Raw genomic sequence first — 54,738 nt, 5'->3', positions numbered from 1 at the left:
CATCACCGTCGAGGCCGCGAGGGCGAGGAGGACGACACCCACGGCGGCGAGCCACGAGGCCGCCTTCTCCCGTCGGCTCCAGGCCCTCGCCTGGCTGACGAAGAGGAGACCGGCGAGCGCACCGACGACCGGCACCAGGAACGAGCCGACGATCAGGACGACGACCGCGACGATCGAGAACGTCCGACCGGGAGGAGGCGCGTCCGGGCTGGTGGGAGGAGCCTCGCCGACGGTCTCGGCGCGCGCCCCGGCGGCGATGAAGGCCGGGTCGCCGAGTTGCCGGATGCGCGCGCCCGCGGCCTCGGCGTCGAGACCCTGGAGCTCCTCCCGGATGCCGGTGACGATGTCCCGGTGCAGGTCTGCCGGGAGTTGGTCGAGCTCGGTGTCGAGCTGCGCGAGGTAGGCGGTGGTGATCTCGGGTGTGGTGTCAGTCACGGGTGTCTTCTCCGATGAGTCGGTGTACCGAGGCGGTGAACGGAGCCCACTGGAGGCGGAAGGCGCCGAGCTGGTCGCGCCCGAGGGGTGTGAGCCGGTAGTACTTGCGGACGGGCCCCGTCGCGGACGGCTGGTCGAAGGCGGTGGCCAGGCCTTGGGCCCGGAGGCGACCGAGGATGGGGTAGAGCGTCCCGATGCTCGCGACGAGACCCGCCTCGACGAGCTGCTCGGAGAGCTGCCAGCCGTACATGGGCTCACGGTCGAGCAGTCCGAGGATGCAGTACTCGACGACCCCCTTGCGCAGTTGCGCCCCCACGTCCGCTGTCATGCGTCACAAGCTACCTTGCGGTGCAAGACAGGTCAAGGGCTCGCGGGACCGCTCAGGGCGTGGGCGTCTCGGCCACCGCCAGGTGGAGGGCCAGTTCCATGCAGCGCAGGCGGGCGGGGGAGAAGTCGTAGGGCATGCTCCGGATGACGTCCGCCGCGCTCCTGGCGCGGGAGCTCGCCGCCGTCTCGGGCGCCGGGGCCGCCTCGGCACCCTCGGTGGGGTGTCGATCGTCCCAGGCGTCGAAGATCGCGTCGTCCTCGTCCCGCTGGCCCGACTCCTCGATCAGGCCCAGCAGCCTGATGTCGAAGGCGTGCCGTTCGGCCGCCACCCGTGCCACCCGGGGGTCGTCGACGGCGACCGAGTCGTCGAGCGCCTCCTCGGCGGCGTCGACGCGGTCGGACTCGGCACGCAGCTCGGGGTGCAGGGCCAGCACGAGGAATCGGCTCGCCTGGAGGACGGCACCCAACGGGCCGAAGATGCGCTCGGTGACCAGCAGCGAGTCGAGGTCGTCCTGCCGCAGCGAGCCCTCGGGCGCGGCCTCGAGCCGGGTGGAGACGATCTCGTCGAGAAGCCCCAGGCGGCTGCCGAGCATCCGCATGCGCCGGACCGACTCCCTCTTCCGGCGTAGCTCGTCCTCCTGCGCGGCGAGGGTGTCCTCCAGTCGGGCGAGGACGCCGGCGACCTCGTCCGTGGTCTCGGTCACGCCGGTGTCCGCGCCCGGCGCGGCCCCGGTGAAGGCGTCACGGATGTCGTCGAGGGCGATCCCGGCGTCGGCCATCCGGCGGATCCACAGCAGCCGGATGATCTCCGCGTAGCCGTACCGCCGTCGGCCGTCGGTGCCCCGCTCGCGCTCGGGGAGCAGGCCCATCTGGTGGTAGTGGCGGATCGCCCGGGGAGTCACGCCGACGAACGCCGCGGCGTCGCCGATCAGGACCTGACGGGGCGGAACCGGGATGGCATGCATGGCGGGCCTTTCGACGCGGGACGACACGGGACGTGCTTCGAGCAGACCACATGACGCTGCGGCACCTGCAACCCGGGCGGTCCCGGAACGCCCGCCGACGGAGGCGCGGGGTCAGTCCCCGGCGCGATGGTCGTCGCGACGGAGGCCGACGATGCCGACGACGATCGCCGCGATGCCCACGGGGATGCCCAGGTAGGCCAACGTCCCCGCGCGACCGCCGTCCGGCACCGAGCCGAACGCGCCGGACAGGGCGAGCGCCGAGAACAGGCAGGCGACGACTCCGAACCCGATGAGCGCCCATCCCTCGGTCGATCCGCCGCGCCTCATGAACACGCCCGTCTCCGTTCCGTCGCGGTGGACTCCTCGGCACGAGTCTGCCCGTCGACGTCCCCCCGGGGCCGACGCGTCACCCGGGGAACTCGTCGGCGAGCATCGCGAAGACGAGGGTGTCGGTCCATTCGCCCTTGCTCCAGAAGTCCTGCCGGTGGTGCGCCTCCTGCCGCATGCCGACCCGGGCCGCGAGTCGGGCGGAGGCCGTGTTGCGGCCGTCCATCTGCGCGGTCACGCGATGGACGTCGTCCCGTGCGAAGGCGAGCCGCAGCGCGCCCGCGACCGCCTCGCCCGCGAAGCCCTGGCCCCCGTGGTCGGGATCGAGCGTCCATCCGACCTCGAGCGTGCGGGGTTCGGACTCGGTGCGCCACAGCGCCACCGTGCCGATGAGCCGTCCCTCCCGTTGGACGACGAGGGCGAGTGCTCCGACGGGCTCGGCGAGGTCCGTCCGACCCAGGCGCCGATCTAGCTGTGCCCGTCCGGACTCGATCGTCCAGGGCTCCTCCAGGAGGTACCGCGAGACGTCCGGTCGTGAGTGGATCGCGAGGAGTCGCTCCAGATCGTCGTCGCGATGCAGGCGGAGTGTCAGCCGGGGGGTCGACGCCAGGGTGTCCGTGTCCATGGCGTCGATCCTCGTGCATCGCCCGGCCTCGGGGAGGATTCCTGCCGACCGTCCCCGGGCAACGTCGGACCGTCCCGGGCACGGCTGCTGCGAGCCCGGGGCGATCCGCCGTCTACATTGGGCCAGGCCCCCACGGAAGGAACCACCATGAGCATGGAAGGCGCGGCCTGGAGCTCGCTCTACAAGATCTCGTCCGCACGGGACGGCGGGCACGGCATCTCGCGCGCGTCCGTCCGGCGGATCATGACGTTCGCGGTGCCCTACCGGTCGAAGCTCGTCGTCTTCATCGCCCTGTCCGTGGTGGGGGCCGTCCTCGCGGTCGCGACGCCCGTGCTGGCCGGCCGGGTGGTCGACGTCATCGTCGCGCGGGGCGAACTCGCGACCATCGTGCGGCTCGCCGTCCTGATCGCCGTCGTGGCACTGGCCGACGCCGGCGTCTCGCTCGTGACGCGCTGGTTCTCGGCCCGGATCGGCGAGGGCGTGATCCTCGACCTCCGCACCGCCGTCTTCGACCACGTGCAGAAGATGCCGATCGCGTTCTTCACCCGCACCCGCACGGGCGCCCTCGTGAGCCGCCTCAACAACGACGTGATCGGCGCCCAACAGGCCTTCAGCGGCACCCTGTCGGGCGTCGTCACGAACGTCGTGGCCCTGGTCCTCACGCTGATCGTGATGCTCAGCACGTCCTGGCTCGTGACGGTCCTCGCCGTGGTCATGCTTCCGATCTTCCTGGTCCCCGCGCGGCGCATGGGCAGCCGTCTGGCCGCGCTGCGCCGCGAGGCCGCCGACCACAACTCCGCGATGAGCACGCAGATGACCGAGCGCTTCTCCGCGCCCGGGGCCACCCTCGTCAAGCTGTTCGGCCGTCCCGACGAGGAGGCGGAGGAGTTCCGCGTCCGTGCCGCCCGGGTCCGCGACATCGGGGTCCGCACCGCGCTGCTGCAGTTCGTCTTCGTCACCGCGCTGACGCTCGTCTCCGCCCTCGCCCTCGCGCTCGTGTACGGACTGGGCGGCGCTCTCGCGCTCGCCGGCCAGCTCGACACCGGGGAGGTCGTCACCCTGGCCCTCCTCCTCACGCGCCTGTACGTGCCGCTGACCGGCCTCGCGAACGCGCGGGTCGAGATCATGAGCGCGGTGGTGAGCTTCGAGCGCGTCTTCGAGGTGTTGGACCTCGAACCGCTGATCCAGGAGAAGCCCACCGCCGCCTCCGTCCCCGAGGGCCCGGTGAGCGTGGAGTTCGACGACGTCCGCTTCGCGTACCCGTCCGCCGACAAGGTGTCCCTCGCCTCCCTCGAGGAGGTCTCCACCCTCGACACCCGCGGTGGCGAGGAGGTGCTGCACGGCGTGTCCTTCCGGATCGAGCCCGGGCAGACCGTCGCGCTCGTGGGCACGTCGGGTGCCGGGAAGTCCACGATCGCGCAGCTGATGTCGCGTCTGTACGACGTCGACGGCGGCGCCGTGCGCCTCGCGGGGACGGACGTCCGCGACGTGACCTTCGCCTCGATGCGCCACACGCTGGGCATGGTGACCCAGGACGGCCACCTGTTCCACGAGACGATCCTCAGCAACCTGCGTCTCGCGAGGCCGGACGCGACCGACGACGAGGTGTGGGACGCCGTCCGCCGCGCGCGGCTCGAGCCCCTCATCCGGTCGCTGCCGGACCAGCTCGACACGATGGTGGGGGAGCGCGGCTACCGGCTCTCGGGAGGCGAGCGTCAGCGCATGACCATCGCGCGCCTCCTGCTGGCGCAGCCCCGCGTCGTCATCCTCGACGAGGCGACCGCGGCTCTCGACTCGACGTCCGAGGCCGCCGTGCAGGCGGCCCTCAGCGAGGCGCTCGAGGGGCGGACCGCCCTCGTCATCGCGCACCGCCTGTCCACCATCCGCAGCGCGGACCAGATCCTCGTGGTCGAGGACGGCTCGATCGTGGAGCGCGGCACCCACGAGGAACTGCTGGCCGCGGCCGGCCGCTACGAAGAACTGCACCGCACGCAGTTCGCCGTGCAGAAGGACGTCGCCGCGGACGAGCAGGCGCCGAGCGCGTCGTAGCCCTACTCCGCGGGCGGCCCGTCGACGGGCGCGGTCCGGCGTCGCCGCAGCACCAGGGCGGTGCCCGCCGCGAGCAGCCCCGCGGCGAGCGCGCCGACCCCGGCGACCTGACCGCCCGTGAAGGCGAGGGCTCCGTCGGCGGAGGGCCGGGCCGTGGCCGAGGGTCGCGGCGTCGAGCCCGTCCCGGCCCCGGCCCCGGCCCCGTCGGTGGGTGCGGGGGAGGGTGCCGTGCCGGGGGCGGTCGGCAGCGCGGTCGGGTCGTCCGTCGGCGGAGCCGGGTCGACCTCGGCGCCGGGCACCGACCAGGTCCCCGCGGCGAAGGTCACGGGCAGCGTCGCCGCGGCGACGACCGTCGACGGGATGCCGGACTCGACGACGAGGCACTCCAGCGAGAGCGTGGCTCCGCCCTCCTCGACGCCGGCGGCGACCACCTCCTCGAACGAGATGGCCATCGGCACCTCGACCGGCTGCCCCGCGGTCACCGCGACGCTCGGGGACGTGACGACGGTCGCGCCTCCCGACGTCACCGAGAGCCGGGCGGCGTCGTCCGCGTCGGCCGGGCAGCCCGCGGCGAGCAGCGCCGAGGCGAACGAGGGATCGGCGCGTGCGTCGCCGGACACGATCGCGGTGCCGGCGGCGTCGCGCAGCACGAGCGGCGCGGGGTCGGCGGGTGCGGGTGCCGGGGCGGCGGGTGCGGGTGCCGCGGCGGCGACGGCGGCACCGGGGCCGGCCAGGCCGGCGACCGCGCCGGCGGCGAGGGCCGCCGCGACGAGCAGGCCCCGTCCGGAGGCGCGCGAGGGGAGACGACGGACGGCGGGAACGGAGGGGAGCATCGGGACCTTCGGTGGGTGCGTGGACTGCGCGGCGGGGAGCGCGCGGCGACGCCAGGACTGTCGCGCACCCGGGGGAACGGTTCGTGAACGCCCGGTGTCGTCCGCGTCCCCGACCGTTGGCCTGCGGTTCAGGCCCCCTCCCTACGGTCGGGACGCCCGCCCGACGAAAGTGAAGCCATGTCCCTCGACCCCCGCCCCGAGCAGTCCGCGCCGACCGGATCGGGCCTCTCGCGCCGGACCTTCCTCGGGGCCTCCGTCGCCGCGACGGTCGCCGTGGGGACGACGGCCCAGGGGCTGCGGGGAGCGGACCCCGCGCAGGCGGCGCCGCTGCCGTCGGTGCCCGCCGTCGTCGATCCGGCCGCCCTCTCGTGGCTGGTCTTCGACCACCACGTGCACTCGGTCTACTCGCACGACGCGAAGTACCCCATGACGACGATCCTCGATCAGGCGCAGAGGTTCGGGGTCGACGCCATCGCCTTCACCGAGCACAGCAACAAGGGCCACGCCAACGTCGGCGGGGTGTTCAACGCCGCCCGCGAGATCGAGACCGCGCGGGCTGCCCGGCCCGACCTGCTCGTGCTGCAGGGGCTCGAGTGGTACATCCCCGGCGCCGAGCACGCCACCGTGCTCGTCGCACCCGGTCCCGCCACGACCCGTGTGCTGCGCCGCTTCGAGCTCGACCACGACGGCAAGCTGAACGGCTGGGAGAAGCCGCGCCCCGGCACCGACGACGCCGCCGAGTGGCTCGTGCACGCCACCGACGCGATCGCCTGGCTCGGCGCCCAGAAGAGCGCGGGCGTCGTCGACGACGTGATCGTCCTGGCGAACCACCCGAGCCGCCTCGGCATCGACTCGCCCGGCGAGCTGCGGGCCTGGCAGGACGCCGACCCCGAGGTGTTCGTCGGCATGGAGGGCGCCCCCGGTGCCCAGGCGGGTGCCGTCGCCGCGAACGCGTCGGCGCGCTCGCGGCGGGGCGAGTACGAGAACGCCCCCAGCGAGTTCTCGTTCGCCGGCTACCCCGCCGAGGCCTACCTGACCCACGGCGGCTTCGACTGGACGACGGCCGTCGTCGGCGGCGTGTGGGACTCGCTGCTCAGCGAGGGCCGGCGCTGGTGGATCACCTCGAACAGCGACCTCCACCTCAAGGAGTCCGACGCCACGCGCGTCGGCGACTTCCCGACCGGGCCCGGCTGGGAGTCCGGCGCGACGCTCGGCAACTTCGACCGTGCCGGCCGCCGCCCCGACCCGGTCGCGACGGCCACGCCCCAGAACGGCGCCGACTTCTGGCCGGGCGAGTTCAGCCGGAACCACGTCGGCGCCGTCGACCGGTCGTCCGCCGCGCTGCTCGACGCGATACGCGCCGGTCGGCTCTGGGTCGACCACGGGCACCTGGTCGCCGGGCTGTCCGTCGTGCTCCGGGCCACCGGCGGGCAGGAGGCGCAGGCCACCCTGGGCGGGACCCTCACCGTCCCGCGCGGCACCGCCCTCGAGCTCGTGGTCGACGTCGTGCCCACGGCGACGCCCACCTCACGGGGCACGATCCCGCGGCTCGCCCACCTGGACGTGATCCGCGGCCGCGTCACCGGACCCGCGGCCGACCGCGACGAGCAGCGCGCGCCCGGCACCCGGGTCGTCGAGCTGCTCGACGTCGCCGACCGGTCCGCCGCTCCGTTCCGCGTCGTCGTGCCGCTCGAGCCCGCCACCGAGGACGGCTACGTGCGCCTGCGCGGCAGCGACGGCCGGGTGCACGGCGTCGGCCCGCTCGGAGCCGACGTCGACCCGCGGGCACCCCAGCCGTTCCCGATGAGCCCGGCCGACCCGTGGGCCGACACCTGGCTGTACGCGAACCCGATCTTCGTCAGCGTGCGCTGAGCCGGCCGCGGCCCACTCCTGGGGGAACGTCGTCGCGACCCGTCCCGCGTCACGCCGCGGGCTGGCACCGCGGGCACCACCAGGCCCGTCGCGTGCGCCCGTCCGGCGTCGGAGGGTCGTCGCGCGCCTCGACGCGGGTGCCGCAGCGCAGGCACGGGCGTCCGGCCCGGCCGACGACCCAGTGCGTCTCGCCGCGGCGCGTCCGGCCGGTCGTGACCTGGTAGGCGCCGGGCGTCGAGACCGAGAAGCGCAGGGCGCGCGCGGCCACGTCGACGAGCTTCGCCAGGTCGACCTCGCCGATCGGGGAGGCCGGGTGCACGCCACGCAGGTAGCCCACCTCGTTGACCCAGAGGTTGCCGAGGCCGGCCATCGGACGTTGGTCGAGCAGGGCGGCACGGACCGTGACGTCGGGGAGTGCGGCCAGGCGACGTCGCGCCTCCTCGGGGTCCCAGTCGGGGCGCAGCGGGTCGGGGCCCAGGTGGCCGACCAGCGCGTGCTCGTCCCGGGTCGGCACCAGGTCGACGACCGGCAGGTCGACGCCCCAGAGGGTGTGGCCGTCGTCGAGCCGGGCACGCACCCGCACCTGCCGCTGCAGCCGGGACGGCAGGACGCGGCCGGGGCGCGTGAGCGTCCACGACCCCTGCATGCGCAGGTGCGTGTGCAGGGTGGTGGCGTCGTCGAAGCGGGTCAGCAGGTGCTTGCCGTGGGTGTCGACCTCGACGACGCGCCGACCGGCGAGCGACTCGCCCGCCCGGCCGCCCGACCGCAGCTCGCCGTCGACGACGACCTGCCCGACGAGCGAGGGACGGAGGCGCGCGGCCAGCAGGTGGACGCTGTCACCCTCCGGCATGCCGCGATGCTACCCGGCGTGCCCCGCGCCGGTCACGCGGGAGTCGCACCGCCGACGCGTCGTCGAACCACCGTGTCCCGTGGTTCGACGACCCGACGGTGGTGCGACCCCGACACGGGGACACGCTGGCATCACCACGATCGGTCGTCTGCCTTAGCCTCGGCCCATGAGCTCACCCACCTCGTCCGGGCCGTCGACAGGAACGTCGTGTCCCGTCGCGGTGCTCCTCCCGGGTACCGGGTACGGGGTCAAGGCGCCGCTGCTCTACTGGCCTGCGTTGATGCTGCGGCAGCTCGGTTGGCGAGTCGAGGCCGTCGAGTGGGATGCCCGAGATCTGACGGCCGACGACTCGCGGCCCGTCGTCGAGGACCGGCTGCAGGATGCCGCGGAGGCCGTCGACGGTCGCGTCGACCTCGTCCTCGCGAAGTCGTTCGGCACCCTCGCGTTGCCGTGGGCCGTCGAGCACGGCGTCGCAGGGGTGTGGTTGACGCCGGTCCTCACCGAGCCCGTGGTCCTCGATGCGTTGACCCGCGCCTCCTCGTCACACCTCGCCGTGGGCGGAGGGGCCGACTCGATGTGGCAGCCGGCGCGGGGGCTCGAGACGCATGCGGGCCTCGTCACGGTCGACGGCGCCGACCACGGCCTGCTCGTCGACGATTGGGCGACTTCGTTCGACGCGCATCGCGCCGTCCTCACGGCCATCGAGACCCACATCAAGGGGCTGGGCTGACGGTCTCACCCTGAGCGACACGGGCGATGATCGCGCCATGGGGCCTCGGCCCGGACGGTGGTCCCGTGCGGGTGTGGGTCTCGAGCACGTCGAACCCGGAGGCGCGCAGCTCGTCCGCGAGGAGGTCGGGCGCCCAGCGCCACGCGGTCGTGATCGCGTGGTCGAACGGTTCGACGGTCGACCCGGTCGACCCGGTGAAGAACCCGACGAGCAGCCCGCCGCCCGGCCGGAGCACGCGGGCGAACTCGCGGAGGGGGCGCCGGATGCTGCCCGGGTCGTGGTGGATCAGCGAGTACCAGGCGAGGACTCCGGCGAACTCGTCGGCGTCGGAGGGCAGGGCATCGATGCTGCCGAGGTCGAACGAGACGTCCGGGTGGGTGTGGCGCGCGTGCTCGACGAAGGCCGGGACCCGGTCGAGACCACGCACGTGGACGCCCCGCGCGGCGAGGTGCCCCGACCAGTGGCCCGGCCCGCAGCCCGCGTCGAGCACGGGACCCTCTACCGTCGTCGCCCAGGACGTGACCAGGTGTTCGTCAGCGGGGTGCACCGCCGACATCGAGCCGAGGTGGTCGACGTACTCGCGGGCCCGCGCGGCGTAGCGAGCCCCGACGTCGGATGTCATGCCCCGCAGCCTAGGAGTCGTGGCTCGGGGCTCGTGGCTCGTGGCTTGTGGCTCGTGGCTCGCGGCCGGGGTCGGGGTCTGAATCGGAGTCGGAGCCGGAGTCGCACCACCGTCGTGTCGTCGCACCACGCAACACGGTGGTGCGATGACGCGACGGTGGTGCGACCTCGACCTCGACCTCGACCTCGACTGCGGGGCGTTGCATCGACAGGGGCGGTGCGGCACCGCCGACTGGACGTCGCACCGCCGAAATGGGCGGTGCGACGCTCAGTACGCGGTGCGACCCGGGCGAGGAGGCGCGGCGCGAGGAGGCGCGGCGAGAGCGGGCGAGGAGGTGCGGCGAGAGCGGGCGAGGAGGCGCGGCGAGAGCGGGCGAGGAGGTGCGGCGAGAGCGGGCGAGGAGGTGCGGCACCGCCGACTGGACGTCGCACCGCGCAAATCGGCGGTGCGACGCTCAGTTCGCGGTGCGACACGGGCGAGGAGGCGCGGCGAGAGCGGGCGAGGAGGCGCGGCAAGAGCGGGCGAGGAGGCGCGGCAAGAGCGGGCGAGGAGGCGCGGCGCGGCGGGCGAGGAGGCGCGGCGCGAGGAGGCGCGGTGCGACCGGGCGCACGAGTCCGGCACCGGCCGGCCCGGGTCAGGACGCGGATTCGCGGGCGGCGGCGTCGAGCGCGGCGGCGATGCTGTCGAGCTGGGGGAGGGCCTCGGCGATCGTCTCGTCCGTGCCCGTGGTCGAGAGGACGTACTGGTACGCCTCGCGCAGGGTGGTCGTGGTGTCCTCGCCCTGCGTGGTCAGGTGGAGGAAGAGGCTGCGGCGGTCGCCCGGGTGACGGCTGCGCGTGACCTGCCCCGACTTCTCGAGCCGGTCGACCACGGCCGTCGTCGCCCCCGTGCTCAGCAGCAGCTGTTGGGCGAGTGCTCCCGGGGTGAGCCCCGGGGCGTCGGCGACGGCGAGCAGGGCGGCCAGCTCGGTGTGGCCCATCCCGAAGACCTTCGCGGCGTGGAGTCGGTAGCGGCGGTGGGCCTCGTCCAGGGTCTGCAGCGTCGCGGCGAGGCGCCGGACGGACTCCGGGTGGTTCTCCGGAGTGGCGGGAAGGTCGGGGCTCACGACAGCAGGGTACCGAGCATCGCCCCCGGTGTCGGCACCGTTGCGCAGAACGGATGACCCAGTTCGGGGCGCGACGACCCGCTCAGGCGTCCCGCTCAGGCACCCGCTCAGGCGACCTGGTGCACGACGTAGCTCGCGACGAAGCCGAGCACCGTCACGAGTCCCGTGAGCGTCTGCGTCTTGCGGAAGGCCTCGGGGATCATCGTGTCGCAGATCATCGCGAGGATCGCCCCGGCGGCGAACGCCATGACGAACGACTGTCCGCCCTCGGGCACCCCGCCGAGCAGGGCGTACCCGCCGAGCGCGGACAGGGCGCACACCACGGCGATGCCCGACCAGAGGCCGAAGACGTACCCGGCCGACCGGCCCGACGACTTGAGGTCGGCCGTGCTCGACATGCCCTCGGGGAAGTTCGAGATCACCACGGCCACCAGCACGGCGATGCTGAGGGACCCGCCGCCCGTCAGGCTGACGCCCTGGACGGCGGTTTCGGGGACACCGTCGAGCAGGGCGCCGAGGGCGATGCCCAGGCCGGTGCCCGAGCCGGCCGACCCGCGACGGTGGTGCTTGCGCCGGAACCCGCCGTGCTCGAGCAGCTGGTCCAGGACGACGTAGACGACGGCGCCCGCCAGGAACCCGCCGAGGGTCGGGAGCAGCCCGCCGCTGCTCGTGGCCTCGTCGACGAGGTCGAACGAGAGCGCGGAGATCAGGACGCCGGCACCGAACGCCATGACCAGGGCGACCACCTCGCGGGGCACGGTGACGAACCACGACACCGCCGCCCCGACGACCAGGGAGAGGCCCGAGAGCAGGCCGGCGAGAGAGGCGAGGAGGAGCGGTGAGGGCACGAGGACGTGTCTAGTCCTTCCGTGCGCAGGAGGCGCGGTGCCGGTCCCGAGGACCGGACCCGCGGGGGATGGACGTGTGCCCCGGGCGCCCTGACCGGTCAGCGGTTGCTGTATGGTCAGCACATGCTGACCCTTTCGTCCCGCGTCGACGTGATGAACCGCCTGGGGCGGGCGATGGCCGACCCGACCCGCTCACGCATCCTGCTGACCCTGCTCGAGGGCCCCGGCTACCCCGGCGTCCTCGCGACGGAACTCGGCCTGACCAGGTCGAACGTGTCGAACCACCTCGCATGCCTCCGCGGGTGCGGTCTCGTCGTGGCCGCCCCCGAGGGGCGATCCACCCGGTACGAGATCGCCGACGTCCACCTGACCCGAGCACTGACCGCCCTCGTCGAGGTGGCCCTCGCGGTCGACGACGGTCTGCCGTGTCCGGACGACTCGTGCGACGTGCCGTTCTGCTGCGGGGGCGGTGCATGACCTCCGCCGCACTGTCGCCCGCGCCGATCGCCCCGGCCCGTCGCCTCCTGCTGCAGCGGCGCATCCGTCTCGTCGTGGCGATCACGATCGGCTACAACGTGGTCGAGGCGATCGTCGCGATCGCCGCGGGCACGATCGCGTCCTCGACCGCGTTGATCGGCTTCGGCCTCGACTCCGTCGTCGAGGTGCTCTCGGCCGCGGCGGTCGCCTGGCAGTTCGCGGCCCCCGACCCCGAGAGGCGCGAACGGCTCGCCCTCCGCGTGATCGCCGTCTCGTTCCTCGGTCTCGCCGCCTACGTCGGCGTGGACGCGGTCCTCGCCCTGACCGGCGCCCGCGAACCCGACCACTCCCCGGTCGGCATCGTGCTGGCCGCCGTCAGCCTGGCGGTCATGCCGTTCCTCAGCCTCGTCGAGCGACGAACCGGCACCGAGCTCGGCTCGGCCTCCGCCGTCGCCGACTCCAAGCAGACCCTCATCTGCAGCTACCTCTCGGCCGCCGTCCTGCTCGGCCTGGTGCTCAACCTCGCCTTCGGATGGACCTGGGCGGACCCCGTCGCAGGACTCGTCATCGTCGTCTTCGCCGTCCGTGAGGGGGTCGAGGCCTGGCGCGGCGAGGCCTGCACGACACCCGTCTCGGCCCTCACGGGCGAACGCGAAGCCGAGGCCTGCGACTGCTGCTGAACGGCCGGCCCACCGGACGCGCAGGAGGCGCGGTGCCGGTCCCGAGGACTCGCACCGCGCCTCCTGCGGTCGCCGCTCAGTAGTCGATGCGGCCCCGGCGGTCGTGGAACTCGCCGGTCGGGCCGTCGGGCCCGAGCAGGGCGAGGGCGACGGTGGCGTCCGTGCCCTCGGTCACCGTCTGGTGGCCGCCGTGCCCGTTGAAGTCGGTGGCGGTGTAGCCGGGGTCGCTGACGTTCACGCGGAAGGTCGGCAGGTTCTTGGCGTACTGCACGGTCAGGGCGATCACGGCCGCCTTCGAGGACGCGTAGGGCACCGCGGCGACGGGGTACTCGTCGTGGCCCTCGGTGCTCAGCCAGCGCGGCCAGCCGACGCCCGACGCGACGTTGACGATCACGGGACGGTCGGAGCGGCGCAGCAGGGGCATCGCGGCCTGGGTGACGCGGACGAGCCCGACGACGTTGACGTCGAGCACCTCCTGCATCGTCTCGGGGGTGAGGTCGTCGACGCCGAACGACGACCCGAGGACGCCCGCGTTGTTGACGAGGACGTCGAGCTCGGGCAGGGAGGCGAGCGCCGCGTCGACGCCGGCCTGGTCGGTGACGTCGAGCTGCACGGCGTGGGCGCCCAGGGCCCGGACGGCGTCGCCCGAGTCGAGGTCGCGCATGCCGGCGTACACGGTGTGGCCCGCCTCGATCAGGCGGCGGGCGGTCTCGAGTCCGAGGCTCTTGTTGGCCCCGGTGATGAGTGTGGTGGTCATGGGTCCATGCTGCGCCCGGCCCCGCCTCGGCACCCAGGCCCCGCACGACGGGAGGACTGTCGGTACCACCCTCGGGCGCGCGGGCCGGGGGAGGATGGCTGCATGAGCGAGTTCGCGGACGTGTTGCGGTCGTGGCGTGACCGGGTCGGCCCGGCCGACGTGGGGCTGCCGGCCGGGGCGGGGCGCCGCACGACGGGTCTCCGCCGCGAAGAGCTGGCGGCGCTCGCCGGGGTGAGCGTCGACTACGTCGTCCGCCTCGAGCAGGGTCGGGCGACCAACCCGTCCCCGCAGATGCTCCGCGCCCTGGCGGTCGCCCTGCGCCTGAGCGACGACGAACGCGACCACCTCTACCGCTCGGCCGGCGCCGCGCCTCCGTCGGCCGGGATCGTCCCGCGCCACGTGGGGCCCGGCGTGCAGCGCATCGTCGACCGGCTCGGGGACGTGCCGCTGGCCGTCTTCTCGGCGACCCACGACATCCTGCTCTGGAACCCCCTCTGGGCCGCGGTGAACGGCGACCCGTCGCGCCTGGTCGGGCTCGAGCGCAACCTCGTCTGGCGTCACTTCACGTCGGGCCACGAGGGCACCGAGTTCGACGCCCGGCACGAGGAGGACTTCGCGAGCGACCTCGCCGCCGACCTGCGGGCGGCGGTGGGGCGCTATCCGTCGGACCCCTCGCTCGGCCACCTCGTGTCGCGCCTGCTCGAGACGTCGCCCGAGTTCGCACGCCGCTGGGCCGAGGCCAAGGTCGCCGAGCACCGGGCCAGTCGCAAGACGGTGACGGGCACCCCGGTCGGCCCGATCGCGATCGACTGCGACGTGCTGACCGCGCCCGGCGACCTGAGGATCGTCGTCTACACGGTCGCGCCGGGGTCCGACGACGAGGCGCGACTCGACCTGCTGCGCGTCACCGGGCTGCAGTCGATGGCGGCGACCTCGGCCGGCTGAGGCCGTGCCCGCCCGGGTCAGCCCTCGCGGGCTGCCTCGCCGGCTGCGTCCCGGGCGGCGCGAGCCCGCGCGTTGATGGCCGTGACGACCTCGGTCTTGGCGTCGGCGTAGTCGTTCATGTCGTCCCAGCGGCGGTCGAGCAGGGCCCGCTTGACGCCGGCGTACAGCTCGCGGTCGGCGGCGTCGGTGCGCAGGTGGTCGCGCAGCAGCAGGTACCCGGCGATCGCGTCGGCACCCTGCTCGTAGACGTGCACGTGGACGCTGCGCTCCGGCGTCCGCACGAGTCGGTGCCCCGGCTCGCGCACCCGCAGCTCGTAGCCCGCGGCGAGCAACGGGCCGAGGTAGTCCTCTTCCGCGGTGATGTCGGGCACCGCGACCACGACGTCGACGATCGGCTTCGCCGCGAGGCCTGGCACCGACGTCGAGCCGATGTGCTCGACCTCGACGGCGATGCCCGACGGCGCCAGGGCCTCGACGATGCGGCGTCGGTGCTCGGCGAACGCGGCAGGCCAGCGCTCGTCGTACTCGTGCAACGAGACGTGGACGGCCTCGGCGCCGCCCACGATCTCGGTGGTCGTGACGTCGGGTCGGCGGGGGGTCCGCTTGGTGGGCATCAGGAGATCCTGCCAGACGACGGAACCGGTCGACGTCGTACTAGTATCTGCGCATGCACGTAGATAAGAAGGTTTGCGGACTCGACCCGGATTCCGAGTACGTCGAACTCGCCGTCGAGGTGTTCTCGATGCTCGCCGACGCGACCCGCATCCGCATCATCCTGGCGCTTCGGAACGCCGAAGAGCTGTCGGTGAACCACCTCGCCGACATCGTCGACAAGAGCCCGGCGGCGGTGTCGCAACACCTGGCCAAGCTTCGCCTCGCCCGCATGGTGCAGCCGCGCCGTGAGGGGACGACCGCCTTCTACCGTCTGACCGACGAGCACGCGTCCGCGCTCGTCAGCGACGCCGTGAGGCAGGCAGAGCACGTCGTCGGCAACGCACCGCACCACGCAGGGGGGCAGTGAGGTGGTCGGGTACGGGCACGACCACGACCACGACCGCGACCGCGACCGCGACCGCGAGCACGAGCACGAGCACGAGCACGGGTACGGGCGCGGGCGCGGGCACGGGCACGGGCACGAGCCCGGGTACGAGCACGGGCACCCGAACGGCCGGGTGAAGGCCTGGCTCTACGACCTGTTCGTCCCGCACACGCACGACTCCGCCGATTCCGTCGACGACGCCCTCGAGGCGTCGACGGCGGGTGTCCGGGCGGTCAAGATCAGCTTGTTCGTCCTGCTCGCGACGACGGTGGTGCAGGCCGTCCTCGTCGTGGCCACCGGGTCGGTCGCCCTGCTGGCCGACACGATCCACAACTTCGCCGACGCGCTGACAGCGGTGCCTCTCTGGATCGCGTTCGTCCTCGGCCGGCGGGTCGCCACCCGCCGTCACACCTTCGGCTTCGGACGCGCCGAGGACCTCGCCGGTCTGTTCATCGTCATCGTCGTGGCCCTCTCGGCCGTGGTCGCCGGGTGGGAGGCGATCGACCGTCTCGTCCACCCGCAGCCCGTCCAGGCGCCCTGGTTGCTCGTCCTGGCCGGCCTCGTCGGTTTCGCCGGCAACGAGGTGGTCGCGATCTACCGCATCCGAGTCGGTCGCCGGATCGGCTCGGCCGCCCTGGTGGCAGACGGGGTGCACGCTCGTCTCGACGGGTTCACATCGCTGTCGGTCGTGCTGGGCGCCGTCGGGGTGCTGCTCGGCTTCCCCCTCGCGGACCCGATCATCGGCCTGCTGATCGCTGTGTCGATCATGGTCCTGCTGTGGGGCACCATGAAGTCCGTCGGGGCCCGCCTGATGGACGCCGTCGACCCCGACCTGCTCGACCGGGCCGAGCACGCACTCGAACACACCGAGGGGGTCGTCGCCGTGCGCGACCTCCGCCTGCGGTGGATCGGCCACCGGCTGACGGGGTCGGCGACCGTCCAGGTCGACACGCACGACCTGATCGACGCGTTGCGGATCGCCGACCAAGCGGGCCTGCGCGTCCGCGGTGCGCTCCCGAACCTCGACGCCTTCACGATCACCCCGGCGCCGGTCGCCCGGCTCGCCCCTCAGGACTGAACGAGCGGCAGCCCTGCCGCGACCCAGGCCGCGGTGCCGCCGATCACGTCGACGTCGGTGATCCCTCGAGCTGACAGGGCCTCGGCCGCCCGGGCGCTCCGTGCGCCGCTCTGGCAGATCAGGTAGACGGCGGTCTCGTGCGGCATCTCGTCGAGTCGATCCGCCAGTTGCGAGGGGTGGAGGTTGAGCGCCCCGGGGACGTGGCCCTCGGCGAAGCGGTCGGCGGCTCTCACATCGATCACCAGCGGTGTCGTGAGGGCGGCCAACCGGTCGACGGTGATCTGCTCCATCTCAGCCCTCGCTCGAATCCGACCAGACCGCCTTCGCGCCCGAATCGCCGATGCGCACCGTCGTGACGATGCCGCCGATCGCGGCGACGGCGACCGCCACGGTGAGCGCGACCCCGACGATCGTGCGCGTGCCCTTCTTCAGGGTGGGATGCGGTCGCTTGGCGTCCGGGGTCAGCACGTAGTGCTGCCACGCCCACTGCGCCACGGCGGCGACGAACACCGCGATCGCCCAAGGCAACAGCGTGTCGCCGAGCTGCGTGTGCGCCTCGAGCAGGGCGCTGTGCCCGACCCTCGCCTCGAGCGATTCGCCCGACGATGTCGCGAGTGGCACCGCGACGAGCGACAGGAGGGCGACGAGCGGTGTGATGACGCCCAGTCGTCGGCGCAGCCGCGACGACACGGCACCGGCCACGATCAGCAGCGAGGCCGTCGGGAAGGCGACCGTGACGAGGTGAACGATCAGCGGGTGGAGGGGGAGTCCGTTCAGTTGCCAGTCCATGGCGTCTCTCTTCTGGTCGGGTCGGTGCGGGTGGGGTAGGTGAGGGGTCAGGCGTGGCGTGCGGTCGAGACCTCGCGCCGGGCCGACACGGTCATCGCTCCCACCACCCCGGCGATCGCCACGAGGAAGACGAGGCTCGTCGCCGTCGGACCCAGCCCGAGTCCTCCGTCGGACCGGTCTTGCGAGAGGAGGTCGCCGAGGGACGCGCCCAACGGCCGGGTGAGCACGTAGGCCGACCAGAAGGCGACGACCGCGCCGAGGCCGAGGAAACGGTGGGCCAGGGCGACGAGGGCGATGACCCCCGCGAAGACGAACACCGACGGCAGGTACCCGAGGGCGAGCTGCTCGCCCAGGAGGTCGCCGACGGCGGTTCCGAGCGCGAAGGTGACCAGGATGGTCGCCCAGTAGAAGCCTTCCCGGCGACGAGTCGTGATGTCGTGCACCGACAGCGTCCGCTCGACCGAGTACCAGACGCCGAACAGCACGGCGAGCGCGACGGAGAAGACGATGGTCGAGGTCCAGAGGCTCACCCCGAGCGAGTCGGTCAGGGTGTCGGTCAGCAGCGTCCCCACGACGCTGATGAGCACCACCGTGAGCCAGTAGACCCAGGGCACGTACCGCCGCCTCCGCACCTGCAGCACGAGCGCGACGACGAGCAGCGCCGTCATGACCACGCTGGTGACCGTGAGGCCGAGGCCGAGACCGTCGTTCAGGAAGTCGGCGAACGTCTCGCCCACCGTGGTGCAGAGCACCTTGACCACCCAGAAGGCCGTGGTGACCTCGGGGACCTTGTTCAGCAGCGACGCGGGTCGGCGGATCGCCGGCTCGGTGCGTTCGGCTCGTGTCGTCATGGAGGAGACCCTCGCGGGGTCTGTCCCAGAAACCGCCCAGACGCCCGATCGAGGAGGCGCGGGTCGGCTCGAACCCGCCGCTGGGCGGTTTCTGGGAGGGATGCGGCGACCCTCGGACCATGACCGCACTCGACGGAAGGCCCCCGGTGACGTCCCGGGGTGGACGACCCGCGCCTCCTGACCCTCGTCCCGACCGTCGGCCGGTCCGCCGCGACGTCGGGATCGCGGCGGCGGGTGGGGCGGGCGTCGTGGCGGTCGTCCTGGGAGGTCTGCTCATCACGTCGGGCGCCGGGGGAGTGGGGGCGGCCGACCTCGACGTCGTCGAGCGCGTCGGCCGGATGCACTCGCCCCTGCTCGACGGGGCGGCGCTGCTGATCGACCGGCTGCTCGGGCCGCAGCTCGGGGTGGCGCTCGTCCTGCTGTTGGCCGTCGCCGTGGGGGTGACGACCCGGCGGGCAGCGGAGGCGCTGACCGTCGTCGGCGTCTCGGTGCTGCCGTGGGCTGCGGCCGAGACCGTCAAGCTGGTCGTCGGACGCGACCGACCCGACCCGCGCCTCCTCGTCGACCCCCTGCTGGTCGAACCGCACTCGTTCTCGTTCCCCAGCGGCCACACCGCGCTGGCGACCGGCCTCGCCCTGGCGATCGTGCTCGTCGTGAGAGGACGGAACGGACGGCGGGGGTGGCAGCCGGTCGCCGTCGTGGCCGCGCTCGGCGTCGTCCTGGTGGCGGCCTCCCGCGTCTGGATCGGCGTGCACTACCCCACCGACACGATCGCGTCGGTGGTGCTCGGCTGCTCGGTCGTCGCCCTCGCCCTGCCCCTCTGGCGACGGATCGTCGACCGACTCGACCGACTCGACCGACTCGACCGACCTGCCACCACACCACCCGGTGCCCTGACGGCACCCGACACCGAACGGAACGCCCCATGACCCTCTTCGACCCGCAGACGCTGCTCACCGCCCTCGGCCCCTGGGCCCTGGGCGGGCTGTCCCTCATGGTGTTCGTCGAGTCCGGCCTGCTCTTCCCCTTCCTGCCCGGCGACTCCCTGCTCGTCACGGCGGGGCTGCTGCACCAGGGCCTCGGGCTGAGCGTCGCGGTGATCGCCCTCTGCGCCTTCGTGGCCGCCGCGGCGGGTGACCAGGTCGGGTTCTTCCTCGGTCACCGCTTCGGTCGACGGTGGTTCCGGCCCGACGCGCGGGTGCTCAAGACGGCACACCTCGAGCGGGCCGAGGCGTTCTTCGCGCGGCACGGCGGCCCGGCGCTCGTGCTCGGCCGCTTCGTCCCGGTGGTGCGCACGTTCGTGCCGCTCGCGGCCGGGACCAGCGGCTACCCGTACCGCCGCTTCGTCGTGTGGAACCTCGCCGGGGCGTTCCTCTGGGCCGCGGGCATGACCGTGCTCGGCTCGCTCCTCGGCGGCCTGCCGTTCGTCGCCGACCACATCGACCTGCTCGCGATCGCGCTCGTCGCGGTGTCGGTGCTGCCCCTCGTGCTCACCGCTGTGCGACGATCGGCGGGGACACGACGGCGGAAGGAGGCCCTGGGTGACCGATCCTGATCCGCGCCCGCGCCTCCTGCTGGTCGAGGACGACCCCGCGCTGGGGCCGATCGTCGCCGACGTGCTCGCCGAGGCGTGGCGAGTCGACCTCGTCGCCGACGGTCGTCGGGGGCTCGACGCGGCCCGCACCGGCGTCCACGCCGTGCTGGTCGTCGACCGACGCCTGCCCGGACTCGACGGCACCGCGCTCGTCGCGGCCCTGCGTCGCGAACACGTCACCACGCCCGTGCTGATGCTCACCGCGCTCGGCTCGACGGCCGACCGGGTCGAGGGCCTCGACCTCGGAGCCGACGACTACCTCGTGAAGCCGTTCGAGTTCGACGAGCTGTTCGCGCGGCTGCGCGCCCTCACCCGGTCCTTCGCCGCCCACGAGGCGTGGCTCGACGTCGGTGCCGGCCGGTTCTTCCCCGAGAGCCGCATCGTGGTCACGCCGTGGTCGAGCCGGGTGGTGCTGAGCGACCGCGAGGCCGGCCTGCTGGCCGCGCTCGCCGAGCGGCCCGACCACACCTTCGACCGGTCCGAGCTGTTGGCGGCGGTCTTCCCCCGCGGTGAACAGCTCGGCACCGTCGACACCTACGTCAGCTACCTCCGGCGCAAGATCGATCGCGACGTCGTGTTGACCGTGCGCGGGCGCGGTTACCGGATCGGGGCGCTGTGACCGCGCGATCCCGCCGAGCAGCGGGGCGCGGTCGACGTCGCCCCGGCGCCACCCCGAGCGTGCGGCGGCCGGACCCCGACGCGGTGGCGCTCCAGGCGGCGGCTCGGTCGGTCGGTCGTCAGATCGTGCTCGTCTCCGCCGTGGTGGTCGTGGCCGCTCTCACGCTGACGATCGCGTGGGTACTGCACCAGACGGTGCCGACCGAGCGACTCGAGCAGGTCGCGGCGGCGCGGCGCGGCGAGGTCTTCGTGAGCGCCACCGACGTGGTGGCCGGCCTGGTCGTGCTCGGGCTCGCCGGTGTCGTCTTCGCCGGGGTCGTGAGCGTCGTCATCGCGCGGCGGGCCGTCCGACCGCTCGGCGACGCCCTGCGCCTGCAGCGTCGGTTCGTCGCCGACGCGAGCCACGAGTTGCGCACCCCGCTGGCCGTCCTCGACGCGCGCCTCCAGGCCCTCGAACGCGGGATCTCCGGAGGCGCGGTGTCGGCGGACGAGAAGGTCGCGTCGGACGTCGCGCACCTCCGGGACGACTCCCGGGCCCTGATCGACATCGTCGGCGACCTGCTGGAGGCCGCCGGGGGCGAGGACCACCCCGGGGACGTCCTCGGGGCCGTCGGCGTGGACGCCGTGGTGGCCGAGGTCCTCTCGTCCCTGGCCGTGCTGGCCGACCAGCGTGACGTCCGTCTCGAGCTGGTCCCCGGCGGCGAGGAGGCGCGGGTCGCAGTGCCGCGGACGAGCCTGCGACGGTCGGTCCTCGCCCTGGTCGACAACGCCCTCGGCCATGCGCCCGTGGGGTCGGTGGTCGTGACGACCGTCCGGGTCGAGGGCCGGGGCGAGGCGGCGAGCGTGGTGATCACGGTCGCCGACCAGGGGCTCGGCATCATCGGGATCGACCCCGCGCGCGTCTTCGACCGCTTCGCCCGGGCCGAGTCGCCGTCGGGCCAGACCTCGGCCCCGGTGCGTCCGAGCTTCGGCATCGGTCTCGCCCTCGTCCGCGAGATCGCCCACCGCCACGGCGGCGAGGTCCGGGTCGTGACGACGTCGGGCGCGGGCACGACGATCGAGGTCACGCTGCCGCGGGCGTCGGGCCGCATGGGTCGGGAGTAGACAGGCCGGATGGAATTCCACTTCGACGCCGACCTGTGGCGGTGGGAGAGCCGGCGAGCCTTCTACACCTTCGTCAGCCTGCCGCCCGACGTCGAGGACCACGTCCTGATGGTGGCCGGCGACCTGCTGCGCGGCTGGGGTTCCGTCCGCGTGGAGGCGCGGGTCGGCTCGTCGACGTTCACCACGTCGGTCTTCCCCCTCGGCGACGAGAACGCCTACGCCCTGCCCGTGAAGCGGGCCGTGCGCGACGCCGAGGGCCTCGGCGTCGGCGACACCGTGGGCGTCACGGTGCGCCTGCTCGACTTCTGAGCTGCCGCCGAGGTCTTGACGGCCGACACGGGCGGGGCCACGCTGTGCGTCACCACCCGTGGACCGTTCGAAGGAGAACCCCGTGGCCATGATGTTCGTCAACCTGCCCGTGACCGACCTCGACCGGGCGAAGTCGTTCTACGCGGCCCTCGGGTTCACCATCAACCCGCTCTTCACGGACGAGAACGCCGCGTGCGTGATCGTGGAGGAGGACCACAGCGCGTTCATGATCCTCCGGCGTGAGTACTTCCAGACCTTCACCGACCTGCCCATCGGTGATCCCACCACGGCCCCCTCGGTCGCCACCGCCGTCATGCTCGACTCCCGTGACGAGGTCGACACGACGGTCACCGCCGGCCTCGGCGCCGGAGGCACGGAGGCGCGCCCCGCGTCGGACTACGGCTTCATGTACCAGCGCCAGCTGACCGACCCGGACGGCAACATCCTCGAGTTCGGCTGGATGGACCCGTCGGCGGCTGAACAGGGCCCCGAGGCCTACGCCCAGCAGCAGGGCGACTGACGATCGAGTGGGCAGAAAATGTCCTTCGTGCGACCGGGAAGGACGATTTCTGCCCACTCGACCACCGCCTCCTCGGGGCGGGGCGGGGCGGGGCCGCGCGGGGCGTCGCTAGCGGGCGAGCGTGTCGCGGGGGTACTCGTCGAAGCGCGCGGCGTACGACCCCGCGAACCGGCCGAAGTTGCCGAAGCCCCAGCGTCGGGCGACGTCCGAGACGCGGGTCTCGTTCGGGGCCGCCGCGAGCAGTTCGTCGTGGACGCGGTCGAGGCGCACCTGGCGCAGGTACGCCGCCGGCGACGTGCCGAGGTGTTCCTTCATCGACGTCTGCAGGGTGCGGGTGTGCATGCCCGACGCCTCGGCGATGTCGGCCGGGGTGAGCGGCTCGGCCGCGTGGGCGTGGATGTACTCGACCGCGTGCCGGACGCGGGCGGCCTCCTGCGTGCGCAGGCCGACGGGCACGTCGACGGCGCGCCACGGGAACAGGTCGAGCATGGCCCGGGCGAGGGTGAGCTGGGCCTCGAGTCGCACGAGCGGTGACGCCTGCTCGGCCACGACGGCCGCGGCGCTCGACCCGACGGCGGTCCGCCAGGCCGCGACCGCCTCGGGGCGAGGGGTGACCGCGTAGTCGAACACGACGCGCTGTGACGGCCCGCCGTGGCGCTCGGCGGCGGTCCGTTCGAGGAAGTCGCTGCCGACCTGCACCATGCCGTTCCTCCGCGGGGTCGACTCGAACGAGAAGGCCTCCTCGGCCGGCATGAGGAACGGCGTGGAGCCCTCGCTCGTGAACGTGTGGCCGCGCTGGTGCAGGGTGGTGCGTCCGCTGCGGTTCCACGCGACGATGTACTGCCCCGGGAAGGGGATCTCGCCCTGCATCGGTGCACTGAACGACGAGGTCTGCATGACGAGGCGGTCGTCGCCGGCGAGCACGTACGAGTACTCGAACGGGCTGCCTCCCGACTGGGACCGGAACCGTCGGCCCCGGTAGTGCGTCTCGAGGCGGCGGGTCGCCTCGCGGAGGTCGGTGCCGCCGTCCTGGACGCGCCGGTAGGTCGACCCGCCCCCGTCGTCGCCGCCGCCGCCCGCGAGGTCGACGGGGTGCGCGGAGACCCCGCCGGTGGGTTCCGGTTCTCCGTCGGGCGCGCTGACGTAGAAGCTCGGCATGGGGTCCTCTCGATCCGTGGTCCTGCGGCGCCGCCGTGGGCGGCACACGATGGAGACGTGGCCCGAGGGCGAAACGTCACGAATTCGTCGGACTCTCCCGGTCTTCGGTGCCGCGGGACGCGGGGACGGGGCTCGAGGTACCCCCAGAGGACGGGTCGGCGACCGGCGGGCGGGCCGGGCCGGCGGGGTGGGGCCGGCCGGGTCGGCCGAGCGCGCCGGGCCGGCCGGACGAGCCGTGCGCAGCCCCCGACCACGAAGGAGGCGCGGTGCCCTCGCACCGCGCCTCCTCGTCCCGGGGGTGGTCGCGTCAGTCGGCCGTGGCCACCGCGACCTCGTTGGGCGTGACGTCGAGCTCGCGCGACGACAGCACCTCGCCCGTGGTCAGGTCGACCGCGTGCACGCTGTCCGTCGCCGGCTCGGTGACGTAGCCGACGTCACCCGCGACGACGATCGCGGGGTGGGCGTCCTGCCACTCGGCCGGGCCCTCCCAGGCGCCGATCACGGGCCACGACGCCGTGAGTTCGCCGGTCGCGGGGTCGAGCACGTGCACGGCGCCGTCGGTGCCGATCAGGTACGCGAGGTCGCCCGGGCCGCGGGCGACGCCCCGGAAGGTGTACTCGACGCCCTCGGGCAGGTCGACGACGTCGAGGGTGTCGGCGGCCGTGTCGATCAGGGTGACCGCGTGCAGCAGGTAGCCCTCGGCGTCGGGGTCGTCCTTGTGGTCGCCGACGACGAGCGGGCTGGTCTCGCTGACGTACGCGTTGCCCATGCGGCCGTAGGGCTGCGAGGGCGAGGCGAGCTTGGTGATCGTCCCGTCGTGGTAGACGAGCGCTCCGTCCTCGCAGCCGAGGACGACGGCCTCGTCGGCCGCGGTGCCCTCGCCGTGGACGCCCGGGCACTCGTCGCTCTGCGCGACGACCGCACCGTCGGCGTCGCGCACCTGGATGCCCGTGCGGCCGTCGGAGTCGCCGACCGTCGTGAGGAAGGTGCCGTCCTCGAGCACGACCGAGACGCCGTGGTGGGCCTCGACGCCCTCGATCGTCTCGACCGCGGGCAGCTCGCCGTCGGTGACGGCGTCGGTCAGGTCGGCGGACTCGAACACCGTGGTGTCGCTCGTGCCGTCGGCGTAGAGGATCGTCTTGCCGCCGTGCCGGACGACGTGGCCCGCGGTGTCGGCGTCGAACACGAGGTCGGTCAGGGCGGGCTCGGACGAGCTGCCGGCCGCCGTGTCGAGCACCTGGAACCCTCCGCTCGTCGTGACCATGACGTGTCGGCCGTCGCCGGCCGGGTTGAGGCGGGTGAACTCCTCGGAGTCGAACGCGCCGACGGTCTCGAGGGTCTCGCCGTCGAGCACGGTGACGCGGCCCTCGGACGAGACGGCGAGGCGGGGGCCGGACGAGGAGGCGCCGGTCGCGGCGGCGCCGCCCGTCGCGTCGGACGCGGAGCCGGGTCCGCCGGTCGAGCAGGCGACGAGGGTCGCGGCGACGCCGAGGGCGAGCAGCGTGCCGCCGGTCCGTCGCAGGTGGGTGGTGCGCATGGGTGTTCCTCTTTCTGGTGGTCGGACGCTCACGGGGAGAGTCCGGTGGCGATGCGCTCGGTGTCGACGCGCATCATGGTCAGGTAGTCGGGGGCGTCCCCGTCGGCCGCGGTGAGCGACTCGGTGAAGAGCTCGACCACGTCGACGTGGACGTCCGCCTCGCTCGCCAGGGCCTGCACGAGTCGGTCGGGCGAGGACGACTCGGCGAACACGGTCGGGACGCCCGTCGTCTCGACGGCGTCGACCAGGTCGGCGAGGTCGGATGCCGACGGCGCCGCGAGCGTCGTGCCGCCGGGGATCACGGCCCCGACGACGTCGAAGTCGAACCGGTCGGCGAGGTAGCCGAAGACGTGGTGGTTCGTCACGAGTGCGCGCCGTTCGGCGGGGATCGCGGCGAAGGCGTCGACCATGTCGGCGTCGAGTCGCTCGAGGTCGGCCCGGTAGTCGGTGGTGCGCGCGGTGAGCCCCGCGGCGTCGACGCCGTCGACCTCGGCGAGCACGGGCCCGAGGGCGTCGACGACGTCGAGCATGCGGCCCGGGTCGGTCCAGAAGTGCGGGTCGGGGGTGCCGGCGGCGTCCCCGTCGCGGTAGTCGAGGACGTCGATCGCGTCCGCGGCGACGAACGAGGCCACGCCGGAGTCGACCGCCGCGTCGAGGTGCTGCTGCAGCCCCTCCTCGAGGCCGAGGCCGTTCGAGACGACGAGGTCGGCCGCCCGCATCCGTGCCGCCTGTTGCGCCGAGATCTCGAACGAGTGCGGGTCGGCGTCCGGCTTCATCAGGGTGACGACCTCGGCCTGGTCGCCGACCAGTTCGTCGACGACGTCGCCGAGGATGTTCGTCGACACGAACACGACCGGACGGTCGTCGCCGGCGGGTGCGCAGCCGGTCAGGGCCAGCGCGGCCGCGACGGCGACAGCGGCGACGCGGGCGGCGGTGCTGCGGCTGGCGGTGGCGAGCCCGGCCCGGCGGCGGGCCGTCGACGGCGCCCTCATCGACCCGTCTCCGCGACGAAGGCCGGCTCGCCCGCCGTCTCGAAGCTGCGGGCGATCCGCGCGCCGTCGGCGGCGTCGATCTCGTACAGCCGCCCTTCGACCGGGGCCGAGAGGTACGCGCGCTGCTGGTCGGCGATCAGCGTCGGCGTCCGGCCCGCGGCGAGCGAGTCCGCGACGAGCGGCGCGGTCTCGGCGACGACCTGGCCGGTGGCGCCGTCGAGGACGAGCACGCGGCCGTCCCGGGCGAGGGCGAGGAGGCGCTGGTCGGCGTCGTCCACGGCGGTCACCGTGACCAGCGGGGTCGGTGCCGGCAGCAGCGTCCAGGCCCGGGCCCGGGTGTCGAGCAGCCAGACGCCCGCGGAGCCGGCGAGCCCGGCCACGGTGGGTCGCCCCTCCCGGTTGTCGAACGAGGTGGCCGGGGCCGCCGTGCCGCCCGACGACGGGGTCGAGCCGGCCGGGTAGGGGATGCGTTCGACGACGAGCTCGTCGTCGGCGACGGTCGCGAGCAGGGCGCCGTCCGAGCAGCCGACGACCGCCCCGACGCGGGTCGTGATCGTGCCCGAGGCGTCCGGGCAGGCCTCGCGCAGGCCCGTCTCGTCACCGTCGGCGGTCCGTCCGACGAGCGTCGTCGCCTCGCCGCGCCCCTCGGTCACCAGGGCGTACGAGCCCACGGGGACGACCATGCCGGTGCCCGGTTCGCCGTCGAGTCGGAACCGCTCCCGCAGCTCGCCCCGCGACAGCGCCTCGGTGTCGAGCAGCACGGCGTCGCCCGAGCCGGCGAAGTGCACGCCGGTCGAACCCGAGGTCGACAGGTTCGTGGTCGCGACGGTCGCCGCGCCGTCGCCCTCGACGGTGCCGAGGAGGCGCGGGTCGGCCCGGTAGTAGTGGAAGTGGTCCCCGTGGTCCCACGTCCAGACCCCGCTGTCGACGACCTCGAGGCCGCCGGTGGTCTCGGCGAACAGGTACCGCCCGTCGGTCTCCACGGCGGTGGGGGCGTCGACCGACCCGAGCTCGACGACGCCCTCGTCGAGCAGGTCGAGGTGGGCGACCGTGCCCGACGGGTCGATCGTGGTGAGGCCGAGACGGGGCTCGGCGAGTTCCTCGGCGCCCGCGACGGCGCCGTGGCCCTCGCCGCTGGCGCCGGTCTCGTCGGCCGTCGTCCCGGCGGCGGGGTCGCCGCCCGGCGAGGTGTCGGTCGAGCAGGCGGTCAGCCCGAGGGCGAGCGTGCCGAGCAGGCAGGTCGTGAGGAGGGGGGATCGCATGCGGTCCTTCCGGGTGGGCGTGGGGTGGGTCGGGGAGACGGGCGGGGGAGTGCGGACGTGGGGTCGTGCGGGCGGGTCAGGAGGCGGGGGTCGCGACGGGCGCCGTACCCGTGCGACCCGGGGCGGCGGTGTCGACCCGACGTGCCCGCCGACGGCCGAGGGCGGCGTGGCCGGCCCCCGAGAGGCCGGCGAACGCGATGGCCGTCGCCGCGATCGAGGCGCCGGCGGCCGTCGCGGCGTGCCACGAGACGAGCAGGCCGACGGCGACGGCGAGCACGCCGACGACCGAGGCGAGGACCATCCGCGTGGGCAGGCGCGTCGTCCAGTGGCCCGCGGCGACGGCCGGTGCGAGCAGCAGTCCGACGACGAGCAACGACCCGACGGCCTGGTACGAGGCGACGACGGCGAGCGTGACCAGGCCCACGAGCACGGCCTGGGCCGAGCGCGGACCGAGCCCCAGCACGGCGGCCAGGCGCGGGTCGAGGGCGAGGGCCAGCAGGGGGCGGTGGAAGGCGGCCGCGAGGCCGACGCCGACGATCGTCGCGCCGGCGAGCAGGCCGAGGTCCGCCGTCGTGATCGCGAGGACGTCGCCGAACAGGATCGACGTGGCGTCGGTGGCGAAGCTGCCCGAGTGCGAGATGACGACGACGCCGAGGGCGAGCATCGCGACGAAGAGGAGGCCGATGCTCGTGTCGTACGACAGGCGACCGCGTCGTTGCAGCGCCGCCACGCCGAGGCTCATGACGACGGCGCTGAGGGCCCCGCCGACGAGGACGGGCGCACCGAGCACGGTCGCGAGGGCGACGCCGGGCAGCATGCCGTGCGCGAGCGCCTCGCCGAGGAAGGCCATGCCGCGCACCACGACCCAGGTGCCGACGACGCCGCAGAGGATCGCGACGAGGCCGCCGCCGACGAGGGCGCGCTGGACGAAGTCGAGCGAGAACGGCTCGAGGACGGCGGTGGAGAGGAAGGGCACGAGACACGACCGTAGCTGAGAATGAGAACGCTTATCAACTAGGCTGACGGCATGACGACGAACACCGCCGCCGCTCCTTCGTCCCTGGCGCGCCTCCTGGGGGTGGGGTGCACGTACGGTGACCGGGTGGCCCTGGCCGACGTCGACCTCGACGTGCGCGGCGGTGCCCTGACGGTGGTCGCGGGCCCCAACGGCGCCGGCAAGTCGACGCTGATCGAGGTCGTCGCGGGCGTCCGCGAACCGTCGTCGGGCACGCGCTCGACGACGTCGACGATCGCCTTCGTCCCGCAGCGCACGTCGATCCCGGACGGGCTCCCGGTCACCGTGCGCGACGTCGTGACGGTCGGCGCCTGGGGCCGCGTGGGCCGGTGGCGTCCCCTCGACCGTCGAGCCCGCGCCGCCGTCGACGAGGCGCTCGAGCGCCTGCACGTCGCCGACCTGGCGCCCCGACCCTTCGCCGCGCTCTCGGGTGGCCAGCGGCAGCGTGCGCTCCTGGCCCACGGACTCGCGCGCGGGGCCGACCTGCTGCTGCTCGACGAGCCCACGACCGGGCTCGACGCCGACAGCGCCGACCGCATCCGGGCCACGCTGCTCGACGAGGCGGCCCGGGGCACGGGGGTGCTCGCGGTCTCGCACGATCCGTTGCTGCTCGACGCCGCGCACCGCGTGGTGCGGCTCGAGGCCGGTCGGGTCGTGTGAGGCGGCTCGGGGTCCGACACGGTCCGGCACGGTCTCGAGGGCCGGGCGGGCCACCCGGCCCGAGGTGGCGCTGGCGACGAGGAGGCGCGGTGCGGCACAGTGGCGTCGTGACCGACCGCAGACCCTCGCCTCCCGTCGGCCCCGCCGCTCCCTCGCCGTCCGCCCCGACCGTCGAGGTGCTGCACCTCACGGCCTTCGCCGACGGACCGGGCGGCGGCAACCCGGCCGGCGTCGTGCTCGACGCGTCGGCCCTCTCGGCCGCCGACATGCGGCGGATCGCCGCCGAGGTGGGGTACGCCGAGACCGCGTTCGTGGTCGATCCGTCCCGCGCCGGCGACGACCGGCACGTGGCCGTGCGCTACTTCTCGCCCGGGGCCGAGGTCCCGTTCTGCGGGCACGCGACGATCGCCACCGCCGTCGCCCTGGCCGAGCGTCGCGGGGTCGGAGCGTTCACGCTCGAGACGGCGGTCGGGCCGGTCGTGATCGAGACCTCGCGTGGGGGTGCCGACGCCGTCGCGGGCCCGGTGACGGCGTCGTTCACGAGCGTCGACCCCGTCGTGCGCGACCTGGACCCGACCGTCGCCGACCGGTTGCTGGCGGTGCTCGGCCTCACGCACGCCGACCTCGACGAGCGTCGTCCGCTGCGGGAGTCCTTCGCGGGCAACCGGCACCCCGTGGTGGCGGTCCGCGACCAGCGGGTCTTCGACGCCTTCGGGTTCGACCCGGTCGCCGTGCGGACCCTCATGGACGAACAGGGCTGGGCGGGCACGATCACGGTGATCCACGCCCAGGGTGTCGACGCGTCCGGGGCGACCGTGGTCGAGGCACGCAACCTGTTCCCCGTCGGCTCCCTCACCGAGGACCCGGCGACGGGGTCGGCGGCCGCGTCGCTGGGCGGCTACCTCCGCGCGCTCGACCTGATCGCGCCTCCTGCCCGCGTCGTGGTGAGGCAGGGGCGGCACGTCGGGCGTCCGAGCCGCCTCGTAGTCGACGTCCCGGTCGTCGGCGGCGTCACGGTCACCGGCACGGCGACGCCGCTGACCCGCTGACCCGCTGACCCGCTGACCCGTCGGCCTCTCCGGCCGTCGCACGGACGCCGCACGACGATGAACCCCGTGTCGAGCGACGCGCCCGGACGCTTCCGGGTGCATCGCTCGACACGGGGTCGTGGGGCGTCGTGCCTCAGTCGCGGGTGAGTCGACGCCGGCGGGCGATCAGGGTGCCCGCCCCGGCGAGCACGAGCAGCAGGGCCGCGGCCGCTGCCCATCGGGCGTCCGAACCGGTGAAGGCGAGCTGCCCGTCGACCGTCGCCGGGCCCGAGCCCTGACCGATCGGCGTCACGCCCGTGCCGGGATCGGCGGGGGCAGCGGGGTCGCCGGGCGTGCCGGGGGTGCCGGGCGTCCCGGGGGTGCCGGGCGTCCCGGAGGTGCCGGGGTCGCCGGGCGTCCCGGGCTCGGCCGCCACGCCGGGGAACGTCCCGGCGCGCAGCGAGAACCCGTCGGTGTCGTTGTCGTCCGCGTAGAACGTCTGGCGGAACCCGTCGACGCTCGTCGCCGCCGGGGCGATCGCGAAGCCTTCGTTGGCGAGCCCGCGGTCGGCGTTCGCCGGTGCCTCGTGGACGACGTCCTCGGCGAACGCCCCCGACTCGTCGACCGAGAACAGCGCCGTGCGGCCCGAGCAGGCCTCGTCGCAGACGACCCAGAGCGCGTCGAGGTCGGCGTCGAACTGCAGGTCGGCGACCAGGGCGAACGACGTCGCGATGGTGGCGACGCGCTCGAACGAACCGTCGTCCATCAGGGCGTAGGCGTAGACGCTCGCGGTGCCCTCGACGCCGACGAAGAAGAGCCCGTCACCGTGGCCGGCGTACGTCGCGGGGTCGTAGGAGGCGCCGGTCGCCTCGTCGACGAACCCCGCCTCGGTCAGCCAGGCGTCGGGCACCCAGGTGATGCCCTCGAGGCCCGCGTTGGCCCCCAGGCCGGGGAAGTCCGCGGCGAGGTTCCACTCGTCGGTGGCGACCAGGGTCGTGGCCGGGCTCGCGGTCGCGGCGTCGTAGCGCAGCACCGAGGGGCGGCTGACCGAGCCCGAGGCGTTGTTGCGCTCCGTCGACACGTAGACGCCGCCCGCGGACGAGTCGTCGGCGACCGTGACGCCCTCGGCGTCCACGATGTCGGTCGCGACCCCGCTCGGGTACAGCAGCTTCTTGCCGGCAGCCCAGCCGTCGGTCGTCTGCGGGGCCCACCCGCCGGCGCCGTCCGGGACGATCCGGTAGAGCAGGCCGTCGCCGTTCTGCACCGCCCAGAGCGTGCCGGGGGTCGCGGTGCCGGTCGGCTCGTAGTCGAGACCGCTCAGGTCACCGGTGAAGGTGCCCTCGTCGTCCAGGGGGACCTCGTCGGGTCCGCCGGGCCAGGCCGTCGGCACGGAGACGCCGGCGAAGGTGTTGGCCGAGCCCTTGGTCGAGGTCGACGTGACGGCGAAGTCGCCCGTGCCGTCGGGTCCGCGGCCGTAGGTGGTGGCGGCGTGCGAGGTCCACGAGTACTCGTCGGCGAGGGTCGAACCGTCGGCCGCCGTCGTGCCGTCCGGCAGCAGCAGGCGCACCGAGTCGGCACCGCCCAGTCCGAAGTCGAAGCCGGCCGAGGTCGGGGTCTGCTCGTCGAGGACGACGAAGCCGCCGGGGGCGACGACGGTCCCGGCGGGGACGACGTAGCGATGCGTCGGGTCGGAGTCGGTCAGCACGTAGCCGCCGAGGTCGACCGACGAGGTGCTCACGGTCGTGAGCTCGACCCAGTGGCCGGGCGCGCCTCCCTGGCTCTCGACCTCGTTGATGCGCACGGGCGACGAGCAGTCGTTCGCCGCGCCCTTCGTGGTCGCGGTCGTCGTCGTCAGCTCGCCGGTGCCGTCGGGGCAGCGGCCGTAGCTGACGGTGCTGTGGACGCTCCAGGCGTACGAGGCGACGAGCGTGCCCGCGGTGTCGAACAGGCGTGCCGAGTCGGGCTGGCCGAGTCCGAAGTCGAAGCCGACCGGGTTCGAGCCCGAGGCCTGGTCGATCACGAAGAAGGCGCCGGGCTGCACGACCGAACCGGTGGGCAGGGTGAAGGGCGTGCGCACGTCGTCCTCGTCGCGGAAGGTGTAGCCCGAGACGTCGACGGGCACCGTCCCGACGTTCGTCAGTTCGACCCAGTCGGTGTCGTCGCCGTTCGACTCGACCTCGTTGATCACGACGTCGGTCGTCGCGGGCACGGCGGGGGTCGTCGGGTCGGTCGGGGCGGGGTCCGTCGGGTCGGTCGGAGCCGGTGTCGTCGCGCACTCGTTGGCGGTGCCTCGCGTCCCGGCGGCCGTCGTCGCGAACGCGCCGGTGCCGTCGGCGCAGCGGCCGTAGGTCGTCGTCGGGAACTGCGTCCAGGCGTACGAGTCGAGCAGGGTCGTGCCGTCGGCGGCGTAGAGGCGGACGGCGTCGGCGCGTCCGAGCCCGTAGGCGGCGGCGCCCCACACGGCGTCGTCGGCGACGTCGACGACCACGCGCTCGCCGGCGGCGAGGACCGTGCCCGCGGGCAGCGCGAGCGTCCGCGTGTCCTTGTCGTCCCGCAGCACGAAGCCCGACACGTCGGTCGGGGTCTGGCCGGTGTTGAGCAGTTCGACCCAGTCGTCGGTCGTGTCGATCTCGTTGACGACGACGTCGGCGTCGGCCGCGAGGGCGGGCAGGGCGCTCGTGGCCACGAGCCCGGCGGCGGCGATCGAGCCGGCCAGGGTCAGGGCGCCGAGGCGGAGCAGGGGCGTGCGCATTCGGGTGTCCGTTTCGTCGGGTGTGGACCGAACCATCTCGGACGGAAGCGACGCCCGGGTGAACGCCCCGTGAACGCCGGCACCTCGTACCCCGGCGGCGCGACGGGACTAGCGTCACGCACATGGCATCCGAGGCGACGACCCTGCGGGTGGGCGACCGCGACGTCCGCATCAGCAGTCCGTCCCGCGTGCTCTGGCCCGACCTCGGCGTGACCAAGCTCGACCTGGCGCGCTACCTGGTCGAGGTCGGCACGCCCTTCGTCGCGGCGAACGGCGACCGTCCGATCTCGCTGCAGCGGTTCGGCGGCGACGTCGACGGCGACCAGTACTTCTCGAAGAACCCGCCCCGCGGCACGCCCGACTACGTGCGAGCCGTCGACGTCACCTACCCGAGCGGCCGCGTGCACCCGCAGCTCGTGATCGACGAGCCCGCCGCCGCCGTCTGGGCGGCCCAGATGAACACCCTGGTCTTCCACCCGTGGGCCTCGCGCGCCGAGGAGCCCGACCTGCCCGACCAGCTGCGCATCGACCTCGACCCGCAGCCGGGCACGAGCTTCGCCGACGCCGTGACGGCCGCGCTCGACCTCCGGGCCGTGCTCGACGAGGCCGGTCTCACCGCGTTCGTCAAGACGAGCGGCAACCGGGGTCTGCACGTCTTCGCGCCGATCGAGCCGACGCACGAGTTCCTGGAGGTGCGGCACGCCGTGATCGCCGCCGCCCGCGAACTCGAACGCCGCACCCCCGACCGCGTCACCACCGCGTGGTGGAAGGAGGAACGCGGCGACCGTCTCTTCGTCGACTACAACCAGGCCAATCGCGACCGCACCATGGCGGGAGCCTGGTCTCCCCGGGCGCTGCCCCGCGCCTCCGTGTCCCTGCCGGTCACGTGGGACGACCTGCCCGGCATCGACCCTGCCGAGCACACCGTGCTGACGGTGCCCGAGCGGCTGCAGACCCACGGCGACCCGTGGGCCTCGATGCACGAGTCGCCGGGGCGCATCGACACGTTGCTCGCCTGGTGGGAGCGCGACGTCGCCGACGGCCTCGGCGAACTGCCCTTCCCGCCGGATTTCCCGAAGATGCCCGGCGAGCCGCCCCGCGTGCAGCCCAGCCGCGCGCGGAAGCCCGCCGCCGACTGACCCGCACCACACCCTTTTCGTGCACGGCACCGCGTCTCGTCGGTGTGCGATGCCCGAAACGCGGTGCCCTGTGCCCGAGGAAGCGCTCGTCGCCTAGGCGAGCACCTCGCCCAGGTCGTACGCCGCCGGGACCTCGAGCTGGTCGAAACCACACGAGCGCGCCTCGCGGTCGTCGCGCCACCGCTCGACCTGCACGGTGTGGCGGAAGCGGGAGCCCTCCATCTGGTCGTACCGCACCTCGACCACGCGCTCGGGGCGCAGCGGGACGAACGACACGTCCTTGCCCGACGAGAAGCGGCTGCGCTCGGTCTCGGCGTGCCGCACCTCGCCGTCGTCGTCGCGGTCGACGAACGGTGCCAACTCGTCGACGAGCTCGAGGCGACGGGCGTCCGAGAACGCGGACGCGCCTCCGACGTTCGTCAGCTCGCCGTCGGCGTCGTACAGCCCGAGCAACAGCGACCCCACGCCCGAACCGCTCTTGTGGACGCGGTAGCCGAGCACCACCACGTCCGCGGTGCGGTGGTGCTTGACCTTGAGCATGGTGCGTTTGCCGGGAGCGTAGGAGGCGCGGGCCGGCTTGGCCACGACCCCGTCGAGCCCTGCGCCCTCGAACTCGGTCAGCCACCGGCGGGCGGTCGCGACGTCGTCGGTGGCCCGGCTGACGTGCAGGGGGCGGTCCGCGCCTCCTGCCGTGCCGTCGGCGCCTTCGTCGGGGCCTCCCTCGACGCCTCCCTCGGGGCCGAGCGTCTCGAGCAGCAGCGCGCGGCGTTCGGCGAACGGGGTGTCGAGCAGGTCGCGCCCGCCGAGGGCGAGCAGGTCGAACGCGACGAACATCGCGGGGGTCTCGGCGCTGAGCTTCGCGACGCGCGAGGCGGCCGGGTGGATGCGCTGGCCGAGCGCGTCCCAGTCGAGCCGCTCGTGGCCGGGGTCGCCGGTGCGCACGACGATCTCGCCGTCGAGCACGCAGGGCCCCGGCAGGAGGCGGCCGAGGGCCTCGACCAGCTCGGGGAAGTAGCGGGTCAGCATCTTCGACCCGCGGCTGCCGATCTCGACGGTGAGCGGGGCGTCGGGGTCGTCGGCGTCGGAGTCGGCGCGTTCCGCGTAGACGATGCCGCGGAACCCGTCCCACTTGGGTTCGTAGACGAGTCCGCCCTCGACGGAGTCGGGCTCGGGCACGTCGGCCACGGCCTTCGCGAGCATGGGGACGATCGGTTCGGCGGCGGTCGGGATCATGCGCCGAGTCTGCTCTCGACGGGCGGGCGTGCGGCCAGACCCCGCGAAACCGCCGAGACCCCCGTGCGCGCCGACGGGTCTCGGCGACGTCCTCGGGTGTGAACGCTCGACGTGACCCGCCCCGACCGGGTTGGATGGGCGAGTGCGTGTCTGTGTCGTCGTCCCCGTCCGCGACGACGGAGCCCTGCTCGACGCCTGCCTCCGCTCGCTCGCGCGGCAGACCCGGGTGCCCGACGAGGTGATCGTCGTCGACAACGGCAGCACCGACGACACCGTCGAGGTGGCCCTGCGACACGGTGCCCGGGTGGTGACCGAGGCCGAGGTCGGCATCGCCGCGGCCGCGAGCACGGGGTACGACGCCGCCGCCGGCATGGGTGCCGGACCGGGCGCCGCCGCACCCGTCGACCTCATCGGTCGGGTCGACGCCGACAGCGTCCTGCCCCGCACCTGGGTCGCCGACCTGGTCGGCACCCTCGTCGACGATCCGGACGTGCTCGCCGTCAGCACGAACGCCCGCTTCTACGACGCGCCCGTCGGCGTCGAGCGCCTGCTCTCCGCCCTCTACGTGGGCGCGTACCACCTCGTGATCGGGGCCGCGCTGGCGCACTGGCCGCTGTTCGGCTCGACGATGATGATGCGCCGCACCGCCTGGCTCGACGTGCGCGACGAGGTGCACCGGCACGAGACCCTGCTGCACGACGACATGGACCTCGCCCTGCACCTCGGCGACCGCCAACTCGCCGGGCGGGGCCGCATCGCCTACCGCCGGGACGTCGTCACGGGCATCTCGGCCCGGCCGCTCGACCCGGGCAACGCCCCCTGGTTGCGGACGTACCGGGCGCTGCACTCGTTCACGGTGCACGGCACCGACGGCCTGCCGTGGTCGCGCTGGTTGCGCGCCGACCCGGCCGGCGTCTTCACGCGGCTCGGCTGGACGCCGTCAGCGGTGGTGGACGCGCGGGCGGCCGTGGCCGACGGCGTCGACCCCGGGTCCGTCGGCACCGGCACCGGCATCGGCTCCGGACGAGGAGGCGCGCGCGGCTCGGCCGCGGACGTCGCCCCCCACGAGGAACGGCAGCGCCAGCCCGGCCAGCAGCGAGCCGAGGCCTCCCGCGGCGAGGTCGCCGATCGTGTCGTCGTAACCGACGAAGATCGCCGAGTCGACGAGGGTGTGGCCCGCCCACTCGCCCATCTCCCACAGGGTGCCGGCCGCCAGGCCGAACGCGACCGTCGTCAGGACTGAGCCGACGCGGGCCGAGCGACCCGCGCCTCCTCGTCCACCGGTCTCGCCCGCCGAGGCGATCCAGCCGGCCCGCCGGGCGAGGACCACGAACACCGCGGCCAGCAGGCCGTTGAGCAGGAAGTGCACCACCGTGTCGTAGCCCGTGACCCGGGTGTAGAGCTCGAAGACGCTGCTCCAGGCGGCGCCCAGGGCGGCGACGCCGACCATCAGGTCGACGCTCGCCCGGAGGCCGAGCATGCGGGGCACGAGGGTGCCGAGCAGCGCCAGCATCAGCACGGCGATCTCGACCACGCCCCAGCCGATGCCCGCGACGACGACGCTCAGGGCCGCGACCACGCGCACCGCGTCGGCGACGTACTCGAGCACCCCGTGCGGGCGGCGGAGGAAGGTCTCGGCGACGGTGGACATCTCAGGACTCCTCGGGGCGGTGTTCGGTGGTGCGGTGCTCGGCGGGGCCGTGCTCGGTGGTGCGGTGCTCGACGGGGCCGTGCTCGGCGGTGGGGTCTTCGGGCGGACGCGGGGCGGCGTGCCCGGACGGCCAGCGCACGACGGCGTGCACGGGGTCGTGGTCGGAGGGGGCGACGCCGCCGGGACGGACCCCGCCGACGCCGGCCCGCTCGACGTGGGCCCTGGCGTCGACGAGCAGCCAGTCCAGGCGGCGGCCGCCGGTGCGGGGCGGGCCGTAGTTCGAGAACGAGCCCCAGCCCGGGTCGAGCCGCGCGTCGGCCACCACGCGGCTGTCGACCAGCCTGCCGCGGGTCAGCTCGCGGTGCGCGGGGGAGTCGACCACGGCGTTGAAGTCGCCCATCACGACGACGGGTCCGTCGAGGGCGTCGGTGAAGGTGCGCAGCTGCACGGCGGAGTGCCGCCGCGAGCGGGCCGAGAGGTGGTCGAAGTGCGTGACGACGACGTGCAGTCGGGCCCCGGTCACGAGGTCGTCGAGCTCGGCGTGGACGGCCGTACGGGGGATCATGTTGCCGTACGAGCGCGACCCCGGCACCGTGGGGGTGGCCGAGAGCCAGAGCGCCTCGTGGCGGACGATCCGCAACCGGGTGGTGTCGACGTGCAGTTCGACGCGCTCGCCGCCGCGGTCGCGGTCGCGACCCGTGCCGACCGAGGCGTAGTCGGCACCGAGGGCGTCCGCGAGCTGCGCGGACTGGTCGGGCAGCGCCTCCTGGATGCCCAGCACCGAGGGTCGCTCGGCCTCGAGCAGGAGGCGCAGTGCCGGCAGCCGGGTCGACCACCGGTCGGCCAGCGCGTGACGGGTGGTCAGCACCTGCGGCATGCGGCGACGGACGTTGTAGGTCATGAGGTGCAGGTGGGGTGCGATGACCGGCCCGACCGTGGGCACGACCCGGTCGGCACCCGGACCGGTGGCGGCGGCGGGGGCGGGTGCGGGGTCGGTCGGGGGCGTCATGACGTGTGCGACGGTAGGCCGTCGCACACGCCTCCGCCCGGTTCAGCGCACGCGCTTGATGGGGATGACGGCCAGGGCGCCGAGGATCGCCGCGACGCCGGCGGCCCAGAGCATCAGCGTGTAGTTGCCCGAACCGGCGTTGCCGACGCCGAGGAAGAACAGGGCGATCGCCGGGGCGAGCGACTGGGGCAGGGCGTTGGCGATGTTGATGACGCCGAGGTCCTTGCCGGGACGGTCGGCGTTCGGCAGGACGTCGACGACGAGCGCCGTGTCGACGGCGGCGTAGATGCCGTAGGCGAAGCCCATGACGACCTCGGCGACGTAGAAGCCGGTGACCGTCTCGGCGTGGGCCAGCAGGATCAGGCCGACCGCGAAGAGGGCGGTGGAGCCCCCGACGAAGACCTTGCGCATCTTCAGCTTGTCGCTCAGCCAGCCCGAGAGCGCGGCGCTCGCCATCAACGCGATCGTGTAGAGCAGGACGCCGAAGGCGACCGCGGCCGTGGCGTCGGCGACGTCCGCGATGCCGAGGTGCTCCTGCATGTAGAGCAGCCGGTAGGTCGTGAACATGAACGTCGCGAGGATGATCAGGAACCGCGACCACCAGGCGAAGGCGAAGTCGCGGTGCTTCAGGGGGTTCGTCCAGAACGAGCTGACCAGGTTGACGAACGTGAAGGGCTTGAGTTCGTACTCGGGCAGGTCGTCGCGGGCGACGACCGCGTAGACGAGGATGAGCACGACGGCGAGGACGCCCGGCGCGATGAAGAGCACCGGCAGGTTCGCGACGAACAGGACGGCGAGGTAGGTGCCGGCGAGGACGGCGATGTTCTGAGCAAGGGCGATGACGCTCGAGGCCTTGCCACGTTGGAACTGCGGCACGTTGTCGGCGAAGCTCGCGGTCAGGGCGGCGAGCACGGCGTTGGCCGCGATCTGCGCGACGACCCAGGCGATGCCGAGCTGCAGCACGGTGGGGGCGAAGGCGAGCCAGGCGAGGGCGAGGGTGAACACGACGATGCCGCCCACCAGGTAGGGCCGACGACGGCCCCACCGCGTGCGGGTCCGGTCGCTCAGCGCGCCGACGAGCGGGTTGGCGAGGAGCGCTCCGAACGCACCGAAGGGCAGGACCAGCCCGATGATGCTCGCCGGGTCGTCGGGGTTCAACTGCTGCGCCTTGAGCTGCATGCTCACGTAGACCGGCGAGAGCAGGGCCGCGAACAGACCGAACTGGGCGAGCCCCAGCGCGATCATGTAGCCCCGCGACACCCGCACGGTGCTGATGGGTTGGGTGAGCACGCCCTGCGTGCCGATGGGGCCTGGGTTGGCCATGACGCCTCCTCGAGTCAAAACCTAGTCGCGCTAGGTGTTCGCAGAATACACAGCGGGTGTCGTCCGGGCAAGAGAATGCGTCGATTCGGGACGAACTTTTGTCATCGGTCGACATAAGTGGCAGAGTTGGGCCCAGACCACCTGAACCCCTCACGACAAAGGAGTCACTCCCATGACCTCGTCACCCTCCGTGCAGCTCTACACGGTCCGAGACGCCGTCTCGGCCGACCTGCAGGGCGCCGTCGCCCGCATCGCCGAGATCGGCTTCACCAAGGTCGAGCCCTACTCGTTCGTCGAGCGTGCCGACGAGTTCGAGAAGGCCTTCGCCGCCTCCGGCGTCACCGCGCCTTCGGGCCACGCCCCGGTCATCGACTCCGACGAGCCCGAGCGCGCCTTCGCCGCCGCCGCCCAGCTCGGCATCGGCACCGTGATCGACCCGTTCATCCCGAGCGACCGCTGGCAGACCGCCGACGACGCCGCGAAGATCGCCGACCGCGTCAACGAACTGCAGGTGCTGGCCGCCGCGTCGGGCCTGAAGTTCGGCTACCACAACCACCAGTGGGAGTTCGCGAACAAGGTCGACGGCCGCCCCGTCTACGACTTCTTCCTCGAGCGACTGAACGACGACGTCGTCCTCGAGATCGACACCTTCTGGTCGACCGTCGGCGGCATGGACACCCCGGCGCTGCTGCGCTCGCTGGGTGACCGCGTGCAGTTCCTGCACGTCAAGGACGGCAAGATCTCCGGCGACATCGCGACCGCCCTGCCCAGCAGCGAGAGCGCCCTCGAGGTGCCCGACGCGCTGGCCGCCGCCTTCAAGAACCAGACCCCGGCCGGTCAGGGCGACGTGGACGTCGCCGCCGTCCTCGCCGCCGCGCCGCACGCGCTGCGCGTCGTCGAGTTCGACGACTACGCGAAGGACGTCTTCGACGGAGTTGCCGAGTCCTTCGCCTGGCTGCAGGAGAACGACAAGTGAGCGGCGTCGACACGACCGCCGGCCGCACGGGACGCGTGGGCGTCGGCGTCATCGGCGCGGGCGTCATCAGCGGCACCTACCTCGAGAACATGACGCAGTTCGCCGACCTCGAGGTGCTCTTCGTCGCCGACCTCGACCTCGACCGCGCCCAGGCGCAGGCCGAGGCGTACGGCGTCCCGGGTCACGGCACGGTCGACGAGCTGCTCGCGATCGACGAGATCGAGATCGTCGTCAACCTCACGATCCCGGCCGTACACGCCGAGGTCGGCCGTCAGATCATCGCCGCCGGCAAGAACGTCTGGAGCGAGAAGCCCCTCGCGCTCGACCACGAGTCGGCCCGAGACCTGCTCGCCGCAGCCGAGGCGGCCGGCGTCCGCGTCGCGTGTGCCCCCGACACCGTGCTCGGCGCCGGCATCCAGACCGCCATGCGCGCCATCGCCCGGGGCGACATCGGTCAGCCCCTCACGGCGACCACGATGTTCCACGTGCCCGGGCCCGAGTCGTGGCACCCGAACCCCGACTTCCTGTTCGCGCTCGGGGCCGGTCCGCTCTTCGACATGGGGCCGTACTACGTGACGACCCTCGTGCACGCCTTCGGCTCGGCCAGCCGCGTCAGCGCGGTCTCGTCGAAGTCGTTCGACACCCGGACCATCGGCAGCGGTCCCCGGGCCGGCGAGACCTTCCCGGTCGAGGTACCGACGCACCACGCGGCGCTCATCGAGTTCGCGGGCGGGCAGTCGGCCCAGTCGACGTTCTCGTTCCAGAACGCGCTGCCCCGCATGGGCTTCGTCGAGATCAGCGGCACCGAGGGCACCCTCGTGCTGCCCGACCCCAACACCTTCGAGGGCGACTCGAGCCTCTGGCGGTTCGGCCGGGACGAGCCCGAGACGCTCACCGCCGCGGGCTCGACCTACGGACGCGGTTCGGGCGTGCTCGACCTGGCGCGGGCCATCCGCGGTGGCGACGCCGAGCGTGCCAGCGGGGCCGTGGCCTCGCACGTTCTCGACGTCCTGCTGGCGATCTCGTCGGCCGCCGAGCAGGGTGCGCCGGTCTCCGTCGAGTCCGCCGTGCAGCAGCCGGTGCCGCTCGACGAGAGCTGGGACCCTTCCGCCGCGACCCTCTAGTCCGACGTGCCGGGCTCGGGCCCGGTCGTCCCGGAGACACGACGTGCCGCTCACCTTCGGGGGTGAGCGGCACGTCGTGTCTCCTGGGCGAGGTGGGCGGACCGGGTAGGTCGTGACATCGCCCAGAGGAACGGGCCCGCCGCGCGGATTCAGGTCGCGCGGCGGGCCCGGGTCTGGTGGGGCGGCCCGTCCGGGTCGGTCGGGGTGGGGTGACCCCGACCGGCGCCGACTACGCGGTGCGGATCGAGCCGGTGGCGGTGTGGATCGAGCCCGTGGCCGTCCGGACGGACGCCGTGGCGGCCGAGAGGCGACGCCGTGCGCTGGCGGTGTAGCGACCGATCGACAGGTCGCGGCGTGCCGAGGTGCTCACGTACGAGCCGGGCGCGACGTCGGCGGCGAGCGAACCGACGTAGCTGCCGACCGTCGAGGCGGCGGTGCTGCTGACGTAGCGGCCGCCGAGCGGGGTGGCGGCGGTGCGGGCGGTCGTGGCGGTGGTGTTCACGGTGACTCCTCGGGGCTGGGCGGGTCGTGCTGGTCGGGGGCCCGCGATCGGGGGATCGAGCGGGCGGCCAGCGGAGGTGAGGAGGGCGGCGCCGAGGTGCTCGACGGTGGCCCTGGCCTCCGTCGGCGTTGACACCACCATACGCCTTCTTTTGAATGAATCAAAACAATGGGGGCCCCGATCGTCGCTTTCGGGACAGGCCGCACCACGCCCGCGTCGTCGAACCAGGCCCGCGGATGGTTCGACGACGCGATGGTGGTGCGTCCTCGCAGCCGTTGTGACCTCGCAGCCGCTGTGACCTCGACCCGCCGCGACCTCGACCCGCCGAGCCCTCGACCCGCCGCGACCTCGACCCGGTGCGACGTCAGAGCGAGGCGCCGCCGCACACGACGAGCGCCTGCCCGGTGATGCTCCGTCCGTGCGGCCCGAGCACGAACGCGACGAGGGCCGCCACGTCCACCGGGTCGACGAGCGCGCCCAGCGGCGGCACGACCGGAGCCGAGGAGGCGCGGGCCGGGTCGGCGAGCATCGGCGTGTCGGTGGGCCCCGGCGCCACGACGTTGGCGGTCACGCCGCGCGGCGCCAGTTCCGCCGCCCAGCTCCGGGCCAGTGCGACCTGGGCCGCCTTCGTCGCCGCGTACTGGCTCTTGCCCGCGACGCCGACGGCGGTGCGGCTGCCGATGAGCACGATGCGACCGCCGTCGGACAGCCGGTCGACGAGTGCGTCGACGAGCGCGGCGGCGGCCCCGACGTGCACGGCGAACATGCCCTCGAGGGCGGCGGGGTCGAGCCGTCCGAGCGGGGCGGCGACCTGGTAGCCGGCCGCGTGGACGATCGCGTCGACCGACCCGACGTCGGCGACCGCTCGCGCGACGTCGGCGGTCACGGAGAGGTCGCAGCCGAGCCACGAGAACCCGTCGCCCAGGTCGACCGCGCGTCGGCTGAGACCGGTCACCCGCCACCCGTCGGCCAGCAGGAACTCGGCGATCGCCCGCCCGATGCCCGAGCTGCAGCCCGTCACCACGGCGTGCCGGTCGGTGCCGGCACCGCCACCCGCCCGCTCGGTGCCAGCACCGCGACCTGCCCGGTCGGCGTCAGCCGTCCCGTCGTCCGACACGGCTCAGCCCTCGACGTCGGGTCCGGGCAGATCGGCGGCCGACAGTCGCACGTGGCGGATCGCCCGGCGGTGCCAGGTGTACGCCACGTGCACGGCGCCGTCGCCGGTCTGCGTGATGCTCGGGTACGACAGCTCGCGGTTCAGCCCGTCGCGCGAGTTGTTCGAGAGGCACCACCCGTCGCCGTCCTCGAGGTCGACGCGGTGCGGCCAGCTGCGGCCGCCGTCCGTCGACACCGCCAGCGACATCGGAGCCCGGGGCGTGCCCCAGAACGCCATCCGGCCGTCCTCCGCAGGCGACCCGGCCCGCGCCTCCTGGTCGAGGTCCGCGTCCGCGCCGGGTAGCACGGCCTGCTCGACGATGCCGGATTCGTCGATCTCGTCGTAGAGCCCGAGGCGGCGCGGGGTGGTGGCGTCGGCGCGGCGGTGGTTGTAGACGATCGCGAGGCGCCCGTTGGCGAGCGGAACCCACTGCACCGAGGAGTTGTTGTTGGGCAGCTCGGTCGGCACCGGTGCCGACCAGTGGAGTCCGCCGTCGGTCGAGCGCGACTCGTGGACGGCGTCGGCCCAGCGGCTGCGGAAGAGCGCGAGCAGCGATCCGTCGGGCAGCTCGCGCACGTTCATGTGGACGGCTCCGGTGCTCCCCGGGACGGCGACCTCACCCCACGTGGAGCCGCCGTCCCGGGAGATCATGACCGAGCTCGTGTCGTGGTCGCCCACCCACGCCTGCCCGGGGGTCGTCACGCAGCGGAAGACCGGCACGAGCAGGTCGCCCGCGCGGGTGACGACCGGCGGTTGCCGGACGAAGACGCCACCCGTCTCGTCGGCCGCGAAGAGGGTCGCGGGCTCGGCCCAGGTGGCGCCGCCGTCGGTGGAGATGCGGCGGCGCACCTCGGCCGAGTCCTGGTTCCCGGCCCGTTGCGCCGTGTAGAGCAACCAGACGTCGCCCGAGGGGGCCGTGAAGAGCACCGGGTTCTGCTCGGAGCGTGCGGGGTCGTCGCTGAGGCGCACCGGTTCGGACCACACCTCGTCGTCGAGGACCGAGCACCAGACGTGGATGTCCGAGACGCCCTCCTGCGTGCCGCCGAACCAGACGCAGGCCAGGCGCCCGTCGGGCAGCTCAGCGAGGTTCGCCGCGTGCGACTGCACCGTGGCCGTCGGCAGGTACGCCCAGGCGCGACCGGCCGCGTCGGGCCGCAGTCGTCCGTCGGCGACCACGTCGTCCGCGACCACGCCGTCGGCGCCCGCGTCCTGCCTGCTCACGCCGCGCCTCCGGCGGTCGCGTCGGGGTCGTCCGTCGCGGTGGCCCGCTGCAGGTGGTCGCGGGCGGCGGCCTCGAGGTGGTTGAGGTCGCCGGCGACCGTGGCGAACGTGTAACCCGCGGCGAGCCGCTGTCGGGCGACGTCGCCGTGCGGCGTGTGGATGCCCGCGGCGATGCCAGCGGCCTCGGCCGCGGCCGCGACGCGGACGAGGGCGGCGTCGAAGGCCTCCTGCACGGCCGGGTCGCCCGGGTAGGCCCCGCCGACCGCGATGCACAGGTCGCTCGGCCCGACGTAGAGGCCGTCGAGTCCCGGCGTCGCGGCGATCGCCTCGACGTTCGCGAGCCCGTCGGGCGTCTCGATCATGGCGAGCACGATCGTCGTGTCGTTCGCGTCCGCCGGCACGGGGCCGATGCGCAGGCTCGACCGCATGGGGCCGTACGAGCGGCGGCCGTGGGGCGGGTACTTCGCGCTGCGCACGGCGGAGGCGGCGTCCTCGGCCGTGTCGACGAGCGGCACGATGACGCCGGCCGCCCCGGCGTCGAGGGCCTTGCCGATCGGCGTGATGTCGTTCGCCTCGACCCGCACGAGCCCGGCCGAGGTCTGCCCCGCGTCGATGGCGAGCAGGCCGGTCATCATGCCCTGGTAGCCGAAGAGGCCGTGCTGCGCGTCGAGGCAGACGTAGTCGTAGCCGAGCCGAGCGATGCGCTCGGTCGCCGGCGGGGCGTCGAGGGTGATCCAGTAGCCGACCGCCCTCTCGCGGCGGCGGATCGTACGGGCGAAGTCGCTGGCGGTGCTCATGGTGCTCTCTCTCGTGCGGGGCGTGCGGTCGGTGCGGTGCGGTGCGGTTCGGGGGCGTGCGGCGCGGTGCGGAGGGTCGGGAGGCGCGGCTCAGCGCGCGTACGGAGGCATCGGCCCCCGCAGCTGACGCCCGACCTCGTCGCAGGCCGCCACCACCTCGTCGGGCAGCGGCCCGGCGGCGACGGCGGCGACGTTGGCCGTCAGCTGTTCGGGCCGGGAGCCGCCGAGCAGCACCGACCCGACCTCGGGCCGGTACGCCACCCAGCGCAGGGCGAGCTCGACGAGCGTCACGCCGGCCTCGGCGGCGACGCCCGACAGGCGGTCGATCGCGGCGAACAGGTCGGCGTCCCAGTAGCGCTTCGTGTACATCTCGGCGAGGGCCGAGTCGCCGAAGCGCCCGTCGGCCGGCGTCTCGTCGAAGCGGTGCCGACCGGTCAGGAGGCCGCCGCCGAGCGGGTTGTAGACCATCGTCTCGAGCCCGTGGACGCTCGCGAACTCGAGGTACTCGTCGTCGAGGCGGCGGGCCACGAGGTTGCACAGCTGCTGGGCGACGACCGGCCGGGGTGCGCCGACGGCGTCGGCGACGCGCTCGACGTCGCCGATCTGCCAGGCGGCGTAGTTCGAGACGCCGAGCGAGAGCACCTTGCCCTCGGCGACCAGGGCGGCGACGGTCGAAAGGGTCTCGTCGAGCGGGGTCGCCCGGTCGGGCTGGTGCAGGTAGAACAGGTCGAGACGGTCGGTGCCGAGGCGGCGCAGGCTCGCCTCGACGCTCGCGCGGAGGGCCACGGCCGAGAGCGGCGGCAGTCCGCCCGCGTCGGCGTGCGGCATGCCCGCCTTCGAGCCGAGCACGACCTCGTCGCGCCGCCCGGCGAGCAGGCGGCCGAGCATCGTCTCGGTCGTGCCGCCGACGTAGGCGTTGGCCGTGTCGATCCAGGTGATGCCTGCGTCGCGCGCGGTGTCGAGCATGCGGGCGGCGGTGGCCTCGTCGACGGTGTCGCCGAAGGTCATCGTGCCGAGCACGAGCCGAGGAGGCGCGGGGCGCGTGGCCGCCTCGGCCACCGTGTCCGCGGCGTCGAGCGCGGTGGGGTCGAGCGGGTTGGCGTCGGTCCGGGCGGTGTCGGTCCGGGTCATGTGGTGGCTCCCAACGAGAGGCTGCGGACGACGTGGCGAGGCTTCACGCCGGTCATCGTCGCGGGGTCGAGGGCGGCCCGGCGCAGCCGCCGCGTGTAGTCCTCGGCGGGCGACGTGAGCACCTGCGCCGTGGCGCCCTGCTCGACGACGGCGCCCTGCTTCATGACGAGGACGCTCTCGCTGATCTGCTGCACGACGCCGAGGTTGTGCGAGATGACGACGTAGGTGATGCCGGTGTCGACCTGGATCTCGCGCAGCAGGTCGAGCACCTGCGCCTGCACCGACACGTCGAGCGCGCTCGTCGCCTCGTCGCAGATCAACAGGTCGGGGCTCGAGGCGAGCGCCCGGGCGATGCCGATGCGTTGGCGCTGGCCGCCGGAGAACTCGTGCGGGCGACGGTCGAGCGCCGTCGACGGCAGGCCGACGCGGTCGATCAGGCGCGCCGCCTCGGTCGCCCGGTCCTGGGCCGACCGCACGCCCTTCAGCCGGAGCGGCTCGGCGACGATGTCGCGGGCGCTCAGGTGCGGGTCGAGCGAGCCGTACGGGTCCTGGAAGACCATCTGGAAGCGGTGCCTCAGGGGCCGCAACCGCGCCTCCGACAGGGTCGCCAGGTCGGTGCCGTCGAGCACGATGCGCCCGCTGGTCGGCTGCAGCAACCGCATGACCGCCTTGGCGATCGTCGACTTGCCGCAGCCCGACTCGCCCACGATGGCGAAGGTGCTGCCGCGGCGCACCGAGAACGACACGTGGTCGACGGCGCGGTGGGCACTCGAGCCGCTGCCGTAGTCGACGACCAGGTCGTCGACCTCGAGGATGGTGTCAGACACGGGTGGCCTCCGGTCGGTCGGTGCTGGTCGTGGCGGGCGTGGACGGCGTCTCGTCCCAGGCGCCCAGGGTGGGCACCGCGGCGAGCAGCCCCTGCGTGTAGGGCTCGGCGGGGTGCTCGACGATCTGCCGCACGTCGCCGGACTCGACGAACACGCCGGCCTTCATGACGTGGATGCGGTCGGACACGAGCCGGGCGACGCCGAGGTCGTGGGTGATCATCAGCAGGCCGATGCCGCGCTGTTCCTGCAGCTCGAGCAACAGGTCGAGGATGCCGGCCTGCACCGTGACGTCGAGGGCGCTGGTGGGCTCGTCGGCCACGATCAGCTGCGGCTCGCAGGCCAACGCGATGGCGATCAGCACGCGTTGCAGCATGCCACCCGAGAGTTGGTGCGGGAACTTCCCCAGCTGGGCCGCAGGGTCGGGGATGTGCACCTGCTCGAGGAGGCGCACGGCCCGGGCGGTGACGGCGGCCCGACCGCTGGCGGCCCCGGCGATGCGGATGGCCTCGCCGAGCTGCGAGCCGATCGACCGCACCGGGCTGAGCGCCGTCATGGGGTCCTGGGGGATCAGGGCGACGGCCCGACCGCGCACCTTGCGCACGGCCGAGGCCGAGGCGAGCACGTCGAGTCCGGTGATGCGCACGTGGCCCGAGACGACGGCGAGGTCGGCGGGCAGCAGCTGCAGCACGCCCATGGCGGTGGTCGACTTGCCCGACCCCGACTCGCCGATGATCGTGACGGTCTCGCCCCGGGCGATGTGGAACGAGACGCCGTCGACGGCGCGCACGATCCCGTTGGTCGTCATGAGCTCGATCTGCAGGTCACGCACCTCGAGGAGCAGGTCGGGGTCGACGGTGTCGTCGGTCACGGAGGTCATGCGATCGTTCCCTTCTGCGGGGTCGGGGTCGGGGTCGGGGCCGGGGTCGATGCCGAGGCCGGGGTCGAGGCCGGGGTCGACGGGCGCAGCCCGACGAACCGACGGAGGCGCGAGGCCGTCGACCGGCGCGGCCGGTCCCGCAGGGCGTCGCCCAGCAGGTTGACCCCGACGACGAGCAGCACGATGAACAGACCCGGGATCGTCACCATCCACCAGGCGGTCGTGACGTAGTCCTGGCCGTCCGAGATGATGCGGCCCCAGGTCGCGAACGGTCGCTGCGGGCCGGCCCCGAGGAAGCTCAGGGCGCTCTCGAGCAGCACGGCCTGCGCGAGCAGCAGCAGCACGACGAGCGTCGCCTGCTTGATGACGTTCGGGACGACGTGGCGCAGCAGGATCGTGAAGCGGTTCAGGCCGAGCGTGCGGGCCGACGAGACGTACGGCTTCTCGCGTTCGACGAGCACGAGCGACCGGGTCAGGCGGGCCACCTCCGGCCATTGCGCGATCGCGATGACGAAGGTGATCACCGGGATCGACGGGCCGAAGAGGGCGACGACGAGCAGCAGCATCATCAGCAGCGGCAGCGACATCTGGGCCTCGAGCAGGCGGCTGATCAGCGTGTCGGCCCAGCGCCCGTAGAACCCGGCGATCGAGCCCAGGACGACGCCGATGGCGCCCGAGACGATGACCGCCAGCACGCCGATCGCGAGCGAGACCTGACCGCCGTGCAGCACCCGCGAGAGCAGGTCGCGACCGAGCTGGTCGGTGCCGAACAGGTGGCCGGCGGTGAACGGAGGCGCGAGGCGGTTGCCGAGGTCCTGGCCGTTCGCGTCGGGCAGCGGGAGGGCCTGGGCCAGCACGATCGGGATGATCACCACGAGGGCGCAGATCGCGCCGACCCAGAGCTTCACCCGTGCGGCGGAGGTCCGCCGGGCCGCCTCGGACCTCTTCAGCAGGCGGGGCGTGACCGCGGTGCGTCGCGCCTCCTCGGGGGTGCGACCGGCCGCGCCGGCGGTCGACGTGCCGGACGGCTGTCCGGTGGTCTCGGTGCGGGTCATGCGGCACTCGCCTTTCCGAGCCGCACGCGCGGATCGAGCAGGGGGTAGGCGAGGTCGATCAGCAGCTGGACGCCGACGGCGAGCAGCGACGTGACCAGCACGGTCGCCTGGATGAGGGGGTAGTCGCGGGTCTCGAGCGCCCGCACGATGAGCGACCCGACGCCGGGCCAGGCGAACACGACCTCGACCACGACGACGCCGTTGAGCATCGCCGCGAAGCGCGTGCCGAGGGCCGTGAAGACGGGGATCGCCGAGTTGCCCATGGCGTAGCGCCAGGTCAGGGCGCGCTCCGAGACGCCGCGCGACCGGGCCACGGTCAGGTAGGGCGCCGAGAAGTTGGTCGCCATCTCGCGGCGCACGAGCCGGGAGATCAGGGCCACCTGCAGGATGGCGATCGTCACCGTCGGCAGCACGAGGCCGCCCCAGGTGGCGAAGCCCGAGGCCGGGAAGATCGGGATCACGACGGCGAAGGCGCTGAGCAGCAGGATGCCGGTCCAGAAGTCGGGCATCGACTGGCCCGCGATGGCGACGACGTTGACGCCGGTCTCGCTGCGGGTGTCGGTGCGACGGGCCATCCAGACGCCGAGCGGGATCGACACGACCGCCGCCAACAGGATCGCCGCGAACGACAGGGTCAGCGTGTACGGCAGCCGTTCGAGCACGACCTGCACGGCCGGTGCCTGGAACGAGTACGAGGTGCCCAGGTTGCCCGTGAACAACTGCTGCAGGAACACGCCGTACTGCTGGAGCAGCGGGTCGTCCAGGCCGAACTGCTCGCGCACGGCGGCGAGTTGCTCGTTGGTCGCGAGCGGCCCGGCGTAGGCCACGGCCGGGTCGCCGGGGGCGAGGCGGATCAGCACGAAGACCGTCGACACCGTGAGGAACACGGTGAGCAGGCCCTGGCCGAGGCGCTTGAGGATGTAGGTCGCCATGGTCAGGCCCCCAGTCGGACGTCGGCGAGCGGATACGTGTTGGACGACGCGAGGGCGAGGCGCTCGACCCGCTCGCGACGGGCGAGCACCGACTTGGGCACGAAGGCCCAGGCGCAGGGCCAGGTGTCCCAGGCCGCCTGCTGCGCCTCGGCGAGCCGTTGCTGGCGCAGGGTCGCGTCCGGCTCGGTCGACGCCCGGGCGATCGCCTCGGCCACGTCGGGCTGCACGTAGCCCTGGTACGTGTCGCGGGTCTGTTCCTTCTCGGCGGTGCCCGCGTACATGCCCTGCAGGATGGTCAGCGCGAGGCCGGTGGGGGCCGAGAAGCCGTTGCCGAGCAGGTCCCAGTCACCGGCCTTGCCCTGGCGCCACTGGAGGATGTCACCGCCGGGCTCGAACTGCTGGAGCGTGGTCCGCACGCCGATCGCGCCGAACATCTCGACGAGCGCCTCCATGATGAAGGTGTCGCCGGCGAACTCGCCGGTCTCCCAGATGATGCGCAACGTGAGGTCGCTCGCCCCGAGCCCGGCGAGCGTGCGGCGGGCGAGGTCGGGGTCGTAGGTGTACTCGCCGGTCTTCGCGTAGCCGAGGAGGCTCGGCGGGACGACGCCGTCGGCCTGCGTGACCGAGTCGGTCAGCACGTCGCGCACGAGCGCCCGGCCGTCGATCGCGTGGCTCAGCGCCTCGCGCACCCGGGCGTCGGCCAGCGGGTGCCCCTCGGGCTTGCGGAAGTTGTAGAAGATCTGGTTGATGCGCAGGCTCGAGGCCTCGTCGAGGACGATGCCGGGCAGGCCCTGCAACTGGGTCGCCGAGTCGGGCGTGATCGAGTCGATCACGTCGACCTCGCCGCTGCGCAGGGCGATCACGCGGCTGGACTCCTCGGGCAGGAACCGCACCTCGACCCGGTCGACGCCCGGCGCCTCGCCCCAGTACTGCTCGTTGCGGCTCAGGCTGTAGGTGCCGGCGCCGCGGTTGAACCGGGTGACGACGAACGGGCCGCTGCCCACGCCGTCCTGCAGCTCTTCCGGCTTGTTCGCCGCGGCCGGGGTGATCAGGATGTTGCTCATCAACGCGTCGAGCACCGGGATCGGCTGCGACGAGTCGAGCGTGAAGGTGCGCTCGTCGATCGCGGTCACGGTCGGGAACTCGGGGAAGAAGCTGGCGACGAACGAGCCCTGCACCTGCTCGTACATCTGCAGCGCGGTGGCGACGTCGGCGACCGTGACGGGCGTCCCGTCCGAGTAGCGAACGCCCTCGCGCAGGCGGACCGTCCACTGTGTGTCGCTCGTCGGCTCGAAGCTCTCGGCGAGCACGAGCTCGGGCGTGATGTCGGGGCCGATCTGCGTGAGGGCCTGGCGCACCGCCCGCTGCACCGTGACGGCCGCGTCGAACTGGTTCAGCTTGTTGTCGAGGCTGACCAGCGAGCGGTTGAGGGCCAGGGTCAGCGTGCCGGGTCCGGGCAACCCGGTCGGTCCGGCGCAGCCGGCGAGGCTGGTGGCGGTCACGAAGAGGCCGGCCGCGGCACCCCAGCGGAGCAGGGTGCGGCGAGACATCTCGTGGTCCGCGAACGGAACGGTCATCATCGACCTCTCGATCCAGGGGTTCGACGAGGTCGACGGCGCCCGGTCCCGCAGCGCTGCGACGCCCTCGTCCGGGCTGGATGACACTGTGCCACCGCTGCGCGTTTCGCGCAAGACCGGTGGCGCATAACGCGCAGTCGTGTCAGGATGGCGGCATCATGAGCCCGATCACCGTCATCGCCGACGACCTCTCCGGCGCCGCCGAGACCGCCGAGCAGTTCCGACTGCGCGGTCACGAGACCGTGGTCTCGCTCGGCGTGCCGGCGGGTCCCGCCGCGGCGGTCACGGTCGTCGACGTCGGCACCCGCTCCGGCACCGCCGAGGAGGCGCGGGTCGCGATCGACACGCTGCCCCTGACGGCCGGCGCCCTCGTGCTCAAGAAGACCGACTCCCTGTGGCGCGGCCACGTCGGACCCGAGCTCGAGGCCCTGGCCGCCCGCGGGTACGACCTCGTCGTGGCCGGCGCGCTGCCCGCCCTCGGGCGCACCGTCGTCCACGGGCGGCCCCTGGTGGACGGGCGACCCCTCGCCGAGACGGCGTTCTGGCATCTCGAACCGCACGGCGCCCCCGCGACCCTGGCCGAACTCGTCGACCGGCCGACGGTGCTCGTCGGCCTCGACGTGGTGCGTTCGGGGCCGGACGCGTCCGCGGCGCACCTCGACGCGGCCCTCGCCGGGGGAGCGGTGCTCCTGGTCGACGCCGAGACCGACGACGACCTCGCCGCCGTGGTCGACGCCGTCCTCCGGCTGGTCGCCGCTCCCGGAGTCCGTCGGCCGGTCGCCCTCGCGGGCAGCGCGGCGCTCGCCGCCGCCCTGGCCGACGCGGTCGCTCCGGCGTCGAGCACTGAGGCTGGTCTTTACGCGTCGGACGAGGCCGGGGTCCGCGACGAGGCCGGGCCCCGCGACGGGGCCGGGTCCGAGCGGCCCGTGCTCGTCGTGGTCGGTTCGGCCGCCGAGGTGGCCCGGGGCCACGCCGACGCGCTCGCCGCGACCGGTGCGGACGTGCACGTGCTCGACCCGGCGGACGACGCCGGCCTCCTCGTCGAGGCGACCCGCGCCTCCTTGTCCCGGTCGTCCGTCGCCGTGCTGACGGTCACCGCCCGGCGCCTGCCCGACCCGCTCGTCGGATCGGCGGCCCTCGCCGAGGTCGTCGCCCGGATCGACGCCGACGTCGAGCTCGACCTCGTGCTGACCGGTGGCGAGACCGCCCGCGCGGTGCTCGACCGGCTCACGACGACCACCCTGCGGCCGCTCACCCAACTCGAGCACGGCGCCGTCCTCAGCCTCGCGGGCGACGGGCGGGCGGCCGCGGGCGACGACCGGCTCGTCGCCACCAAGCCCGGCAGCTTCGGCGGCCCGACCGTGCTCGCCGACCTCGTCGACCTGGTGCGCCGCACGCGCGCCGGCGCCGACCCCCACGACCTCACCGCGTCGGCAGCGTCCGGCGCCCCCACGAAACGGAGAACCCCATGACCACGACGACCCCCGACACGCGGCCGTTCATCGCCGTCACCATGGGCGACGGCGCCGGCGTCGGACCCGAGGTCACCGTCGGCGCACTGCTCGACGAGGCCGCCTACCGCGACGCGCGACCGGTCGTCGTCGGGGACGCCCACCGCCTGCGGCTCGGCGCCGCCGCGCTCGGGGTCGACGCCGAGATCGTCGAGGTCGACGGGCCCGCCGACGCCGTCTTCACCCCCGGACGCATCAACGTCGTCGACCCGCACCTGCTCTCGGCCGACCTGCCCTGGGGCGCCGTCTCGGCCGAGGCCGGCCACGCGGCGTACGAGTACATCCGCATCGCGTGCGAGCTCGGCATGGCCGGTCTCGTGCAGGGCATCTGCACCGCACCGCTGAACAAGGCGGCGCTGCACGAGGCCGGCCACGTGTTCCCCGGCCACACCGAGCTGCTGGCGCACTTCATGGGCGTCGGCGAGGTGTCGATGATGCTCTCGACCCCCAAGATCAAGGTGATCCACGTGACGACCCACATCGGGCTGATCGACGCCATCGCGAAGATCGAGCCCGGCCTCGTCGAGCGCACCGTGCGCCGCGGCTGGGAGGCGCTGCGCCGGGCCGGCGTCGACGACCCCAGGATCGGCGTCTGCGCGATCAACCCGCACGCCGGCGAGAACGGGCTCTTCGGCTACGGCGAGGAGGCCGAGAAGATCACCCCGGCCCTCGAGGTGCTCCAGGCCGACGGCATCCGCGCCGTCGGGCCGCTGCCGGCCGACACCGCGTTCTTCCTCGGCGGCCGCGGCGACTACGACCTCATCGTGGCGATGTACCACGACCAGGGCCACGGCCCGGTGAAGGTGCTCGGCATCGAGGCGGGGGTCAACATCACCGTCGGACTGCCCGTGATCCGCACCTCGGTCGACCACGGCACCGCGTTCGACATCGCCGGCACCGGGGTCGTGGCCGTCGGTAGCATGATCGAGGCGTTGCGCCAGGCGGTCGAGATGTCGCCCAGCCCGGCCGACGCCGCCCGGGTCGGTGCGTCGTCGGCGTGACGCCGCCCGCCCCACCGATCAGGACGGCCATCGCATGAGCACCACCGCATGAGCACCACGGCACGCGAGCGACGCCGCGACATCGTCGACCTGGCCCACACCACCGGCCTCGCGAGCGTCGACGAGCTGAGTCGTCGCTTCGAGGTGACCCCGTCGACCATCCGCCGCGACCTCGCCGAACTCACCCGGCGCGGCGAGATCGCCCGCACCTACGGCGGGGCCATGCCGCTCGGCGCCCCCGGTGCCGAGCCGACCTTCCGTCAGCGCAACCTCGAGGCCGGGGTGGCCAAGGCCGAGATCGCGCGGCACGCCCGCACGCTGGTCCACGACGGCGAGACGCTGCTGTTCGACGCCGGCTCGTCGGTCGCGGCCCTCGCCCGGGAGGCGCGCTCGGGTCTCGTCGCGACCGTCGCCACCACCTCGATCGCCGTGATCCAGCAGCTCGCCGACTCGGACGGCATCCACCTCGAGTGCCTCGGCGGCACGCTGCGCCCGGCCAGCCAGGGCTTCGTCGGGCCGCTGGCCGAGGCCGCCCTCGAGCGCCTGACCTTCGACCGGGTGTTCCTCGGCGCCGACGGCGTGCTCGCCTCGGGCCACGTGGTCGAGGCCGACCTCGTGCAGACCCGGCTCAAAGAGCTGATGTGCCGGCAGTCCGAACGCGTCTACGTGCTGGCCGACGGGTCGAAGCTCGGTCGCGCGACGTTCCACGCCCGCGCGGCGCTGCCTGAGGGCTGGACGCTCGTGACCGACGCCACGGCCACGACCGAGGCGCTGGCCGAGTTCGCCGCCGCCGGCGTCGACGTGGTCGTCGCGCCCGCCGGCTGAGCCGCTGGCCCGCGCGCCGCCCGTCGGCGCGCCGGCGCCCGTGTCGCACCGCCGGATGAACGTCGCACCGCCGACTTCGGCGGTGCGACGTCCATTCGGCGGTGCGATGTCGGTCGGG

Annotated in this window: 57 protein-coding genes (1 of these 57 cut by a window edge); 23 read left to right on the top strand and 34 right to left on the bottom strand. The window is 73.6% G+C overall.

Annotation, left to right across the window (positions count from 1 at the left end):
- The 5 genes from ASL10_RS10790 to ASL10_RS10770 form a co-directional block, all read right to left on the bottom strand.
- Positions 1–435: the 5' portion of a hypothetical protein gene (locus ASL10_RS10790; protein ID WP_056047029.1), read on the bottom strand. It extends 114 nt beyond the left edge of the window; 435 of the gene's 549 nt are visible here — the first part of the coding sequence; the start codon lies at positions 433–435; its stop codon lies off the left edge, out of view.
- Entirely contained in the window at positions 428–763 is a 336-nt protein-coding gene (locus ASL10_RS10785; protein ID WP_056047026.1) for a PadR family transcriptional regulator, read from the bottom strand. Before ASL10_RS10785 ends, ASL10_RS10790 begins: the two co-directional genes overlap by 8 nt.
- Positions 764–815: 52 nt before the next feature.
- Positions 816–1,727, bottom strand: a complete 912-nt coding sequence (locus tag ASL10_RS10780; RefSeq protein WP_056047023.1) for a MerR family transcriptional regulator — start codon at positions 1,725–1,727, stop codon at positions 816–818.
- A 111-nt stretch (positions 1,728–1,838) separates the two neighbouring features.
- Positions 1,839–2,054 carry a hypothetical protein gene (locus ASL10_RS10775; protein ID WP_157485393.1) on the bottom strand — a complete coding sequence of 72 codons (216 nt, stop codon included), beginning with the start codon at positions 2,052–2,054 and terminating at the stop codon, positions 1,839–1,841.
- 79 nt (positions 2,055–2,133) lie between these two features.
- The gene (locus ASL10_RS10770) at positions 2,134–2,679 is read right to left on the bottom strand and encodes a GNAT family N-acetyltransferase (RefSeq protein ID WP_056047019.1); all 546 of its coding nucleotides are present in this window, start codon (positions 2,677–2,679) and stop codon (positions 2,134–2,136) included.
- A gap of 147 nt (positions 2,680–2,826) precedes the next feature.
- Here ASL10_RS10770 and ASL10_RS10765 point away from each other — a divergent pair, with 147 nt between their 5' ends.
- A complete protein-coding gene (locus ASL10_RS10765; protein ID WP_056047003.1) occupies positions 2,827–4,728 on the top strand; it encodes an ABC transporter ATP-binding protein in 1,902 nt (633 codons plus the stop codon).
- Between the two features lie 2 nt (positions 4,729–4,730).
- On the opposite strand, the gene ASL10_RS10760 is transcribed toward ASL10_RS10765, so the two are convergent.
- A complete protein-coding gene (locus tag ASL10_RS10760; RefSeq protein WP_056046999.1) occupies positions 4,731–5,561 on the bottom strand; it encodes a hypothetical protein in 831 nt (276 codons plus the stop codon).
- Positions 5,562–5,738: 177 nt separating this feature from the next.
- Here ASL10_RS10760 and ASL10_RS10755 point away from each other — a divergent pair, with 177 nt between their 5' ends.
- Positions 5,739–7,433, top strand: a complete 1,695-nt coding sequence (locus tag ASL10_RS10755; protein WP_056046997.1) for a PHP domain-containing protein — start codon at positions 5,739–5,741, stop codon at positions 7,431–7,433.
- 49 nt (positions 7,434–7,482) lie between these two features.
- On the opposite strand, the gene ASL10_RS10750 is transcribed toward ASL10_RS10755, so the two are convergent.
- On the bottom strand, positions 7,483–8,283 hold the full coding sequence (locus ASL10_RS10750) for an Fpg/Nei family DNA glycosylase (RefSeq protein ID WP_056046995.1): 801 nt from the start codon (positions 8,281–8,283) through the stop codon (positions 7,483–7,485).
- Between the two features lie 166 nt (positions 8,284–8,449).
- On the opposite strand from ASL10_RS10750, the gene ASL10_RS10745 reads away from it, so the two are divergent.
- Positions 8,450–9,013, top strand: a complete 564-nt coding sequence (locus ASL10_RS10745; protein ID WP_157485391.1) for a hypothetical protein — start codon at positions 8,450–8,452, stop codon at positions 9,011–9,013.
- Here the strand turns inward: ASL10_RS10745 and ASL10_RS10740 are convergent.
- The 3 genes from ASL10_RS10740 to ASL10_RS10730 form a co-directional block, all read right to left on the bottom strand.
- Positions 8,997–9,635, bottom strand: a complete 639-nt coding sequence (locus ASL10_RS10740; protein ID WP_056046986.1) for a class I SAM-dependent methyltransferase — start codon at positions 9,633–9,635, stop codon at positions 8,997–8,999. The genes ASL10_RS10745 and ASL10_RS10740 overlap by 17 nt on opposite strands.
- A 634-nt stretch (positions 9,636–10,269) precedes the next feature.
- Positions 10,270–10,740, bottom strand: a complete 471-nt coding sequence (locus ASL10_RS10735; protein ID WP_056046983.1) for a MarR family transcriptional regulator — start codon at positions 10,738–10,740, stop codon at positions 10,270–10,272.
- A 107-nt stretch (positions 10,741–10,847) separates the two neighbouring features.
- Complete coding sequence (locus ASL10_RS10730) at positions 10,848–11,588, bottom strand: ZIP family metal transporter (protein ID WP_056046981.1); 741 nt, start codon at positions 11,586–11,588, stop codon at positions 10,848–10,850.
- 123 nt (positions 11,589–11,711) lie between these two features.
- Here ASL10_RS10730 and ASL10_RS10725 point away from each other — a divergent pair, with 123 nt between their 5' ends.
- Positions 11,712–12,065, top strand: a complete 354-nt coding sequence (locus ASL10_RS10725; protein WP_056046978.1) for a helix-turn-helix transcriptional regulator — start codon at positions 11,712–11,714, stop codon at positions 12,063–12,065.
- Positions 12,062–12,745 carry a cation diffusion facilitator family transporter gene (locus ASL10_RS10720; protein ID WP_056046974.1) on the top strand — a complete coding sequence of 228 codons (684 nt, stop codon included), beginning with the start codon at positions 12,062–12,064 and terminating at the stop codon, positions 12,743–12,745. Before ASL10_RS10725 ends, ASL10_RS10720 begins: the two co-directional genes overlap by 4 nt.
- Positions 12,746–12,821: 76 nt before the next feature.
- Here the strand turns inward: ASL10_RS10720 and ASL10_RS10715 are convergent, their stop codons facing one another.
- The gene (locus tag ASL10_RS10715) at positions 12,822–13,502 is read right to left on the bottom strand and encodes an SDR family NAD(P)-dependent oxidoreductase (RefSeq protein ID WP_056046963.1); all 681 of its coding nucleotides are present in this window, start codon (positions 13,500–13,502) and stop codon (positions 12,822–12,824) included.
- Positions 13,503–13,604: 102 nt separating this feature from the next.
- Here ASL10_RS10715 and ASL10_RS10710 point away from each other — a divergent pair, with 102 nt between their 5' ends.
- A complete protein-coding gene (locus ASL10_RS10710) occupies positions 13,605–14,447 on the top strand; it encodes a helix-turn-helix transcriptional regulator (RefSeq protein WP_056046959.1) in 843 nt (280 codons plus the stop codon).
- A 17-nt stretch (positions 14,448–14,464) separates the two neighbouring features.
- On the opposite strand, the gene ASL10_RS10705 is transcribed toward ASL10_RS10710, so the two are convergent.
- Positions 14,465–15,061 carry a GrpB family protein gene (locus tag ASL10_RS10705; RefSeq protein ID WP_056046957.1) on the bottom strand — a complete coding sequence of 199 codons (597 nt, stop codon included), beginning with the start codon at positions 15,059–15,061 and terminating at the stop codon, positions 14,465–14,467.
- Positions 15,062–15,114: 53 nt separating this feature from the next.
- Here ASL10_RS10705 and ASL10_RS10700 point away from each other — a divergent pair, with 53 nt between their 5' ends.
- Positions 15,115–15,468, top strand: coding sequence for a metalloregulator ArsR/SmtB family transcription factor (locus tag ASL10_RS10700; RefSeq protein WP_056046956.1), 354 nt, complete (start codon positions 15,115–15,117; stop codon positions 15,466–15,468).
- A 1-nt stretch (position 15,469) separates the two neighbouring features.
- The gene (locus tag ASL10_RS10695) at positions 15,470–16,564 is read left to right on the top strand and encodes a cation diffusion facilitator family transporter (protein ID WP_082460364.1); all 1,095 of its coding nucleotides are present in this window, start codon (positions 15,470–15,472) and stop codon (positions 16,562–16,564) included.
- On the opposite strand, the gene ASL10_RS10690 is transcribed toward ASL10_RS10695, so the two are convergent.
- From ASL10_RS10690 to ASL10_RS10680, 3 genes are read right to left on the bottom strand one after another with little or no spacing between them, the layout of a single operon-like run.
- Positions 16,555–16,854, bottom strand: a complete 300-nt coding sequence (locus ASL10_RS10690) for a rhodanese-like domain-containing protein (RefSeq protein WP_056046954.1) — start codon at positions 16,852–16,854, stop codon at positions 16,555–16,557. The two genes, ASL10_RS10695 and ASL10_RS10690, sit on opposite strands and share 10 nt — an antisense overlap.
- 1 nt (position 16,855) lies before the next feature.
- Entirely contained in the window at positions 16,856–17,353 is a 498-nt protein-coding gene (locus ASL10_RS10685; RefSeq protein WP_043595663.1) for a DUF2231 domain-containing protein, read from the bottom strand.
- A 47-nt stretch (positions 17,354–17,400) separates the two neighbouring features.
- Positions 17,401–18,204: a membrane protein gene (locus tag ASL10_RS10680; protein ID WP_043595662.1), complete on the bottom strand. Its 804-nt coding sequence runs from the start codon at positions 18,202–18,204 to the stop codon at positions 17,401–17,403.
- A 119-nt stretch (positions 18,205–18,323) separates the two neighbouring features.
- Here ASL10_RS10680 and ASL10_RS10675 point away from each other — a divergent pair, with 119 nt between their 5' ends.
- The 6 genes from ASL10_RS10675 to ASL10_RS10650 all read left to right on the top strand — a co-directional run bounded on the left by ASL10_RS10675 (position 18,324) and on the right by ASL10_RS10650 (position 22,349).
- The gene (locus ASL10_RS10675) at positions 18,324–19,133 is read left to right on the top strand and encodes a phosphatase PAP2 family protein (protein WP_157485389.1); all 810 of its coding nucleotides are present in this window, start codon (positions 18,324–18,326) and stop codon (positions 19,131–19,133) included.
- Positions 19,130–19,759 carry a DedA family protein gene (locus tag ASL10_RS10670; protein WP_056046951.1) on the top strand — a complete coding sequence of 210 codons (630 nt, stop codon included), beginning with the start codon at positions 19,130–19,132 and terminating at the stop codon, positions 19,757–19,759. The genes ASL10_RS10675 and ASL10_RS10670 overlap by 4 nt, the downstream gene beginning before the upstream one ends.
- Entirely contained in the window at positions 19,746–20,417 is a 672-nt protein-coding gene (locus ASL10_RS10665; protein WP_056046949.1) for a response regulator transcription factor, read from the top strand. The genes ASL10_RS10670 and ASL10_RS10665 overlap by 14 nt, the downstream gene beginning before the upstream one ends.
- Positions 20,418–20,500: 83 nt before the next feature.
- Positions 20,501–21,520: a sensor histidine kinase KdpD gene (locus ASL10_RS10660; RefSeq protein ID WP_157485387.1), complete on the top strand. Its 1,020-nt coding sequence runs from the start codon at positions 20,501–20,503 to the stop codon at positions 21,518–21,520.
- Positions 21,521–21,529: 9 nt separating this feature from the next.
- On the top strand, positions 21,530–21,829 hold the full coding sequence (locus ASL10_RS10655; protein ID WP_056046945.1) for a DUF1905 domain-containing protein: 300 nt from the start codon (positions 21,530–21,532) through the stop codon (positions 21,827–21,829).
- An 82-nt stretch (positions 21,830–21,911) separates the two neighbouring features.
- Positions 21,912–22,349 (top strand): VOC family protein, encoded by a 438-nt coding sequence (locus tag ASL10_RS10650; RefSeq protein WP_157485471.1) that lies wholly within the window; start codon positions 21,912–21,914, stop codon positions 22,347–22,349.
- Between the two features lie 108 nt (positions 22,350–22,457).
- Here ASL10_RS10650 and ASL10_RS10645 read toward each other — a convergent pair whose 3' ends face one another.
- From ASL10_RS10645 to aztB, 5 genes are all read right to left on the bottom strand, one after another.
- The gene (locus ASL10_RS10645) at positions 22,458–23,507 is read right to left on the bottom strand and encodes a helix-turn-helix transcriptional regulator (RefSeq protein ID WP_056046942.1); all 1,050 of its coding nucleotides are present in this window, start codon (positions 23,505–23,507) and stop codon (positions 22,458–22,460) included.
- A gap of 307 nt (positions 23,508–23,814) precedes the next feature.
- Positions 23,815–25,044: a zinc metallochaperone AztD gene (gene aztD / locus ASL10_RS10640; protein WP_056046941.1), complete on the bottom strand. Its 1,230-nt coding sequence runs from the start codon at positions 25,042–25,044 to the stop codon at positions 23,815–23,817.
- Positions 25,045–25,073: 29 nt separating this feature from the next.
- A complete protein-coding gene (aztC, locus tag ASL10_RS10635; RefSeq protein ID WP_082460362.1) occupies positions 25,074–26,036 on the bottom strand; it encodes a zinc ABC transporter substrate-binding protein AztC in 963 nt (320 codons plus the stop codon).
- Complete coding sequence (locus tag ASL10_RS10630) at positions 26,033–27,298, bottom strand: hypothetical protein (RefSeq protein ID WP_056046939.1); 1,266 nt, start codon at positions 27,296–27,298, stop codon at positions 26,033–26,035. Before ASL10_RS10630 ends, aztC begins: the two co-directional genes overlap by 4 nt.
- 76 nt (positions 27,299–27,374) lie before the next feature.
- Entirely contained in the window at positions 27,375–28,274 is a 900-nt protein-coding gene (aztB, locus tag ASL10_RS10625; protein WP_056046937.1) for a zinc ABC transporter permease AztB, read from the bottom strand.
- Positions 28,275–28,325: 51 nt separating this feature from the next.
- On the opposite strand from aztB, the gene aztA reads away from it, so the two are divergent.
- Together aztA and ASL10_RS10615 are read left to right on the top strand one after the other, a co-directional pair.
- Entirely contained in the window at positions 28,326–28,973 is a 648-nt protein-coding gene (gene aztA, locus ASL10_RS10620; protein ID WP_056046935.1) for a zinc ABC transporter ATP-binding protein AztA, read from the top strand.
- A gap of 107 nt (positions 28,974–29,080) precedes the next feature.
- Positions 29,081–30,022, top strand: coding sequence for a PhzF family phenazine biosynthesis protein (locus ASL10_RS10615; RefSeq protein ID WP_082460361.1), 942 nt, complete (start codon positions 29,081–29,083; stop codon positions 30,020–30,022).
- Positions 30,023–30,155: 133 nt separating this feature from the next.
- Here the strand turns inward: ASL10_RS10615 and ASL10_RS16360 are convergent, their stop codons facing one another.
- The gene (locus tag ASL10_RS16360) at positions 30,156–32,753 is read right to left on the bottom strand and encodes a lamin tail domain-containing protein (RefSeq protein ID WP_056046933.1); all 2,598 of its coding nucleotides are present in this window, start codon (positions 32,751–32,753) and stop codon (positions 30,156–30,158) included.
- Between the two features lie 122 nt (positions 32,754–32,875).
- Here ASL10_RS16360 and ligD point away from each other — a divergent pair, with 122 nt between their 5' ends.
- Complete coding sequence (gene ligD, locus ASL10_RS10605; protein ID WP_056046931.1) at positions 32,876–33,892, top strand: non-homologous end-joining DNA ligase; 1,017 nt, start codon at positions 32,876–32,878, stop codon at positions 33,890–33,892.
- 93 nt (positions 33,893–33,985) lie between these two features.
- Here ligD and ASL10_RS10600 read toward each other — a convergent pair whose 3' ends face one another.
- The gene (locus ASL10_RS10600) at positions 33,986–35,125 is read right to left on the bottom strand and encodes an ATP-dependent DNA ligase (protein ID WP_056046930.1); all 1,140 of its coding nucleotides are present in this window, start codon (positions 35,123–35,125) and stop codon (positions 33,986–33,988) included.
- A 142-nt stretch (positions 35,126–35,267) separates the two neighbouring features.
- On the opposite strand from ASL10_RS10600, the gene ASL10_RS10595 reads away from it, so the two are divergent.
- On the top strand, positions 35,268–36,368 hold the full coding sequence (locus ASL10_RS10595) for a glycosyltransferase family A protein (RefSeq protein ID WP_056046927.1): 1,101 nt from the start codon (positions 35,268–35,270) through the stop codon (positions 36,366–36,368).
- A gap of 409 nt (positions 36,369–36,777) precedes the next feature.
- Here ASL10_RS10595 and ASL10_RS10590 read toward each other — a convergent pair whose 3' ends face one another.
- Both ASL10_RS10590 and ASL10_RS10585 read right to left on the bottom strand, forming a co-directional pair.
- Positions 36,778–37,785: an endonuclease/exonuclease/phosphatase family protein gene (locus ASL10_RS10590; RefSeq protein ID WP_056046925.1), complete on the bottom strand. Its 1,008-nt coding sequence runs from the start codon at positions 37,783–37,785 to the stop codon at positions 36,778–36,780.
- 42 nt (positions 37,786–37,827) lie between these two features.
- A complete protein-coding gene (locus tag ASL10_RS10585) occupies positions 37,828–39,108 on the bottom strand; it encodes an MFS transporter (protein ID WP_056046923.1) in 1,281 nt (426 codons plus the stop codon).
- Positions 39,109–39,280: 172 nt separating this feature from the next.
- Between ASL10_RS10585 and ASL10_RS10580 the strand changes: the two genes are divergently transcribed.
- The gene (locus ASL10_RS10580; RefSeq protein ID WP_123570674.1) at positions 39,281–40,084 is read left to right on the top strand and encodes a sugar phosphate isomerase/epimerase; all 804 of its coding nucleotides are present in this window, start codon (positions 39,281–39,283) and stop codon (positions 40,082–40,084) included.
- Positions 40,081–41,208, top strand: coding sequence for a Gfo/Idh/MocA family protein (locus ASL10_RS10575; RefSeq protein WP_056046921.1), 1,128 nt, complete (start codon positions 40,081–40,083; stop codon positions 41,206–41,208). Before ASL10_RS10580 ends, ASL10_RS10575 begins: the two co-directional genes overlap by 4 nt.
- A gap of 229 nt (positions 41,209–41,437) precedes the next feature.
- On the opposite strand, the gene ASL10_RS10570 is transcribed toward ASL10_RS10575, so the two are convergent.
- The 10 genes from ASL10_RS10570 to ASL10_RS10525 all read right to left on the bottom strand — a co-directional run bounded on the left by ASL10_RS10570 (position 41,438) and on the right by ASL10_RS10525 (position 51,370).
- Positions 41,438–41,710, bottom strand: coding sequence for a hypothetical protein (locus ASL10_RS10570; RefSeq protein WP_056046919.1), 273 nt, complete (start codon positions 41,708–41,710; stop codon positions 41,438–41,440).
- A 364-nt stretch (positions 41,711–42,074) separates the two neighbouring features.
- Entirely contained in the window at positions 42,075–42,827 is a 753-nt protein-coding gene (locus ASL10_RS10565) for an SDR family NAD(P)-dependent oxidoreductase (RefSeq protein WP_199736230.1), read from the bottom strand.
- 3 nt (positions 42,828–42,830) lie between these two features.
- Positions 42,831–44,087, bottom strand: coding sequence for an exo-alpha-sialidase (locus ASL10_RS10560; RefSeq protein ID WP_235452678.1), 1,257 nt, complete (start codon positions 44,085–44,087; stop codon positions 42,831–42,833).
- Positions 44,084–44,884: an HpcH/HpaI aldolase/citrate lyase family protein gene (locus tag ASL10_RS10555; protein WP_056046916.1), complete on the bottom strand. Its 801-nt coding sequence runs from the start codon at positions 44,882–44,884 to the stop codon at positions 44,084–44,086. Before ASL10_RS10555 ends, ASL10_RS10560 begins: the two co-directional genes overlap by 4 nt.
- A 90-nt stretch (positions 44,885–44,974) precedes the next feature.
- Positions 44,975–46,015 (bottom strand): aldo/keto reductase, encoded by a 1,041-nt coding sequence (locus ASL10_RS10550; RefSeq protein ID WP_082460358.1) that lies wholly within the window; start codon positions 46,013–46,015, stop codon positions 44,975–44,977.
- Complete coding sequence (locus ASL10_RS10545) at positions 46,012–46,842, bottom strand: ABC transporter ATP-binding protein (RefSeq protein ID WP_056046914.1); 831 nt, start codon at positions 46,840–46,842, stop codon at positions 46,012–46,014. Before ASL10_RS10545 ends, ASL10_RS10550 begins: the two co-directional genes overlap by 4 nt.
- Positions 46,835–47,719: an ABC transporter ATP-binding protein gene (locus tag ASL10_RS10540; protein ID WP_056046912.1), complete on the bottom strand. Its 885-nt coding sequence runs from the start codon at positions 47,717–47,719 to the stop codon at positions 46,835–46,837. Before ASL10_RS10540 ends, ASL10_RS10545 begins: the two co-directional genes overlap by 8 nt.
- Positions 47,716–48,774: an ABC transporter permease gene (locus ASL10_RS10535; protein ID WP_082460357.1), complete on the bottom strand. Its 1,059-nt coding sequence runs from the start codon at positions 48,772–48,774 to the stop codon at positions 47,716–47,718. Before ASL10_RS10535 ends, ASL10_RS10540 begins: the two co-directional genes overlap by 4 nt.
- The gene (locus ASL10_RS10530) at positions 48,771–49,706 is read right to left on the bottom strand and encodes an ABC transporter permease (RefSeq protein ID WP_043594466.1); all 936 of its coding nucleotides are present in this window, start codon (positions 49,704–49,706) and stop codon (positions 48,771–48,773) included. Before ASL10_RS10530 ends, ASL10_RS10535 begins: the two co-directional genes overlap by 4 nt.
- A gap of 2 nt (positions 49,707–49,708) precedes the next feature.
- Positions 49,709–51,370: an ABC transporter substrate-binding protein gene (locus ASL10_RS10525; RefSeq protein ID WP_235452675.1), complete on the bottom strand. Its 1,662-nt coding sequence runs from the start codon at positions 51,368–51,370 to the stop codon at positions 49,709–49,711.
- A gap of 71 nt (positions 51,371–51,441) precedes the next feature.
- On the opposite strand from ASL10_RS10525, the gene ASL10_RS16590 reads away from it, so the two are divergent.
- Genes ASL10_RS16590 through ASL10_RS10510 form a run of 3 tightly spaced genes read left to right on the top strand, consistent with a single transcriptional unit; the run spans position 51,442 to position 54,620 of the window.
- Positions 51,442–52,755: a four-carbon acid sugar kinase family protein gene (locus tag ASL10_RS16590; RefSeq protein ID WP_056046910.1), complete on the top strand. Its 1,314-nt coding sequence runs from the start codon at positions 51,442–51,444 to the stop codon at positions 52,753–52,755.
- Complete coding sequence (gene pdxA, locus ASL10_RS16585) at positions 52,752–53,795, top strand: 4-hydroxythreonine-4-phosphate dehydrogenase PdxA (protein ID WP_056046908.1); 1,044 nt, start codon at positions 52,752–52,754, stop codon at positions 53,793–53,795. The genes ASL10_RS16590 and pdxA overlap by 4 nt, the downstream gene beginning before the upstream one ends.
- A gap of 48 nt (positions 53,796–53,843) precedes the next feature.
- Positions 53,844–54,620, top strand: coding sequence for a DeoR/GlpR family DNA-binding transcription regulator (locus ASL10_RS10510; protein ID WP_056046906.1), 777 nt, complete (start codon positions 53,844–53,846; stop codon positions 54,618–54,620).
- Positions 54,621–54,738 lie beyond the last annotated feature (118 nt).

Source organism: Frigoribacterium sp. Leaf8 (assembly GCF_001421165.1).
Lineage (GTDB): Bacteria > Actinomycetota > Actinomycetes > Actinomycetales > Microbacteriaceae > Frigoribacterium.
The sequence above is the reverse complement of the archived record's forward strand: the minus strand, read 5'-3'. Positions and strand labels throughout refer to the sequence as shown.

Coding starts and splice junctions, on each gene's coding strand:
- ASL10_RS10785 (WP_056047026.1), bottom strand. CDS start 763: ATGACAGCGGACGTGGGGGCGCAACTGCGCAAGGGGGTCGTCGAGTAC.
- ASL10_RS10780 (WP_056047023.1), bottom strand. CDS start 1,727: ATGCATGCCATCCCGGTTCCGCCCCGTCAGGTCCTGATCGGCGACGCC.
- ASL10_RS10775 (WP_157485393.1), bottom strand. CDS start 2,054: ATGAGGCGCGGCGGATCGACCGAGGGATGGGCGCTCATCGGGTTCGGA.
- ASL10_RS10770 (WP_056047019.1), bottom strand. CDS start 2,679: ATGGACACGGACACCCTGGCGTCGACCCCCCGGCTGACACTCCGCCTG.
- ASL10_RS10765 (WP_056047003.1), top strand. CDS start 2,827: ATGAGCATGGAAGGCGCGGCCTGGAGCTCGCTCTACAAGATCTCGTCC.
- ASL10_RS10760 (WP_056046999.1), bottom strand. CDS start 5,561: ATGCTCCCCTCCGTTCCCGCCGTCCGTCGTCTCCCCTCGCGCGCCTCC.
- ASL10_RS10755 (WP_056046997.1), top strand. CDS start 5,739: ATGTCCCTCGACCCCCGCCCCGAGCAGTCCGCGCCGACCGGATCGGGC.
- ASL10_RS10750 (WP_056046995.1), bottom strand. CDS start 8,283: ATGCCGGAGGGTGACAGCGTCCACCTGCTGGCCGCGCGCCTCCGTCCC.
- ASL10_RS10745 (WP_157485391.1), top strand. CDS start 8,450: ATGAGCTCACCCACCTCGTCCGGGCCGTCGACAGGAACGTCGTGTCCC.
- ASL10_RS10740 (WP_056046986.1), bottom strand. CDS start 9,635: ATGACATCCGACGTCGGGGCTCGCTACGCCGCGCGGGCCCGCGAGTAC.
- ASL10_RS10725 (WP_056046978.1), top strand. CDS start 11,712: ATGCTGACCCTTTCGTCCCGCGTCGACGTGATGAACCGCCTGGGGCGG.
- ASL10_RS10720 (WP_056046974.1), top strand. CDS start 12,062: ATGACCTCCGCCGCACTGTCGCCCGCGCCGATCGCCCCGGCCCGTCGC.
- ASL10_RS10715 (WP_056046963.1), bottom strand. CDS start 13,502: ATGACCACCACACTCATCACCGGGGCCAACAAGAGCCTCGGACTCGAG.
- ASL10_RS10710 (WP_056046959.1), top strand. CDS start 13,605: ATGAGCGAGTTCGCGGACGTGTTGCGGTCGTGGCGTGACCGGGTCGGC.
- ASL10_RS10705 (WP_056046957.1), bottom strand. CDS start 15,061: ATGCCCACCAAGCGGACCCCCCGCCGACCCGACGTCACGACCACCGAG.
- ASL10_RS10700 (WP_056046956.1), top strand. CDS start 15,115: ATGCACGTAGATAAGAAGGTTTGCGGACTCGACCCGGATTCCGAGTAC.
- ASL10_RS10690 (WP_056046954.1), bottom strand. CDS start 16,854: ATGGAGCAGATCACCGTCGACCGGTTGGCCGCCCTCACGACACCGCTG.
- ASL10_RS10685 (WP_043595663.1), bottom strand. CDS start 17,353: ATGGACTGGCAACTGAACGGACTCCCCCTCCACCCGCTGATCGTTCAC.
- ASL10_RS10680 (WP_043595662.1), bottom strand. CDS start 18,204: ATGACGACACGAGCCGAACGCACCGAGCCGGCGATCCGCCGACCCGCG.
- ASL10_RS10675 (WP_157485389.1), top strand. CDS start 18,324: ATGACCGCACTCGACGGAAGGCCCCCGGTGACGTCCCGGGGTGGACGA.
- ASL10_RS10670 (WP_056046951.1), top strand. CDS start 19,130: ATGACCCTCTTCGACCCGCAGACGCTGCTCACCGCCCTCGGCCCCTGG.
- ASL10_RS10655 (WP_056046945.1), top strand. CDS start 21,530: ATGGAATTCCACTTCGACGCCGACCTGTGGCGGTGGGAGAGCCGGCGA.
- ASL10_RS10645 (WP_056046942.1), bottom strand. CDS start 23,507: ATGCCGAGCTTCTACGTCAGCGCGCCCGACGGAGAACCGGAACCCACC.
- aztD (WP_056046941.1), bottom strand. CDS start 25,044: ATGCGCACCACCCACCTGCGACGGACCGGCGGCACGCTGCTCGCCCTC.
- aztC (WP_082460362.1), bottom strand. CDS start 26,036: ATGAGGGCGCCGTCGACGGCCCGCCGCCGGGCCGGGCTCGCCACCGCC.
- ASL10_RS10630 (WP_056046939.1), bottom strand. CDS start 27,298: ATGCGATCCCCCCTCCTCACGACCTGCCTGCTCGGCACGCTCGCCCTC.
- aztA (WP_056046935.1), top strand. CDS start 28,326: ATGACGACGAACACCGCCGCCGCTCCTTCGTCCCTGGCGCGCCTCCTG.
- ASL10_RS16360 (WP_056046933.1), bottom strand. CDS start 32,753: ATGCGCACGCCCCTGCTCCGCCTCGGCGCCCTGACCCTGGCCGGCTCG.
- ligD (WP_056046931.1), top strand. CDS start 32,876: ATGGCATCCGAGGCGACGACCCTGCGGGTGGGCGACCGCGACGTCCGC.
- ASL10_RS10600 (WP_056046930.1), bottom strand. CDS start 35,125: ATGATCCCGACCGCCGCCGAACCGATCGTCCCCATGCTCGCGAAGGCC.
- ASL10_RS10590 (WP_056046925.1), bottom strand. CDS start 37,785: ATGACGCCCCCGACCGACCCCGCACCCGCCCCCGCCGCCGCCACCGGT.
- ASL10_RS10585 (WP_056046923.1), bottom strand. CDS start 39,108: ATGGCCAACCCAGGCCCCATCGGCACGCAGGGCGTGCTCACCCAACCC.
- ASL10_RS10580 (WP_123570674.1), top strand. CDS start 39,281: ATGACCTCGTCACCCTCCGTGCAGCTCTACACGGTCCGAGACGCCGTC.
- ASL10_RS10555 (WP_056046916.1), bottom strand. CDS start 44,884: ATGAGCACCGCCAGCGACTTCGCCCGTACGATCCGCCGCCGCGAGAGG.
- ASL10_RS10550 (WP_082460358.1), bottom strand. CDS start 46,015: ATGACCCGGACCGACACCGCCCGGACCGACGCCAACCCGCTCGACCCC.
- ASL10_RS10540 (WP_056046912.1), bottom strand. CDS start 47,719: ATGACCTCCGTGACCGACGACACCGTCGACCCCGACCTGCTCCTCGAG.
- ASL10_RS10535 (WP_082460357.1), bottom strand. CDS start 48,774: ATGACCCGCACCGAGACCACCGGACAGCCGTCCGGCACGTCGACCGCC.
- ASL10_RS10530 (WP_043594466.1), bottom strand. CDS start 49,706: ATGGCGACCTACATCCTCAAGCGCCTCGGCCAGGGCCTGCTCACCGTG.
- ASL10_RS16590 (WP_056046910.1), top strand. CDS start 51,442: ATGAGCCCGATCACCGTCATCGCCGACGACCTCTCCGGCGCCGCCGAG.
- pdxA (WP_056046908.1), top strand. CDS start 52,752: ATGACCACGACGACCCCCGACACGCGGCCGTTCATCGCCGTCACCATG.
- ASL10_RS10510 (WP_056046906.1), top strand. CDS start 53,844: ATGAGCACCACGGCACGCGAGCGACGCCGCGACATCGTCGACCTGGCC.